Source organism: Microbacterium saccharophilum (assembly GCF_007992455.1).
GTDB lineage: Bacteria > Actinomycetota > Actinomycetes > Actinomycetales > Microbacteriaceae > Microbacterium > Microbacterium saccharophilum.
This window is the reverse complement of sequence record NZ_BKAH01000001.1, coordinates 1-55,556: the sequence shown is the minus strand read 5'-3', so window position 1 is coordinate 55,556 and position 55,556 is coordinate 1. Positions and strand designations below refer to the sequence as shown.

General features: G+C 71.7%; 57 protein-coding genes and 2 tRNA genes (1 of these 59 running past the window's edge). 38 read left to right on the top strand and 21 right to left on the bottom strand.

The genetic code is table 11. The features are described from left to right. A protein-coding gene (locus MSA03_RS00295) for a tyrosine recombinase XerC (protein WP_147049226.1) crosses the window boundary here: on the top strand, positions 1 to 392 show its final stretch. It extends 529 nt beyond the left edge of the window; only the last 392 of its 921 coding nucleotides appear in the window; the start codon falls outside the window, past its left edge; it ends in the stop codon at positions 390 to 392. Positions 393 to 471: 79 nt separating this feature from the next. Here the strand turns inward: MSA03_RS00295 and MSA03_RS00290 are convergent, their stop codons facing one another. Beyond that, positions 472 to 1,017 (bottom strand): murein hydrolase activator EnvC family protein, encoded by a 546-nt coding sequence (locus tag MSA03_RS00290; protein ID WP_147049225.1) that lies wholly within the window; start codon positions 1,015 to 1,017, stop codon positions 472 to 474. A gap of 321 nt (positions 1,018 to 1,338) precedes the next feature. Between MSA03_RS00290 and rpsB the strand changes: the two genes are divergently transcribed. From rpsB to MSA03_RS00245, 9 genes are all read left to right on the top strand, one after another. Further along, the gene (gene rpsB / locus MSA03_RS00285; protein WP_147049224.1) at positions 1,339 to 2,241 is read left to right on the top strand and encodes a 30S ribosomal protein S2; all 903 of its coding nucleotides are present in this window, start codon (positions 1,339 to 1,341) and stop codon (positions 2,239 to 2,241) included. Positions 2,242 to 2,309: 68 nt separating this feature from the next. Further along, positions 2,310 to 3,137, top strand: a complete 828-nt coding sequence (gene tsf / locus MSA03_RS00280; RefSeq protein WP_028495450.1) for a translation elongation factor Ts — start codon at positions 2,310 to 2,312, stop codon at positions 3,135 to 3,137. Between the two features lie 90 nt (positions 3,138 to 3,227). After that, entirely contained in the window at positions 3,228 to 3,947 is a 720-nt protein-coding gene (gene pyrH, locus MSA03_RS00275; RefSeq protein WP_028495451.1) for a UMP kinase, read from the top strand. A 54-nt stretch (positions 3,948 to 4,001) separates the two neighbouring features. Further along, positions 4,002 to 4,556 (top strand): ribosome recycling factor, encoded by a 555-nt coding sequence (frr, locus tag MSA03_RS00270; RefSeq protein ID WP_147049223.1) that lies wholly within the window; start codon positions 4,002 to 4,004, stop codon positions 4,554 to 4,556. Positions 4,557 to 4,562: 6 nt separating this feature from the next. Next, the gene (locus tag MSA03_RS00265) at positions 4,563 to 5,579 is read left to right on the top strand and encodes a phosphatidate cytidylyltransferase (protein WP_147049222.1); all 1,017 of its coding nucleotides are present in this window, start codon (positions 4,563 to 4,565) and stop codon (positions 5,577 to 5,579) included. After that, a complete protein-coding gene (locus tag MSA03_RS00260) occupies positions 5,576 to 6,154 on the top strand; it encodes a DivIVA domain-containing protein (RefSeq protein ID WP_147049221.1) in 579 nt (192 codons plus the stop codon). Before MSA03_RS00265 ends, MSA03_RS00260 begins: the two co-directional genes overlap by 4 nt. 59 nt (positions 6,155 to 6,213) lie before the next feature. After that, on the top strand, positions 6,214 to 6,942 hold the full coding sequence (locus MSA03_RS00255; protein WP_371863048.1) for an aggregation-promoting factor C-terminal-like domain-containing protein: 729 nt from the start codon (positions 6,214 to 6,216) through the stop codon (positions 6,940 to 6,942). A 4-nt stretch (positions 6,943 to 6,946) separates the two neighbouring features. Then, positions 6,947 to 7,228 (top strand): Rv1322 family protein, encoded by a 282-nt coding sequence (locus tag MSA03_RS00250; protein ID WP_028495456.1) that lies wholly within the window; start codon positions 6,947 to 6,949, stop codon positions 7,226 to 7,228. 1 nt (position 7,229) lies between these two features. Next, positions 7,230 to 7,952, top strand: a complete 723-nt coding sequence (locus MSA03_RS00245; protein WP_028495457.1) for an alpha/beta hydrolase — start codon at positions 7,230 to 7,232, stop codon at positions 7,950 to 7,952. Between the two features lie 21 nt (positions 7,953 to 7,973). On the opposite strand, the gene MSA03_RS00240 is transcribed toward MSA03_RS00245, so the two are convergent. Then, the gene (locus MSA03_RS00240) at positions 7,974 to 9,053 is read right to left on the bottom strand and encodes an AI-2E family transporter (protein WP_028495458.1); all 1,080 of its coding nucleotides are present in this window, start codon (positions 9,051 to 9,053) and stop codon (positions 7,974 to 7,976) included. Between the two features lie 162 nt (positions 9,054 to 9,215). On the opposite strand from MSA03_RS00240, the gene MSA03_RS00235 reads away from it, so the two are divergent. Together MSA03_RS00235 and MSA03_RS00230 are read left to right on the top strand one after the other, a co-directional pair. After that, positions 9,216 to 11,015, top strand: a complete 1,800-nt coding sequence (locus tag MSA03_RS00235) for a DUF8094 domain-containing protein (protein WP_147049220.1) — start codon at positions 9,216 to 9,218, stop codon at positions 11,013 to 11,015. Then, complete coding sequence (locus tag MSA03_RS00230; RefSeq protein WP_028495460.1) at positions 11,012 to 11,953, top strand: tetratricopeptide repeat protein; 942 nt, start codon at positions 11,012 to 11,014, stop codon at positions 11,951 to 11,953. Before MSA03_RS00235 ends, MSA03_RS00230 begins: the two co-directional genes overlap by 4 nt. 9 nt (positions 11,954 to 11,962) lie before the next feature. Here the strand turns inward: MSA03_RS00230 and glgB are convergent, their stop codons facing one another. From glgB to glgX, 3 genes are all read right to left on the bottom strand, one after another. Then, on the bottom strand, positions 11,963 to 14,119 hold the full coding sequence (glgB, locus tag MSA03_RS00225; protein ID WP_147049219.1) for a 1,4-alpha-glucan branching protein GlgB: 2,157 nt from the start codon (positions 14,117 to 14,119) through the stop codon (positions 11,963 to 11,965). Then, positions 14,116 to 16,083 (bottom strand): alpha-1,4-glucan--maltose-1-phosphate maltosyltransferase, encoded by a 1,968-nt coding sequence (locus MSA03_RS00220; protein WP_244946277.1) that lies wholly within the window; start codon positions 16,081 to 16,083, stop codon positions 14,116 to 14,118. The genes glgB and MSA03_RS00220 overlap by 4 nt, the downstream gene beginning before the upstream one ends. A gap of 175 nt (positions 16,084 to 16,258) precedes the next feature. Next, on the bottom strand, positions 16,259 to 18,346 hold the full coding sequence (glgX, locus tag MSA03_RS00215; protein ID WP_147049217.1) for a glycogen debranching protein GlgX: 2,088 nt from the start codon (positions 18,344 to 18,346) through the stop codon (positions 16,259 to 16,261). Positions 18,347 to 18,398: 52 nt separating this feature from the next. Between glgX and MSA03_RS00210 the strand changes: the two genes are divergently transcribed. From MSA03_RS00210 to MSA03_RS00195, 4 genes are all read left to right on the top strand, one after another. Then, positions 18,399 to 19,583 carry a cysteine desulfurase family protein gene (locus tag MSA03_RS00210; protein WP_147049216.1) on the top strand — a complete coding sequence of 395 codons (1,185 nt, stop codon included), beginning with the start codon at positions 18,399 to 18,401 and terminating at the stop codon, positions 19,581 to 19,583. A gap of 10 nt (positions 19,584 to 19,593) precedes the next feature. Next, positions 19,594 to 20,691 carry a tRNA 2-thiouridine(34) synthase MnmA gene (gene mnmA, locus MSA03_RS00205; protein ID WP_147049215.1) on the top strand — a complete coding sequence of 366 codons (1,098 nt, stop codon included), beginning with the start codon at positions 19,594 to 19,596 and terminating at the stop codon, positions 20,689 to 20,691. Positions 20,692 to 20,719: 28 nt separating this feature from the next. After that, positions 20,720 to 23,035 carry an NAD-dependent DNA ligase LigA gene (gene ligA, locus MSA03_RS00200; protein WP_147049214.1) on the top strand — a complete coding sequence of 772 codons (2,316 nt, stop codon included), beginning with the start codon at positions 20,720 to 20,722 and terminating at the stop codon, positions 23,033 to 23,035. A gap of 61 nt (positions 23,036 to 23,096) precedes the next feature. Then, the gene (locus tag MSA03_RS00195; RefSeq protein ID WP_147049213.1) at positions 23,097 to 23,354 is read left to right on the top strand and encodes a hypothetical protein; all 258 of its coding nucleotides are present in this window, start codon (positions 23,097 to 23,099) and stop codon (positions 23,352 to 23,354) included. A 6-nt stretch (positions 23,355 to 23,360) separates the two neighbouring features. Here MSA03_RS00195 and MSA03_RS00190 read toward each other — a convergent pair whose 3' ends face one another. Beyond that, a complete protein-coding gene (locus MSA03_RS00190; protein WP_147049212.1) occupies positions 23,361 to 25,061 on the bottom strand; it encodes a long-chain-fatty-acid--CoA ligase in 1,701 nt (566 codons plus the stop codon). A 61-nt stretch (positions 25,062 to 25,122) separates the two neighbouring features. On the opposite strand from MSA03_RS00190, the gene gatC reads away from it, so the two are divergent. The 6 genes from gatC to MSA03_RS00160 are packed head-to-tail and all read left to right on the top strand — an operon-like array spanning position 25,123 to position 30,660. Beyond that, entirely contained in the window at positions 25,123 to 25,422 is a 300-nt protein-coding gene (gene gatC / locus MSA03_RS00185; RefSeq protein ID WP_028495468.1) for an Asp-tRNA(Asn)/Glu-tRNA(Gln) amidotransferase subunit GatC, read from the top strand. Further along, the gene (gene gatA, locus MSA03_RS00180; RefSeq protein ID WP_147049211.1) at positions 25,419 to 26,930 is read left to right on the top strand and encodes an Asp-tRNA(Asn)/Glu-tRNA(Gln) amidotransferase subunit GatA; all 1,512 of its coding nucleotides are present in this window, start codon (positions 25,419 to 25,421) and stop codon (positions 26,928 to 26,930) included. Before gatC ends, gatA begins: the two co-directional genes overlap by 4 nt. Further along, complete coding sequence (gene gatB / locus MSA03_RS00175; RefSeq protein WP_147049210.1) at positions 26,930 to 28,444, top strand: Asp-tRNA(Asn)/Glu-tRNA(Gln) amidotransferase subunit GatB; 1,515 nt, start codon at positions 26,930 to 26,932, stop codon at positions 28,442 to 28,444. The genes gatA and gatB overlap by 1 nt, the downstream gene beginning before the upstream one ends. A 36-nt stretch (positions 28,445 to 28,480) precedes the next feature. Next, complete coding sequence (gene dinB / locus MSA03_RS00170; RefSeq protein ID WP_147049209.1) at positions 28,481 to 29,746, top strand: DNA polymerase IV; 1,266 nt, start codon at positions 28,481 to 28,483, stop codon at positions 29,744 to 29,746. Between the two features lie 52 nt (positions 29,747 to 29,798). Next, a complete protein-coding gene (locus MSA03_RS00165; RefSeq protein WP_028495472.1) occupies positions 29,799 to 30,119 on the top strand; it encodes a hypothetical protein in 321 nt (106 codons plus the stop codon). Then, a complete protein-coding gene (locus MSA03_RS00160) occupies positions 30,103 to 30,660 on the top strand; it encodes a nucleoside/nucleotide kinase family protein (protein ID WP_147049208.1) in 558 nt (185 codons plus the stop codon). Before MSA03_RS00165 ends, MSA03_RS00160 begins: the two co-directional genes overlap by 17 nt. Position 30,661: 1 nt before the next feature. Here MSA03_RS00160 and MSA03_RS00155 read toward each other — a convergent pair whose 3' ends face one another. The 5 genes from MSA03_RS00155 to orn all read right to left on the bottom strand — a co-directional run bounded on the left by MSA03_RS00155 (position 30,662) and on the right by orn (position 32,540). After that, the gene (locus MSA03_RS00155) at positions 30,662 to 31,153 is read right to left on the bottom strand and encodes a DUF2017 family protein (RefSeq protein WP_244946261.1); all 492 of its coding nucleotides are present in this window, start codon (positions 31,151 to 31,153) and stop codon (positions 30,662 to 30,664) included. Then, the gene (gene clpS / locus MSA03_RS00150) at positions 31,150 to 31,434 is read right to left on the bottom strand and encodes an ATP-dependent Clp protease adapter ClpS (protein ID WP_147049206.1); all 285 of its coding nucleotides are present in this window, start codon (positions 31,432 to 31,434) and stop codon (positions 31,150 to 31,152) included. Before clpS ends, MSA03_RS00155 begins: the two co-directional genes overlap by 4 nt. Next, a complete protein-coding gene (locus tag MSA03_RS00145; RefSeq protein WP_147049205.1) occupies positions 31,431 to 31,781 on the bottom strand; it encodes a metallopeptidase family protein in 351 nt (116 codons plus the stop codon). Before MSA03_RS00145 ends, clpS begins: the two co-directional genes overlap by 4 nt. A 25-nt stretch (positions 31,782 to 31,806) precedes the next feature. Then, a tRNA-His gene (locus MSA03_RS00140) sits at positions 31,807 to 31,882 on the bottom strand. A gap of 34 nt (positions 31,883 to 31,916) precedes the next feature. After that, entirely contained in the window at positions 31,917 to 32,540 is a 624-nt protein-coding gene (gene orn, locus MSA03_RS00135; RefSeq protein WP_147049204.1) for an oligoribonuclease, read from the bottom strand. Positions 32,541 to 32,599: 59 nt separating this feature from the next. Here orn and MSA03_RS00130 point away from each other — a divergent pair. Together MSA03_RS00130 and MSA03_RS00125 are read left to right on the top strand one after the other, a co-directional pair. Then, a tRNA-Arg gene (locus tag MSA03_RS00130) sits at positions 32,600 to 32,672 on the top strand. A gap of 62 nt (positions 32,673 to 32,734) precedes the next feature. Next, entirely contained in the window at positions 32,735 to 32,947 is a 213-nt protein-coding gene (locus tag MSA03_RS00125; RefSeq protein ID WP_028495478.1) for a hypothetical protein, read from the top strand. Here MSA03_RS00125 and yczE read toward each other — a convergent pair. Continuing rightward, a complete protein-coding gene (yczE, locus tag MSA03_RS00120; protein WP_147049203.1) occupies positions 32,934 to 33,551 on the bottom strand; it encodes a membrane protein YczE in 618 nt (205 codons plus the stop codon). The two genes, MSA03_RS00125 and yczE, sit on opposite strands and share 14 nt — an antisense overlap. A gap of 62 nt (positions 33,552 to 33,613) precedes the next feature. Between yczE and yczR the strand changes: the two genes are divergently transcribed. Then, entirely contained in the window at positions 33,614 to 35,029 is a 1,416-nt protein-coding gene (gene yczR / locus MSA03_RS00115) for a MocR-like transcription factor YczR (RefSeq protein WP_147049202.1), read from the top strand. Here the strand turns inward: yczR and MSA03_RS00110 are convergent. Continuing rightward, entirely contained in the window at positions 35,026 to 35,262 is a 237-nt protein-coding gene (locus MSA03_RS00110; RefSeq protein ID WP_051526144.1) for a hypothetical protein, read from the bottom strand. The genes yczR and MSA03_RS00110 overlap by 4 nt on opposite strands. Before the next feature lie 130 nt (positions 35,263 to 35,392). On the opposite strand from MSA03_RS00110, the gene msrA reads away from it, so the two are divergent. From msrA to MSA03_RS00085, 5 genes are all read left to right on the top strand, one after another. After that, positions 35,393 to 35,917: a peptide-methionine (S)-S-oxide reductase MsrA gene (gene msrA / locus MSA03_RS00105; RefSeq protein ID WP_028495481.1), complete on the top strand. Its 525-nt coding sequence runs from the start codon at positions 35,393 to 35,395 to the stop codon at positions 35,915 to 35,917. A 168-nt stretch (positions 35,918 to 36,085) separates the two neighbouring features. Further along, positions 36,086 to 36,601, top strand: a complete 516-nt coding sequence (gene ssb / locus MSA03_RS00100) for a single-stranded DNA-binding protein (protein ID WP_051526145.1) — start codon at positions 36,086 to 36,088, stop codon at positions 36,599 to 36,601. Between the two features lie 31 nt (positions 36,602 to 36,632). Next, positions 36,633 to 37,172 carry a DUF6993 domain-containing protein gene (locus tag MSA03_RS14435; protein WP_244946260.1) on the top strand — a complete coding sequence of 180 codons (540 nt, stop codon included), beginning with the start codon at positions 36,633 to 36,635 and terminating at the stop codon, positions 37,170 to 37,172. Between the two features lie 35 nt (positions 37,173 to 37,207). Then, positions 37,208 to 38,887 carry an energy-dependent translational throttle protein EttA gene (gene ettA / locus MSA03_RS00090; protein ID WP_147049201.1) on the top strand — a complete coding sequence of 560 codons (1,680 nt, stop codon included), beginning with the start codon at positions 37,208 to 37,210 and terminating at the stop codon, positions 38,885 to 38,887. Between the two features lie 10 nt (positions 38,888 to 38,897). Then, positions 38,898 to 39,362: an acyl-CoA thioesterase gene (locus MSA03_RS00085; protein WP_036272237.1), complete on the top strand. Its 465-nt coding sequence runs from the start codon at positions 38,898 to 38,900 to the stop codon at positions 39,360 to 39,362. A gap of 16 nt (positions 39,363 to 39,378) precedes the next feature. Here the strand turns inward: MSA03_RS00085 and MSA03_RS00080 are convergent, their stop codons facing one another. Next, the gene (locus MSA03_RS00080) at positions 39,379 to 40,269 is read right to left on the bottom strand and encodes an acyl-CoA thioesterase (RefSeq protein ID WP_244946259.1); all 891 of its coding nucleotides are present in this window, start codon (positions 40,267 to 40,269) and stop codon (positions 39,379 to 39,381) included. A gap of 58 nt (positions 40,270 to 40,327) precedes the next feature. Between MSA03_RS00080 and MSA03_RS00075 the strand changes: the two genes are divergently transcribed. Then, the gene (locus tag MSA03_RS00075) at positions 40,328 to 40,999 is read left to right on the top strand and encodes a DUF8185 domain-containing protein (protein ID WP_028495486.1); all 672 of its coding nucleotides are present in this window, start codon (positions 40,328 to 40,330) and stop codon (positions 40,997 to 40,999) included. 7 nt (positions 41,000 to 41,006) lie between these two features. On the opposite strand, the gene MSA03_RS00070 is transcribed toward MSA03_RS00075, so the two are convergent. The 6 genes from MSA03_RS00070 to MSA03_RS00045 form a co-directional block, all read right to left on the bottom strand. Next, positions 41,007 to 42,683, bottom strand: coding sequence for an FAD-binding dehydrogenase (locus MSA03_RS00070; RefSeq protein ID WP_147049200.1), 1,677 nt, complete (start codon positions 42,681 to 42,683; stop codon positions 41,007 to 41,009). Continuing rightward, positions 42,683 to 43,156 (bottom strand): globin, encoded by a 474-nt coding sequence (locus MSA03_RS00065; protein WP_147049199.1) that lies wholly within the window; start codon positions 43,154 to 43,156, stop codon positions 42,683 to 42,685. The genes MSA03_RS00070 and MSA03_RS00065 overlap by 1 nt, the downstream gene beginning before the upstream one ends. Further along, entirely contained in the window at positions 43,153 to 44,232 is a 1,080-nt protein-coding gene (locus MSA03_RS00060) for a mechanosensitive ion channel family protein (protein WP_147049198.1), read from the bottom strand. Before MSA03_RS00060 ends, MSA03_RS00065 begins: the two co-directional genes overlap by 4 nt. Before the next feature lie 6 nt (positions 44,233 to 44,238). Continuing rightward, on the bottom strand, positions 44,239 to 46,785 hold the full coding sequence (gene pepN, locus MSA03_RS00055) for an aminopeptidase N (RefSeq protein ID WP_028495489.1): 2,547 nt from the start codon (positions 46,783 to 46,785) through the stop codon (positions 44,239 to 44,241). Positions 46,786 to 46,856: 71 nt separating this feature from the next. Then, complete coding sequence (locus tag MSA03_RS00050; protein WP_147049197.1) at positions 46,857 to 48,539, bottom strand: SulP family inorganic anion transporter; 1,683 nt, start codon at positions 48,537 to 48,539, stop codon at positions 46,857 to 46,859. Beyond that, a complete protein-coding gene (locus tag MSA03_RS00045) occupies positions 48,536 to 48,922 on the bottom strand; it encodes an ArsR/SmtB family transcription factor (RefSeq protein WP_147049196.1) in 387 nt (128 codons plus the stop codon). Before MSA03_RS00045 ends, MSA03_RS00050 begins: the two co-directional genes overlap by 4 nt. Positions 48,923 to 48,990: 68 nt before the next feature. Here MSA03_RS00045 and MSA03_RS00040 point away from each other — a divergent pair, with 68 nt between their 5' ends. The 4 genes from MSA03_RS00040 to MSA03_RS00025 are packed head-to-tail and all read left to right on the top strand — an operon-like array spanning position 48,991 to position 52,687. Then, positions 48,991 to 49,527 (top strand): ribose-5-phosphate isomerase, encoded by a 537-nt coding sequence (locus MSA03_RS00040; RefSeq protein WP_147049195.1) that lies wholly within the window; start codon positions 48,991 to 48,993, stop codon positions 49,525 to 49,527. Next, positions 49,527 to 50,522 carry an Fpg/Nei family DNA glycosylase gene (locus MSA03_RS00035; RefSeq protein WP_147049194.1) on the top strand — a complete coding sequence of 332 codons (996 nt, stop codon included), beginning with the start codon at positions 49,527 to 49,529 and terminating at the stop codon, positions 50,520 to 50,522. The genes MSA03_RS00040 and MSA03_RS00035 overlap by 1 nt, the downstream gene beginning before the upstream one ends. Positions 50,523 to 50,540: 18 nt before the next feature. Then, on the top strand, positions 50,541 to 51,191 hold the full coding sequence (locus tag MSA03_RS00030; protein WP_147049193.1) for an FMN-binding negative transcriptional regulator: 651 nt from the start codon (positions 50,541 to 50,543) through the stop codon (positions 51,189 to 51,191). Continuing rightward, positions 51,188 to 52,687: an amidohydrolase gene (locus MSA03_RS00025; RefSeq protein WP_147049192.1), complete on the top strand. Its 1,500-nt coding sequence runs from the start codon at positions 51,188 to 51,190 to the stop codon at positions 52,685 to 52,687. Before MSA03_RS00030 ends, MSA03_RS00025 begins: the two co-directional genes overlap by 4 nt. A 53-nt stretch (positions 52,688 to 52,740) precedes the next feature. Here MSA03_RS00025 and MSA03_RS00020 read toward each other — a convergent pair whose 3' ends face one another. Continuing rightward, positions 52,741 to 53,226: a Dps family protein gene (locus tag MSA03_RS00020; RefSeq protein WP_147049191.1), complete on the bottom strand. Its 486-nt coding sequence runs from the start codon at positions 53,224 to 53,226 to the stop codon at positions 52,741 to 52,743. A 136-nt stretch (positions 53,227 to 53,362) separates the two neighbouring features. Here MSA03_RS00020 and MSA03_RS00015 point away from each other — a divergent pair, with 136 nt between their 5' ends. The 3 genes from MSA03_RS00015 to MSA03_RS00005 form a co-directional block, all read left to right on the top strand. Then, the gene (locus MSA03_RS00015) at positions 53,363 to 53,902 is read left to right on the top strand and encodes a gamma carbonic anhydrase family protein (RefSeq protein ID WP_147049190.1); all 540 of its coding nucleotides are present in this window, start codon (positions 53,363 to 53,365) and stop codon (positions 53,900 to 53,902) included. Then, positions 53,902 to 54,291: an A1S_2505 family phage non-structural protein gene (locus MSA03_RS00010; protein ID WP_147049189.1), complete on the top strand. Its 390-nt coding sequence runs from the start codon at positions 53,902 to 53,904 to the stop codon at positions 54,289 to 54,291. The genes MSA03_RS00015 and MSA03_RS00010 overlap by 1 nt, the downstream gene beginning before the upstream one ends. A 129-nt stretch (positions 54,292 to 54,420) precedes the next feature. Then, positions 54,421 to 55,556, top strand: a 1,136-nt coding sequence (locus MSA03_RS00005; protein ID WP_170245431.1) for a DUF222 domain-containing protein, incomplete at its 3' end; no start/stop codon positions are given.

Below are 55,556 nucleotides of genomic sequence, written 5' to 3'. Positions count from 1 at the left end.
AGGAGCGGATCGTCCCATTCGGGGCGCCCGCAGGACGCGCCCTGGACGCCTACCTCGTGCGCGGGCGGTCGGCGCTGCTCGCGCGACGCACGGGCCCCGGAGCCGGGGCCCGTCCCTCGGCGATCTTCCTCGGCGCCCGCGGCGGACGGATCGGACCGCGCGCCGTGTACGACGTCGTCGCCCGGACGGTCGGCCCCGTGGTCGGCGCCGGTGCAGTCGGTCCGCATGCGCTGCGCCACTCGGCCGCGACGCACCTGATCGACGGCGGCGCCGACCTCCGTGCCGTGCAGGAGCTCCTCGGCCATGCGAGCCTGGGCACGACGCAGATCTATACGCACGTCTCGGCCGAGAAGCTGACGGCCTCCTACCGGCTGGCGCATCCCCGCGCCTAACGTGCGTCCGGTGCGGGCGCGGGCTCCGTCGAGAGCAGAGCGCGCCGCGCAACCGCACCGGGCGGACCGATCGGCCACGTCAGCAGCAGGGGAGCAGGATCGCCCGCGGCAGGTCGCCCAGGAGCAGCATGGGGTTGATGTACTCGCCATGCTCCCGCACCCCGAAGTGCACGGCGCCGGGGGCGGCGTGCCCGCCGTGCCCGATCGACCCGACCGGGTCGCCGGCGGCGACCCGCGTGCCCGGCACCGGCATCCCCGACACGGGTTCCAGGGTCGTGACGAGGCCGCCCCCGTGGTCGATCGTCACGACGCCACGCCCCGCGACGGGCCCCGCGAACGCGACGACGCCCGCGGCGGGGGAGCGGACCATGTCCTCGCCCGCCGACTCCAGATCGATCCCGCGATGGCCGGGGCCATACCGGTGCGCCGGGGCCGCGTAGGGATGGGTGATGCGGAAGGAGTCCAACGGCCAGCGCCAGGCGGCCAGTCGCGCGGCCTCCGCGGCGCCGCGCTCCGGCGGCGCGGAGGTCTCGGCGCCTCCCGCGACGGCGGGCGGGACCGCGCCGGGTCCCACGGCCAGGAGGACGGCGACGGCGGCCGCTGCGGCACGGGCCGAGAAGGTCATGCCGGGAGCCTGCTCCGGCCGCCGCTCCGGGCGGATCCCGCGGCGATGATCGGTGGACGAGCGGACGCCCCGCTCTGCGGGGCAGGAAGCGGCGTGACTGATACACTGAACGACGCACCTCGCTTGTCGGGGTGACTCCGCGTGCCCACAGCGCGTGCGGCGATCCGCAAGGACCGTCGCGGCGTGGCATCCCACACCCCAGGTCTCGCACCGCTCCGGCGGACGAGCGGGTGTGCGCCGGGCACCAGGCCCGCCGACCTTCCGGTCCGGCGAGAACAACCGAAACAGGGCGCGCCCGCGCGCCAGAACAGGAGAACGGCCATGGCCGTCGTCACCATTCGCCAGCTGCTCGACAGCGGCGTCCACTTCGGGCACCAGACCCGCCGGTGGAACCCGAAAGTCAAGCGCTTCATCCTCACCGAGCGCTCCGGCATCCACATCATCGACCTGCAGCAGTCGCTGGCCTACATCGACCAGGCCTACGAGTACGTCAAGGAGACGGTCGCGCACGGCGGCACCATCCTCTTCGTCGGCACGAAGAAGCAGGCCCAGGAAGTCATCGCCGAGCAGGCGACCCGCGTCGGCCAGCCCTACGTCAACCAGCGCTGGCTCGGTGGCCTCCTCACCAACTTCTCCACCGTCAGCAAGCGCCTCGCGCGCATGAAGGAGCTCGAGGAGCTCGACTTCGAGAACCCCTCCGAGAGCGGCTTCACGAAGAAGGAGCTGCTGCTCAAGAAGCGCGAGCTGGACAAGCTGCACAAGTCGCTCGGCGGCATCCGCAACCTCCAGAAGACGCCGTCGGCCATGTGGGTCGTCGACGCCAAGCGCGAGCACCTCGCCATCGACGAGGCCAAGAAGCTCGGCATCCCCGTGATCGGCATCCTCGACACGAACGCCGACCCGGACGAGTTCCAGTACCCGATCCCCGGCAACGACGACGCGATCCGCTCGGTGGGCCTGCTCACCCGCATCATCGCCGACGCCGCCGCCGAGGGCCTCATCCAGCGCCACCAGCCCACCGACGAGTCCGCCGAGGCCGCTGAGCCGCTGGCCGACTGGGAGCGCGAGCTCCTCGAGTCCGCTCCGGCCGAGGCCGCTGCCGAGGCGCCTGCCGCCGAGACCGAGGCTCCGGCCGAGGCCCCCGAGACCGAGGCTCCGGCCGATGCTGCCGAGACCGAGGCTCCGGCCGAGGCCGCTGCCGACGAGGCCCCCGCAGCCGAGTAAGTCGTCGCCCCGGCGGGCGTGACCCGCCCGCCGGGGCTCCCACACCACGAACCAAGGAGCCACCACCCATGGCAAACTTCACCATCGCCGACATCAAGGCGCTGCGCGAGCAGCTCGGCACGGGCATGGTCGACACGAAGAAGGCGCTCGAAGAGGCCGACGGCGACCTCGAGAAGGCCGTCGAGATCCTGCGCCTCAAGGGCGCGAAGGGCAACGCGAAGCGCGCCGACCGCTCCACGAGCGAAGGCCTCGTCGCCGCGACCGAGCAGAACGGCGCGGTCACGATGATCGAGCTCGCCTGCGAGACCGACTTCGTCGCCAAGAACGACCGCTTCATCGCCCTCGCCGACAAGGTGCTCGCCGCAGCTGCCGCTGCCGGCGCCGACTCGGCCGAGGCCGCCCTCGCCGCCGACGCGAACGGTCAGACGGTCGAGCAGCTCATCTCCGACGAGGCCGCCATCATCGGCGAGAAGGTCGAGCTGCGGCGCGTCCGGACGCTCACCGGCGACGCGTTCCAGGTGTACCTGCACAAGACGAGCAAGGACCTGCCCCCGCAGGTCGGCGTCGTGGTCGCCTACACGGGTGCCGACGCCGAGACGGCTCGCTCCATCGCGCAGCACATCTCCTTCGCGAACCCCTCCTACCTGTCCCGCGACGAGGTCCCCGAGGCCGACGTGGAGAAGGAGCGCGAGATCGTCACCGAGATCTCCCGCAACGAGGGCAAGCCCGAGGCGGCCCTGCCGAAGATCGTCGAAGGTCGCGTCAACGCGTTCTTCAAGCAGGTCGCCCTGCTCGACCAGGACTACGCGAAGGACAACAAGCTGTCCGTCGCGAAGGTCGCGCAGGACGCCGGCATCACCGTCACCGGCTTCGCCCGCTTCAAGGTCGGCGCGTAGTCGTGGAAAGGGCCCGCATCTCCGGATGCGGGCCCTTTTCCATGCCCGCCATTCGATAGTCTGCACACGCGACGAGAGGAACCCACCCCTGTGATCGATGAGAACACCGGACGCCGACGCGTCCTCCTGAAACTGTCCGGCGAGGCGTTCGGGGGTGGCCAGCTCGGAGTGAACCCGGATGTGGTCGGTCAGATCGCGCGTGAGATCGCGGCGGCCGTGGACCGCGTGGAGATCTCCATCGTGGTCGGCGGCGGCAACTTCTTCCGCGGCGCCGAGCTCAGCCAGCGCGGCATGGACCGTGGGCGCGCCGACTACATGGGCATGCTCGGCACCGTCATGAACGCGCTCGCCCTGCAGGACTTCCTCGAGCAGGCGGGCGCCGCGACCCGCGTGCAGTCCGCCATCGCGATGACCCAGGTCGCCGAACCCTACATTCCGCGCCGCGCCGAGCGGCACATGGAGAAGGGCCGCGTCGTCATCTTCGGCGCCGGCGCCGGGCTGCCGTACTTCTCCACCGACACCGTGGCCGCCCAGCGCGCCCTCGAGATCGGCGCCGACGAGGTCCTGGTCGCCAAGAACGGCGTCGACGGCGTGTACACCGCCGACCCGAAGACGGATGCCACGGCGAGCCGCATCGACGAGATCACCTACCGCGATGCGCTGCAGCGCGGCCTCAAGGTCGTCGATTCGACGGCGTTCAGCCTCTGCATGGACAACGGGATCGACATGCGCGTGTTCGGGATGGAGCCGGCCGGCAACGTCACCCGCGCCCTCCTCGGGGAGCGGATCGGCACGCTCGTCACCGTCTGAGCCCGAGGCCCGCCGCACTAGACTTGATCCGACGTACCGACGAATGGAGTGACCGTGATCGCCGACATCCTGGCCGACACGACAGCGCGCATGGACCGTGCCGTGGAGGCGGCGAAGGAGGACTTCGCCACCGTCCGCACGGGCCGCGCCAACCCGCAGATGTTCCAGAAGATCCTCGTGGACTACTACGGCTCGCCCACCCCGCTCGCGCAGCTCGCCTCCCTGAACAATCCCGAGGCACGCACGATCATCGTGACCCCGTACGACAAGTCCGCCCTCAAGGCGATCGAGCAGGCGATCCGCGACACCCCGAACCTGGGCGCGAATCCCACGAATGACGGCAACATCGTGCGGGTGACGCTCCCGGAGCTGACGCAGGAGCGCCGCAAGGAGTACGTCAAGCTCGTCCGCACGAAGGGCGAGGACGCGAAGGTGCACCTGCGCGGCATCCGCCGCAAGGGCAAGGACGACCTCGACGCGCTGAAGAGCGATGTCGGCGAGGACGACCTCGTGCGCGCGGAGAAGGAGCTCGATGCCCTCACCCGCGCCCGCGTGGACGCCATCGACGAGGCTCTCAAGCGCAAAGAAGCCGAACTCCTCGAGGTCTGACCACCCATGACCGAGTCATCCGGCGACCCGGCGCCGGACGAGCGGATGCCGACGTCGCGCGCCGCGCGTCGCGCCGTCGATCCTGCGTCGTTCCAGCAGCATGTGCGTGCGGCGCGCTCGGAATTCGAACTGCAGATCGAGAAGGCCCGCACCGATTTCGAGCAGGCCAACGAGCGGATCAACGAGCGGACCGGTCGGAACCTGCTGCTGGCGACGATCATCGGCATCGCGATCGGCGCCGTCGTGATCGGCGCGCTGCTGTTCGTGAAGTGGATCTTCCTCCTCTTCGCGATCCCGGTGTGCCTCCTCGGCCTGTTCGAGTTCTCCCGCGCGCTGCAGACGGCGGGGCGTCGCGTGGACCTCGTGGTGCAGCTGCTCGCGGGCACCGCGATCCTGCTCGCCGCCTACTTCACCGGCCACTGGACGCACTGGGTCATCACCTTCGCCGTCGTCGCCACCCTCGTCGTGTGGCGGCTCATGGCCCAGATGGCGACGGGGGACGGCCGGCGCTACGGCGAGGTCGTCTCGGACGCGCTCGTCGCCGGCCTGCTGCCGCTCTACGTCCCGTTCCTCGGGAGCCTCTGCCTCGTGCTCCTCCGTCAGGAGCAGGGCGAGCTGTGGGTCCTCACGATGATCGCGACGGTCGTCGCCGCGGACACCGGCGCCTACGCGAGCGGACTCGCCTTCGGCCGGCATCCCATGGCGCCCCTCATCAGCCCCAAGAAGACGTGGGAGGGTTTCGCGGGCGCCGCCCTCGCTGCCGTGGCCGCCGCCGTGCTGATGGGGATCTTCCTCCTGCACGTCCCGTTCTGGGTCGGGATCGTCTTCGGCTTCGTCGTGCTCGGCTCGGCCACCGTCGGCGATCTCGGCGAATCGATGATCAAGCGGGACCTCGGCATCAAGGACATGAGCTCGTGGCTGCCCGGGCACGGCGGCGTGCTCGACCGGCTCGACTCCATCCTGCCGTCGACGATCACGGCGCTGGCGATGTACTTCCTCTTCTTCCCCCTGGTGAGCGCATGACCTCCGAAATCCCGACCGGCACGACCACGGAGTCGACGCCCTTCCCGCTCGCGACCGGCCGATTCAAGGGCTACGACATCGCCGCGGTCGACGAATTCCTCGCCGTCGCCCGCGCCGCCTTCGAAGACGACGACGACGCGCGGATCTCCTCGGCCGACGTCCGCCAGGTGGGCTTCCCGCTCGTGAAGCACGGCTACCAGATCGCCGCGGTGGACGCCGCGCTCGGGCGCCTCGAGGATGCGTTCGCCGCGCGGGAGCGGGAGCACGCGCTGTCCCGCGCGGGGGCGCGCGGCTGGGTCGGGCGTTCCCGCCGGCTCGGGCAGGAGATCCTCGACCGGCTCAACCGCCCGCGCGGTCACCGCTTCGAGCGGGTCGGGCTGCTCACGTACGGCTACCGCGTCGACGAGGTCGACGTCGTCGCCGACAAGATCGCCGGCTACCTCGAATCCGGTGAGCACATCACCGCCGACCAGGTGCGCAGCGTCGCCTTCCGCATGCAGCGGCGGGGCTACCGCGAGGACCAGGTGGATGCGGTGCTGGACGCCGTCGTCGAGGTCATGCTCGCCGTCGGCTGAGCCCGTCCCGCGACGCCCGGATGGCACGACCGCGGACCAGCCGGTAGACTCGCGGCACTGTGACTTCCGAAGGCGAGCTGATCCCCGCGTCATCCCGAGAGGTGGCGGTGCCGGTGACCCCCGTCGTCCGCCGGCCTCCGGCATCGGCCCGCTGGTCCCGCCGTCGCCGTGTGCTGTCGGTCTTCGCGGCCCTCGCGGTCGCCGGGTTCGTCGCGGCCTACATCGGCCCGGTCGGCGCGTCGGTCTCGCAGGCGGAGGCCAGCGAGATCGAGCCGGTGTCGCTGTACGCGAGCTCCATCCAGGACGCGCAGGCGTACGTCGCCGACGCGGGGACCGCGACGACGCTCAACCGCGGCGCCCTCACCTACACGGTCTACGTCGCGCCGAAGCCGACGCCCACCCCGACGCCCACCCCGGAGGCCGCGAAGAAGCGGACCGGCACCTCGACGTCGTCGACCTGGTCGCCGCCGTTCGTCTCGCCCGACCCCGGCAGCGCGCAGGCGATCGCCTACGAGATGGTCACCGCCCACGGCTGGGGCGACGACCAGTTCGCGTGCCTGGTGGCGCTGTGGAAGAAGGAATCCGGCTGGCGGGTGAACGCCTACAACGCCTCCAGCGGTGCGTACGGCATCCCGCAGGCCCTCCCCGGCAAGAAGATGGCGTCTGCGGGCGCGGACTGGGAGACCAACCCCGCGACGCAGATCGCCTGGGGCCTCGGGTACATCTCCGGCCGATACGGCGACCCGTGCGGCGCGTGGGGCCACTCGCAGAGCGTCGGCTGGTACTGAGCGCATGCCGAGGTCGAACCGTCGTCGCCCGCAACCCGGTGACGACTCCCTCGAACGCCTGCTGAGCGGCTGGAAGCGCACGGAGACCCGTCGTGGCGCGGCGTGGACCGTGCAGCCGGTCTCCGCCGCACAGGCGCAGAAGACCTACACGTGCCCGGGTTGCGGGCGCGACGTCGTGCCCGGCACCGCACATCTCGTCATCTGGCGCGCCGACGGCGTGCTGGGCGATGCCGCGGACCTCGCGGCGCGTCGACACTGGCACACGGCATGCTGGAGGATCAGCTGACATGGAGATCCGCGGCCCCGTCCTGCTGCCCGCGCGGCGCGAGGACATCGCATTCGAGACCATCGACGGGCTGACGCTCGTGGGGGAGCTCGCGCTCCCGGCGGAGACCGAGCCTGTCGCGACGCTCGTGACGCTGCACCCGCTGCCGACGGCGGGCGGGTTCATGGACTCGCACGTCCTGCGCAAGGCCGCGGGGCGCCTCCCGGCCCTCGCCGACCTCGCGGTGCTGCGCTTCAACACGCGGGGGACGAGCTCTCCGCGCGGGACGAGCGAAGGCGCGTTCGACGGCGGACGCGGCGAGGCGTTCGACGTCGCCGCGGCGATGGACTTCGTCCGCGAGCGCGGTCTGCCCCGCCCGTGGCTCGTCGGCTGGTCGTTCGGCACGGAGCTCGCGCTCAAGTACGGCCGCGATCACGATGTGGAGGGCATCATCCTGCTCTCCCCGCCGCTGCACCGCGCGACCGACGAGGACATCGCGGCGTGGGAGGGCGTCCCGCGGAGCGTCATCGTCGTGGTGCCGGAGTTCGATGACTACCTCCGCCCGGAGGAGGCCCGGCGCCGGTTCGCGCCCATCGGGCACGCGACCGTCATCGCCGTCGACGGCGGCAAGCACCTGTGGGTGGGGGAGACCCAGACCCGCCGCGTGCTGACGGAGATCGTCGCGGCCGTGAACCCGGACGCCCTGCCGCTGCCCACCGAGTGGCACGGCGCGGTCGTCGGCTGAGCGGCGGCCGCCGACCGGCGGTCAGAGCTCGTTCTGCCGCGGGATGATCACCTGGCGGTAGATGATGAGGATGCTGGCCGCCACCGGGATCGCGATGAGCGCGCCCAGGAGCCCGAGCAGCGAACCGCCCGCGAGGGCCGCGATGACGACCACGGCGCCGGGCACCGAGACGGCGCGGTTCATGATGCGCGGGGAGAGCAGGTAGGCCTCCACCTGCATGTAGATCAGGTACCAGATGAGCGCGACGAGCGCCGTCAGCGGCGAGCCGAGCCCGGGGATGAGGCAGGTCAGGACGATGATCGCCGAGCCGGTGAGCGTTCCGACGAGCGGGATGAGCGAGAAGAAGAACGCGATCACGGCGAGCACGGCGGGGAACGGGGCGCCGATGATGCTGAGGAAGATCGCGCTTAGGATCCCGTTGATGATGCCGAGCGATGCCTGCCCCATGACGTAGTAGCCCACCGACGCGGTGATCTGCTCGGACAGGTCCACGAACCGCTCCCGCTTAGAGGCCGGGACCAGCTGGTAGACGGCGGCCTTGAGCGACGGCGTGGAGGACGTGAAGTAGATCGTGAGGATGAGGACGATGATGGCGCCGGTCGACGCGGCGATGATGCCCCCGCCGATGCCGAGCACCGTCGTGCCCACCGACTGGCCGATCTCACCCATGTCGAGGGATTCGTACCAGTTCGAGACGTATTCGAAGACCTGGTCCACGTTCAGCAGCGGGAAGGCGTCGTGCAGCCACTGCTTCGCGGCGTCCACCGGGTCCCACGTGCCGGCCACGGCATCCTCGACGAGCGTCTGGATCTGGGTCACCAGCTGTGTGATCTGCCCCACGATGATCGGCACGACCATGAGGATGAGCCCCGCGAAGACCGCGAGCACCCCCACGAAGGTGACAAGCAGCGCCGCCCACCGGGGGAGGCCACGCCGCTCGAGCCACGACACGAGCGGGTCGAGGCCCAGCGACAGGAACAGGGCCGTGCCCACGTACAGCAGCACGGTCTGCAGGGTCGTGATGCTCGTGATGAGCATGATGCCGACTCCCACACCGAGGGTCGCGATGAGCGCGGTGCGGAACGGATGCTGGATCTTCACGGGCCCTCTTTCCGGGGGGTCTCTGTGCTGTCAGGATACGCACGCGACCACCTTCCGTGAGGACGCCTCGCCCGCTCCCGGGCGACATTCAGCCGGTATTCGCTAGTCTGGAACGTCGATTGTGCCTCCCCGCGCGCCGCGGAGGCAGAGAGGTGTCGTTTCGTGCGTTTCGTGTGGGCTGTGGCCGCTTTCGTGCTGGCCACGCTGATGATCGGTGCCGGCATCGCCCAGCGCACCGTGTTCCAGGGCCCGGAGACCGAGACGCGCGCGATCGAGATCGACGAGACCGCTCCGTACATCGTCGTCGACGGCGGCGTCCTGAACAGCCACCGCGGCGCGCAGACGCTCCGCGCGCGGGGCGACGGTGAGATCTTCGCCGCGTACGGGCGCACGACGGACATGACCCAGTGGCTCGCCACGAGCGACCATGTGCGCGTGACGCTCGACGACGACGGCGACCCGGTCGCCGAGTTCGTCGCGGCTCCCGAGCCGGAGGAGCCGGCCGAGGGCGAGGAGACCGCCGAACCGGCCCCCCTCACCCCGGCGGGCTCCGACCTGTGGCTCGACGAGTTCCAGCAGGAGGACGTGCTCGTCACGTCGCTGCAGCTGCCCGAGGAGATGAGCCTGCTCGTGGCGGCCGACGGCGTGCAGCCCGCGCCGTCCCGCCTCACTCTGACCTGGCCGACCGGCGTCACGACCCCGTGGGCCGGTCCGCTCATCGTCGGCGGGTGCCTCGTCATGGCCGCCGGCATCGTGCTCTACATCCTCGGTCTCCGCCACGCGCGCCGTTCCCGCGGCCCGCGCCGCAAGGGCCTGCCGATGGCGCAGACCGAGCCCATCGACCTCGCGGTCGAGGGGGCCGACAAGGGCGTCATCAGCGCCACGCCGACGCGGCGGAGGATCTCCGCGGGCAAGCGCGCCTTCGCGGCGGTCCCCATCGTCGCGGTCTCCGCGCTGCTGTTTACCGGCTGCACCGCCGACGCGTGGCCTCAGCTCGGCGGGACACCCACCCCCACGCCCACCGAGACCGTCATCGTCCCGGCAGGGCAGGGCCAGCCGGCCGTCACGAAGGCGCAGGCCCAGCGCATCGTCACGCGGGTCGCCGAGCAGGTCGCGACAGCGGACGAGGCGAAGGATGCCGCCGCCGCGGCGGCCAGGCTCGCGGGTCCCGCCCTCGCGGAGCGCGAGACCAACTACACGCTGCGCGCCCAGCTCGCCGACCACCCCGCGCTCGACCCGATCCCGAGCGGACCGCTCTCGCTCGTGCTCCCGCAGGCGTTCGACGGCTGGCCGCGGACGTTCATGGCGGTCGTCGACGACCCCCAGGACAAGCAGTCCACGATCATGACGATGTCGCAGGAGGATGCGTGGGCCGACTACAAGCTCACCTACATCGCGAACCTCGCCGCGGACACCAGCATGAACGTCGCGCCCGACTACGTCGGTGCCACCGCCGTCGAGCCCAACTCGCCCTTCCTCGTCCTCCCGCCGGATCAGATCGCCACGGCGTACGCCGACGTCCTCAACAACGGCGACGACAGTGAGTTCGCCGCGTTCTTCGACGAGGACACCGACACGTTCCGCGCGGAGGTCGCGCGGGACCGAGCCGGGCGGCTCGAGCAGTTCAACCAGACGGGGCAGGAGACCGGGAAGCTGACGTTCGCGGCCACGGCGGGGACGCAGGCCCCCGTCGCCCTCGCAACGCTCGACAGCGGCGCGATCGTGGCCGTCACGATCAACGAGAGCGACACGGTCACCCCCACGAACGCCGACGCCGTCATCAAGGTCGACTCGAACCCGATCGTGAAGACCCTCGCCGGTGTGACGCAGTCCGCCACCGGCTTCACGACGACCTTCGCCGACCAGCTCTTCTTCTTCGTTCCCGCCCAGAGCTCCAGCGAGAGCATCCGGTTCCTGGGCTATTCGTCCAACATCCTCTCTGCCAAGGTGGTGAATCAGTGAGCGACATCGCTCCCGGCGCCGTCCTCCGCGGCGCCGTCGACCTGTCCACTCTCCGAGCGCGGGCAGCCCAGCCCGCCCAGGCCGCCGGTGCGGCCTCCGATGGCGCGCCGTCCGGCGCGGTCCCGTCGCTCGTGTTCGACGCGACCGACGAGACGTTCGGGCAGGTCCTGGAGCTGTCCCGCTCCGTCCCGGTCGTCGTGGACCTCTGGGCCGAGTGGTGCGGGCCGTGCAAGCAGCTGAGCCCCATCCTCGAGAAGGTCGTGGCAGAGCTCGGCGGCCGGCTCGTCCTCGCGAAGGTCGATGTCGACGCGAACCCGCAGCTCGCGCAGGGTTTCCGGGCGCAGTCGATCCCGATGGTGGTCGCGCTCATCGCCGGCCAGCCGGTTCCCCTGTTCACGGGCGCGGTCCCGGAACAGCAGGTGCGCGAGGTGTTCGCGCAGCTGCTCCAGCTCGCCGCTCAGCACGGAGTGACCGGCACCGTCCCCGTCGGGGACGCGCCGGAGACGGATGCCGAGGAGCCGCAGCTCCCGCCGCTGCATCTCGAGGCGTTCGACGCCATCGAAGCCGGCGATTACACGCGCGCCGTCGCCGCCTACGAGCGGGCTCTCGCGGAGAATCCGCGGGACGAGGACGCGCGCGCCGGTCTCGGGCAGGTCCGCCTCCTGGAGCGCATCCAGGGCGTCGACCTGCAGGCCGCCCGCGCCGCCGCCGCGGCCGCGCCGACCGACATCCCCGCCCAGTTCACGGTCGCCGACCTCGACCTGGCCGGCGGCCACGTCGAGGACGCGTTCGATCGTCTGCTCGACCTGTTCGCGTCGCTCCCGGGCGACGAGCGCGCCCCCGTGCGCGAGCGCCTCCTCGAGCTGTTCGGCCTGATCGGCACCGCCGACCCCCGCGTCATCCGCGCGCGGGGCCGGCTCTCCAGCCTGCTCTTCTAGAGCGCTCTTCTACACCGCGTCGTCGCCGGCCGCGGTCCGGTGGCCGAGCCACAGCACGCCCAGGGGCGGCAGGACCATGTGCGCGCGGCCGCTGCCGTCGGCGTGCACCGTCCCCATGTTGCCGACGCCGGAGCCGCCGTAGATCTGCGCGTCCGAGTTCAGCAGCTCCGACCACTCCCCGGCTTCGGGGAGGTCGAGGGCGAAATCGTGGATGGGGGCGCCGGAGAAGTTGCAGACGACCGCCACGGTGTTGCCGTGGTGGTCGCGGCGCGCGAAGGCGATGACGTTCGGGTTCCATGCGGGAGCGCCCAGACGCTGGAACGCGTCCCCGTCGCTGTCCCGCGCCCACAGCGGCGCGTTGTCGCGGTACACGCGGTTCAGCGCGGCGACGAAGTCGTGCAGCTGGCGGTGCGGCGGCTGGTCGAGGATCCACCAGTCCAGGCCCCGGCCCTCGGACCACTCCGACAGCTGGCCGAACTCCTGGCCCATGAACAGCAGCTGCTTGCCCGGATGACCCCACATGTACGCGAGGTAGGCGCGCATGTTCGCGAGCTTCTGCCAGTGGTCGCCCGGCATCCGGGTGAACAGCGTGCCTTTGCCGTGCACGACCTCGTCGTGACTGATCGGGAGGACGAAGTTCTCGGTGAAAGCGTAGACGAACGAGAAGGACAGCTCGCCCTCGTGGTGCGATCGGTACATGGGGTCGCGCTTCATGTACACGAGCGAGTCGTTCATCCAGCCCATGTTCCACTTGAAGCCGAACCCGAGGCCGCCCTGCGACGTCGGGGCGGTGACGCCGGGGAAGCTCGTGGACTCCTCGGCGATCATCGCGATGCCCGGGTAGCGCTTGTAGGCGGTCGCGTTGACCTCCTGCAGGAACGCGAGCGCCTCCAGGTTCTCCCGGCCGCCGTGCACGTTCGGCTCCCACTCGCCGGCTTCGCGGGAGTAGTCGAGGTACAGCATGGATGCCACGGCATCCACCCGCAGACCGTCGACGTGGAACTCCTCGAGCCAGTACAGGGCGTTCGCGACGAGGAAGTTGCGGACCTCGCTGCGGCCGTAGTCGAAGATCAGCGTGCCCCAGTCGCGGTGCTCGCCGCGGCGCGGGTCGGCGTGCTCGTACAGCGCCCGCCCATCGAAGCGGGCGAGGGCGAACTCGTCCTTCGGGAAGTGCCCGGGGACCCAGTCCATGATGACCCCGATGCCGGCCTGATGCAGGCGGTCGATGAGGTAGCGGAGGTCGTCCGGAGTGCCGAAGCGGCTGGTCGGGGCGTAGTAGCCGCTCACCTGGTATCCCCACGACCCGCCGAACGGATGCTCCGCGAGCGGCATGAACTCGACGTGGGTGAAGCCCTGCGCGAGGACGTAGTCGACGAGAGGGTCGGCCGCGTCCCGATAGCCGAGGCCCGGGCGCCACGAGCCCAGGTGCACCTCGTAGGTCGACATCGGCTTGTCCAGCGGGCTCTGCGACGCGCGCGCCGTCATCCACTCGTCATCGGCCCACGTGTAGCCGCTCTCCGTCACGACCGACGCGGTCGCGGGGGGCACCTCGGCCCACTGCGCCATCGGGTCGGCCTTCTGCACCCACGCGCCGCCCTCGGTGAGGATCTCGTACTTGTAGGCGGTGCCGGCGGACAGGCCTGGGACGAAGAGCTCCCAGATCCCACTCGAGCCCATGGAACGCATCGCGTGGCCGGCGCCGTCCCAGGAGTTGAAGTCGCCGGTGACGCGGACCGCACGGGCGTTGGGGGCCCAGACGGCGAAGGACACCCCGTCGACGCCGGCGAAGTGGCGCACGTGGGCGCCGAGCACCTGCCAGAGCTGCTCGTGACGTCCTTCCCGGATGAGGTGGATGTCGAGCTCGCCGAGCGTCGGCAGGTGCCGGTACGGGTCGTCGGCGCGGTGGTCCGGTCCGCCGTCGTACGTGGCGACGAGGTCGTACGCGTGCGGCTGGGCCGCGGTGCGGCCCTCCCACACGCCGCTGCGGACGTGGGCGAGCTCGACTTCGGAGGCGTCGTCGAGGACCGCCGTCACGGTCTTCGCGAAGGGCCGGCGGGCGCGGATGAGCCAGCCGTCGCCCTCCTCGTGCGGCCCCAGGATGTCGTGCGGGGCGAAGTAGGAGCCCGCCGCCACGGTGTCGAGGACGGAGTCGGACGGTCGGTTCATCGGTGCCCCTTGACGTGGAGGATGTGGACGGGCTCGGCGAACGCGTCGAGTCGGACGAAGTTGTCCTGGTTCCAGGTCCACCGTGCCCCCGTGAGCAGATCCTCGACGTCGTAGTCGTGGCCGCGCGGGACACCGAACTCGGACGAGTCGATGTGGACGGTGGTCTGGCGGGTGGAGTGCGGGTCGACGTTCGCGACGACGATGATCGTGTCGGACTCGCCGGTCGGCGACAGCGCCGCGGGGAGGTGCTTGACGTACACGAGGATCGCCTCGTCGTCGCTCCAGTGGATGCTGAGGCCGCGCAGCTGCCGGACGGCCGGGTGCGCGCGACGGATCTCGTTCAGCCGACGCAGGTACGTGGCGAGGGAGTCGCCGGAGGCCTCGGCCGCGGCCCAGTCCCGCAGCTTGTACTCGTACTTCTCGTTGTCGATGTTCTCCTCGGAACCGGGCCGCGCCACGTTCTCGAACAGCTCGTAGCCGGCGTAGACGCCGTAGGACCCGGCACCGGTCGCCGCGATCGCGGCGCGGATCTTGTAGGCCGGGCGGCCGCCGTACTGCAGGTACTCCGTGAGGATGTCGGGGGTGTTGACGAAGAGGTTCGGCCGCATGAAGTCGGCGGTCTCATCCGAGATCCAGCCGAGGAACTCCTCCAGCTCGGCCTTCGTGTTCCGCCAGGTGAAGTACGAGTAGCTCTGCTGGAAGCCGGCCATCGCGAGCCCCTGCAGCGGGGCGGGTCGTGTGAAGGCCTCGGCGAGGAAGACGACGTCGGGCTCCTCTGCGTTCACGGTCCGGATGAGCCACTCCCAGAACTGCAGGGGCTTGGTGTGCGGGTTGTCGACGCGGAAGATCTTCACCCCCTGGGCGATCCAGTGCCGGACGATGCGCAGCACTTCGGCGCGGATGCCGTCCGGGTCGTTGTCGAAGTTGACCGGGTAGATGTCCTGGTACTTCTTCGGGGGGTTCTCCGCGAACGCGATGGAGCCGTCCGGGAGCGTCGTGAACCACTCCGGGTGGCTCGTGACCCACGGGTGGTCGGGGGCGGCCTGCAGGGCGAGGTCGAGGGCGACCTCCAGGCCCTCCGCGCGCGCCGCGCGTACGAACGCGCGGAAGTCCGCGAGGGTGCCGAGGTCGGGATGGACGGTGTCGTGGCCGCCCGCGGCGGAGCCGATGGCCCACGGCGAGCCGGGGTCGCCGGGCCCGGCGGTCAGGGTGTTGTTCGGTCCCTTGCGGTTCTGCTCGCCGATCGGATGGATGGGCGGCAGGTACAGGACGTCGAACCCCATGGCGGCGACGGCGGGGAGGCGCTTGACCGCCGTCCGGAACGTCCCGCTGCGGATCGTGCCGTCCTTGAGCCGCCGCGCGCCCTCCGAGCGCGGGAAGAACTCGTACCAGGCGCCGACGCCGGCGCGCTCCCGCTCCACGAGCAGCTCGAGGTCGGGGCCGACGGTCACGAGGGACTGCAGCGGCCGGTCGGCGAAGAAGCGCGCGATGGTGGGGTCGCGGACGACGAGGAGCGCCGCGTCGTCGTCGACGGACGTGTCCCGCAGGGTGGCGGATGCGGCGGCCAGGGCGCGCCGTTCGGCGGCCGGCCGCGCGCTCTCGGCAGCCGCCCGGTCGAACAGCGCCGCGCCCATCTCCCGCATGAGCGGCGCGTCGACGCCGGCGGCGATCTTCAGGTCGGCGGCGTGCTCCCATGTCGCGAAGTCATCGCCGAACGACTCGAAGCGGAAGCGCCAGACGCCCTGCTCGAGCGGAGCGACGAGGGTCCGCCACCGGTCGAAGCCGTCGTGCAGCGCCGTCAGGCGGTGCAGCGTCTCCTCGCCGGACGGGGCGAAGAGGCGCACGTGGACGCCGATGATGTCGTGACCCTCGCGGTAGGCCGTGACGCCGAACGGCACCGCCTCTCCCGTGACCGCCTTCGGACGGTACAGGCCTCCCGGAACGCTCGGCCGGGCGAGGCTCAGGGGGATGCGCCCCGCCACCGCGTCGGCGGGCGGGGCTGCGGCGCCGGCCGGCCGCAACGGGATCTGACCGTCGCTTCGCACGGAGGCAGGGGCGGAGGAACGCGTCGTCGTGGCCACCCATCGAACCTACCGCCGTTGCGTCTGCGGACGACAGCCGCGGCGGCGAGCCGCGGGTTCACTCGGCGCGGAAGAGCCGCATCGCGGTGCCCGGGATCAGCACGGTCTCGCCCGGTGCGAGCGGGTCGCCATCGTCGGCGGGGCGCTCGTCCATGCTCGACCACAGGGGCACGAATCGGGCCACACCCGGGATCCGGGGGAGCGTCACCGTGATGGGCGATTCGTCGCCGTGGACGATGAGGAGGATCCGGTTGGGGTCCTCCAGCTCGGGGGTGGAGCGGGCGTCGTACTGCAGTGTGCGGTGCGCCGGGTTGGTCCACCGTTCGATGGACATCGTCTCGCCGTGCTCGTCGTACCAGTCGATGACCGAGGCGCTCGGCACGGCCCGCTCCTCGTGCGCGAACCGCGTCGGACGCAGCGCCGGGTTCTCCCGCCGCACCTGCAGCAGCCGCTGGACGTGCGCGAACAGGTCCTCCTGCCACGGCGCGTGGTCCCACGCCAGCCAGGTGAGCGCGGAGTCGTGGCAGTACGCGTTGTTGTTGCCGCGCTGCGTGCGCCCGAACTCGTCGCCCGCGGTGATCATCGGTACGCCCGCGGAGAGCAGGAGGGTGCCGAGCAGGTTCCGCATCGCCTTGCGGCGCGTCGCGAGGATGGCCGGGTCGTCGGTCGGACCCTCCGCGCCGTGGTTGAACGAGCGGTTCGTGTCGGCGCCGTCGCGGTTGTGCTCGCCGTTGCCCATGTTGTGCTTGACGTCGTACGAGACGAGGTCTCGCAGCGTGAACCCGTCGTGCGCCGTCACGAAGTTGATGCCGGCCAGGGGCCCGCGCTCCGCGCTGAAGGTGTTCGCCGAGCCCGCCAGCCGGTGCGCGAAACCGCCGATGCCGACCGGTGCCGTGGATGCGCGGCGGGCGTAGTCCACGTCGCTCAGCCAGAAGTTGCGCACCCGGTCGCGGTATCGATCGTTCCACTCCGACCAGCCGTCGCCGAAGTTGCCGGTCTGCCAGCCGCCCATCCCCACGTCCCAGGGCTCGGCGATCTTCTTGACCCCGTCGAGCAGGGGATCCTCGACGATCGCGCGCAGCAGCGGGTGATCCGGAGTGAACACATGGTCGCCGTCCCGTCCCAGCGTCGGCGCGAGGTCGAACCGGAAGCCGTCCACCTGGACGTCGTTCGCCCAGTACCGCAGCGAATCGAGCACGAGGCGGGACGCCGCATCCGTCGCGGTGTTGAGGGAGTTGCCGCAGCCCGTGACGTCGATGTAGGCGCCGTCGTCGTGCTGGCGGTAGTAGGCGCGGTTGTCGATGCCGCGCAGGCTCGTCCGCGGACCGCCCAGCTCGAGCTCCGCGGTGTGGTTGTAGACCACGTCGAGGATGACCTCGAGGCCGGCTTCGTGCAGGAGCTTGACCATGCCCTTGAACTCGCGCAGCACCGCATCCGGTCCGCCGGCGCGGCTCTGCGCGCTCGCGTAGCCGATGTGCGGTGTGAAGAAGTTCAGCGTGTTGTAGCCCCAGTAGTTCAGCAGCCCGAGGTTGAGCAGCCGTGGCTCGGTGCTGAACGCGTGCACGGGAAGGAGCTCGACGGCCGTCACGCCGAGCGAGAGGAGGTGCTCGATCATGGCGGGGTGCGCGAGGCCGGCATACGTGCCGTGCAGCGCGGGCGGGATGCCGGGATGCCGCTTGCTGAGGCCCTTCACGTGGGCCTCGTAGATGACGGTGCGGTCCATGGGCGTGGCGGGCTTGCGGGACGAGCCCCAGTCGAAGGACGTGTCGACGACGACGCCGCGCCAGTCGTCGAGGCCGCCCCAGGCGAGTCCCTTCGCGTACGGCTCCAGGAGGAGGGTCGCGGGGTTGAACGTGCTGCCCGCGCCGGTGGGGCCGCCGACGCGGATCGCGTAGCGGGCGCCGGGCCGCAGCGCCGGGGTCGTGACCTCCCAGACGCCCCCGCCCACGGGCGCGAGCGGCCGGGTGTCGGTGATCCAGTCCAGGTCGACGGCGTCGAAGAGCACGAGTTCGACGGCGTCGGCGGCGCCCGACCAGACGCGCAGGGTGCCGACGCCGTCGTGCATCGTGACGCCGAGGTCGTCGAGGCGCGCGGAGAGGAACGCGGGGGCGCCGAGGACGGGAGCACTCGGCTGCGGGCTGGCCATGCGCTCTACAGTAGTTAGGCGGCAGGCCGTTCGTGACGCCGAGGGGAGAGCGATGACCGTCTACCTCGACCACGCGGCCACGACGCCGCTCCGGCCCGAAGCCCGCGCCGCATGGCTCGCGGCCACCGAGATCACCGGGAATGCCTCCTCGGTGCACGGCTCCGGCCAGGAGGCCCGCCGCGTCCTGGAGGATGCCCGCGAGCGGATCGCCGCCGCCCTGGACTGCGATCCGATCGAGGTCGTCCTCACCTCCGGCGGCACGGAGGCGGTCAACCTCGCGCTCAAGGGCCTCTGGTGGTCGCGCGGCGCCGGCACGGCTGCCGTCGTGCTCCCGGACGGGGAGCACCATGCGACGTGGGATGCCGTGCGGTGGCTGGAGAGCGCGCAGTCCGCGGTCATCCGCCCGGTCCCCCTCGACGCGTTCGGCGCCATCGGCTCCGCCTCGTTCGCGGCGGCGCTGCCCGGCGCGGCGCTTGCGACGGCGCTCGTCGCCAACAACGAGGTCGGGACCGTCAACGACGCCGCCGCCCTGGCGGCGGCCGCCGCCGAGGCCGGGGTGCCGCTGCATCTGGATGCCGTGGGCGCCGCCGGGCACCTCGACGTGGCGTTCGGGCGCTGGCGCGGGCCGGGCGCCGCACCGCACGGCCTCGTCGCGCTGAGCGTCTCCGGTCACAAGGTCGGCGCGACCGTCGGGACCGGTGCCCTCGTGGTGTCGCGCCACGCCCGGCTGACGGCGCTCGTCCACGGCGGCGGGCAGCAGCGCGGCCTCCGCTCCGGAACCCAGGACGTCGCGGGAGCGGCGGCCTTCGCCGCCGCGCTGGAGGCCTCCGTCACCGAGCGGGCCGCCGAGGCGGAGCGACTCGTCGCCCTCCGCCGCCGGCTCATCGACGGCATCCGCCGGGCCGTGCCGGAAGCGGAGCTGCTCGGCGACCCCGACCGGCGCCTGCCTGGCAACGCGCATGTGCACTTCCCCGGGGCGGCGGGGGAGACGCTGCTGTTCCTCCTCGACCAGCGCGGGATCTCCGTCTCCACCGGGTCGGCCTGCCAGGCCGGGGTCACCGAGCCCTCGCACGTCGTGCTGGCGCTCGGGCGCGACGAGCGCGCGGCACGGTCGGTCCTGCGCCTCACCCTCGGCCGCACCTCGTCCGCCGCCGACGTCGACGCGCTCGTCGCCGCGCTTCCGGACGCATACGCGCGGGCCGTCGCATCCGGCGCCCGGTCAGCCGCCCGCTCGTAGACTGGAGTCCATGCGGATCCTGGCGGCGATGAGCGGTGGCGTCGACTCCGCCGTCGCGGCCGCCCGTGCCGTGGAGGCGGGGCACGACGTCGTCGGCGTGCACCTGGCGCTGTCCCGCGCCGGCGGGACGCTGCGCACCGGCAGCCGCGGCTGCTGCACGATCGAGGACGCGATGGACGCGCGGCGCGCCGCCGACCGGCTCGGCATCCCGTTCTACGTGTGGGACTTCTCCGAGCGCTTCCGCGACGACGTCATCGACGACTTCGTGGCGGAGTACCGTGCCGGACGCACACCGAACCCGTGCATGCGGTGCAACGAGAAGATCAAGTTCGCCGCCCTGCTTGAGCGCGCGCTGGAACTGGGCTTCGACGCCGTCTGCACCGGCCACTATGCGCTCCTCGTCGACGGACCGGAGGGGCGGGAGCTGCACCGCGCCTCCGACGCCGCGAAGGACCAGTCCTACGTGCTTGGTGTCCTGACGGCCGAGCAGCTCGCGCACACGTACTTCCCGCTCGGCACGACGCCGTCGAAGGCGCTCGTCCGCGCCGAGGCTGCCGAGCGCGGGCTCTCGGTCGCGCAGAAGCCGGACAGTCACGACATCTGCTTCATCCCGGACGGCGACACGCGCGGATGGCTCGCCGACAAGGTCGGCGCCGCGGCCGGAGACATCGTCGACCGGTCGGGCGCCGTCGTCGGCGCGCACGAGGGAGCCCACGCCTACACGGTCGGTCAGCGCCGCGGACTGTCCCTGGGCGTCCCGGCACCGGACGGCAAGCCGCGCTTCGTCCTGGAGGTGCGACCGGTCAGCAACACCGTCGTCGTGGGGCCGAGGGAGGCGCTCGCGACCGCGCGGATCGCGGGGGAGCGGTTCACGTGGGCAGGGCGCGCTCCGGCATCCGAATCGTTCGCCTGCCAGGTGCAGATCCGCGCGCACGCCGAACCCGTCGACGCGGACGCGCGCATCGAGGACGGCGTCATCACGGTCGAGCCCGCCGTCCCCTTCGACGGGGTCGCGCCCGGGCAGACGGCGGTGCTGTACGAGGGCACGCGCGTCATCGGCCAGTTCACGATCGACACCACGACCTCGGCCGTCCCCGCGCCCGTGTGATGTCGGCGGCCCGCCATACACTTGCCGGGTGACGGATGCCGCTGACCCCACGCCCGCAACACTCCAGGAAGCGCGGGCCGAAGCCGAACGGCTGACCACGCTGATCATCGAAGCGCGGGAGAACTACTACGGCCGCGACGCCGAGATCGTCGACGACGCCACCTACGACGGGTGGATGCGGCGGCTCGAGGAGCTGGAGCGCTTCCACCCCGAACTGCAGGGCCAGGACTCCCCGACCCTCACGGTCGGGGCCGCGGAGTCCTCGATGTTCGCTCCCGTCGAGCATGCCGAGCGGATGCTGAGTCTCGACAACGTCTTCAGCGAGGACGAGCTCCGCGACTGGTGCCTGAAGGCGCAGTCGGCGGCCGGGCGCACCGTGCGGTGGCTGACCGAGCTCAAGATCGACGGGCTCGCGATCAGCCTGCGGTACGAGGACGGGGTGCTGACGTCGGCGGCGACCCGTGGGGACGGACGGGTGGGCGAGGACGTCACCGTCAACGCGCTGCGCGTCACCGGCATCCCGCAGCGCCTGGCCGGCACCGGTCACCCGTCGATCGTGGAGGTGCGCGGCGAGGTGTTCATCCCCGTCGCCGCCTTCGACGAGCTCAACGCCCTGCAGGCCCGGCTGCGCGATCGCGTGCTCGCCGAGGCCCTCGCGCGGGGGACGGACGAGGAGAAGGCCTCGCGCAGCGCCGCCCGCCGGTTCCCGGCCTTCGCGAACCCCCGCAACGCGGCGAGCGGCGGCCTGCGCCAGCAGCTCGACAAGAAGAGCGGACTGGAGCTCGAGGCCGGACAGGCGCGCGTGGACTCCCTCCGCCTCTTCGTGCACGGCATCGGCGCGTGGCCGGACCCGCCCGTGGCCTCGCAGAGCGAGGTGTACGCCCTCCTGGCCGAGTGGGGGCTGCCGACGAGCCCGTACTTCCGCACCGCCGACGACGTCGACGGGGTCCTCGCTTTCGTGGCGCACTACGGGGTGCACCGGCACGACGTCGAGCACGAGATCGACGGCATCGTCGTGAAGGTCGACGAGCTCGCGCTGCACGACGAGCTCGGTGCGACGAGCCGGGCGCCGCGGTGGGCCATCGCGTACAAGTACCCGCCCGAGCAGGTCAACACGAAGCTCCTCGACATCGTCGTGTCGGTCGGGCGCACGGGCCGGGCGACGCCGTACGCCGTGATGGCCCCGGCGCGCGTCTCGGGCAGCGTCGTCCGGCAGGCGACGCTGCACAACCAGGACGTCGTCAAGGCCAAGGGCGTCCTGATCGGCGACACCGTCGTGCTGCGCAAGGCCGGCGACGTCATCCCCGAGGTGCTCGGCCCCGTCGTGGAGCTCCGCGACGGCACCGAGCGCGCGTTCGTCATGCCGGCGGACTGCCCCGAGTGCGGCTTCCCGCTCGCCCCCGCGAAGGAGGGCGACATCGACCTCCGCTGCCCCAACACCCGTGCCTGCCCCGCGCAGGTGCGGGGCCGCGTCGAGCACGTCGGCTCCCGCGGCGCCCTCGACATCGAGGCGCTCGGCGAGGTCACCGCCGCGGCGCTCACGCAGCCCTCCCACCCGGAGACCCCTCCGTTGAAGAACGAGGCGGCGCTGTTCGAGCTGACCCTCGACGAGCTCGTGCCGATCGAGGTCGTCGTCCGCGACGCGGAGACCGGGCTGCCGAAGGAGGACGAGGACGGCACCGTCAAGACGCGCGCGCCCTTCCGGCGGAACCCGAGCGCCGCCGAGAAGAAGGCGGGCCGCACCGGCCCACAGCCGTCCGCGCAGGCCCTCACCCTCCTCGAGGAGCTCGAGAAGGCGAAGACGAAGGACCTGTGGCGCTTCCTCGTCGCGCTCAGCATCCGGCACGTCGGCCCGGTCGCCGCCCGCGCGCTGGCGCAGTGGTTCGGCTCGCTCGCGGCCATCCGCGCGGCCTCCCGCGACGAGCTCGCGGCCGTCGAGGGCGTCGGCGGCATCATCGCCGACTCCCTCATCGAATGGTTCGACGTCGACTGGCACCGGGAGATCGTCGAGCGCTGGGAAGCCGCCGGCGCTCGCTTGGAGATCCCCGGCCACCCCGGCCCCGGCGCTCTCCGCAGCGCGGGCGGGGTCCTGGACGGCATCACGGTCGTCGCGACCGGCAGCCTCGACGGCTACAGCCGGGAGGGCGCGCAGGAGGCGATCATCGCGGCGGGCGGCAAAGCCGCCTCGGGCGTCTCGAAGAAGACCGACTTCGTCGCCGCCGGCCCCGGTGCGGGCTCGAAGCTCGGCAAGGCGGAGGAGCTCGGCATCCGCGTCATCGACGCCGCGCAGTTCAAGATCCTCGTCGAGCAGGGCCCGGGGGCCCTCGACGCGGAGGACGAGTAACCACTCCGCCCCAGTGTCGTAGGTATGTTCTCGTCTCGGTTTGACCGAGAAAGGATTTCCCATGACCATGACCCCGGACCCTGCCCTGCAGGCGTGGCTCGATCCGGAAGACCGCCGCACGGCGGACATCATCCGCACCAGCGGCACATACATCCAATACGCCTTCGCCGCCAACCGCTTCGATCAGCGCCCCGATGAGTTCTCGGTGCCGCTGCTGCAGTTGACCTACGACGACCGCGACGGACGCTTCCCCGACGAGGACGGCTACGCCGACGCGTCGTGGATCCAGCCGCGGCCGGGGGAGTTCAGCGCGCGCTGACGCCCGTCAGCTCCCCGAGGTGAGGGCCAGCAGCGACTCGCGCACCTGGCGGCGCAGCACCTTGCCGATGAGCGAGACGGGCAGCTCGTCGACGACGAAGATCCGCCGGGGGACCTTGTAGGGCGTGAGGATGCTCCGGGCGAACTCGCGAATGGACTCCACGTCGACGTCGCCCTCGCCGTCGAGCACGACGGCCGCGACCACCTCTTCGCCGGAGGTCGCGTTCGGGAGCCCGACGACGGCGGCATCCGCGACCCGGGGGTGCTGCCGGAGCACCTGCTCCACCTCCGTGGGCGCGACGTTGAACCCGCCGGTGATGACGAGCTCCTTGATCCGGTCGACGATGCGCACGAAGCCGCGTTCGTCGATCGTGACGATGTCGCCGGTGCGGAACCAGCCGTCGACGAACACCGCCTCGGTCTCCTCGGGTTTGCCGTAGTAGCCGGCGAACACCTGGGGGCCTCGAACGACGAGTTCCCCGGGCTGCCCGGGAGGCACGTCGCGCGTCGGCTCGTCCGGATCGACGACGCGGCACTCGGTGCCCGGGAGCGGGAGGCCGACCGTGCCCGGCACGCGGTTGTCCGCGACGGGGTTCGCCATCAGGACGGGCGAGCACTCCGACAGGCCGTAGCCCTCCACGAGGTAGCCCCCGGTGGCCTCCTCGAACGGCACGACGAGCTCGTGCGGCAGAGCCATCGCACCGGAGATCGCGATGCCGGTGCCGGCGAGGGAGACGCCCTTCTCCCGGGCGACGGCCAGCAGCCGCGCCGCGATCGGGGGGACGAGCGGCAGGAAGGTCGCCGGATGCTTCTTCGTCACCTCGAGCACCATGTCCGCATCGAAGCGCGGGAAGAGCACGAGCCGGGCGCCCATCGACATCGCGAAGGTCAGGCACAGCGTCAGCCCGTACGCGTGGAACATGGGCAGCACCGCGTACACGACGCAGCCCTCGCCGCGATGGATCGACGGCACCCACGCCTGCGCCTGCCGCGCGTTGGCGAGGAGGTTCCGGTGCGTGAGCGCGGCGCCCTTGGGGGTGCCGGTCGTACCGCTCGTGTACTGGATGATCGCGAGGTCGTCCGTGCGCGGCTGGGGGAAGGAGGCCGGGAGCGGGGTCGCCTGCAGGAGCTTCTCCCACCCGGTCGCGCCGGTCACGCGCTCGGTCAGCGCCGCCCGCGATTCGCGGGCCTTCGGGATCGGCAGAGTGAGGGCGAGGCGCAGCGACAGGGGCATCGCACGGGTGAGGTCGACGGCGACGATGGTGCGCACCGCGAGGTCGGCCGGGAAGTCCTGCACCGTCCGCACGACCTTGCTCCACACGATCGCCGTCTTCGCACCGTGATCCTCGAACTGCTTCCGCAGCTCCCGGGGCGTGTACAGCGGATTGTGCTCGACCACGACGGCGCCCAGGCGCAGGATCGCGTAGAACGCGACGATGTGCTGCGGGCAGTTCGGCAGGACAAGGGCGACCCGGTCACCGGGCCCGACACCGAGCGCCTTCAGGCCCGCCGCCGCGCGGTCGACGGCATCCTGCAGCTGACGGTAGGAGGTCGTCCGGCCGAGGAACTGCAGCGCGGGCGAGTCCGGGTAATCGCGCGCCGAGGCGGCGACGATGTCCAGCAGGTTCCCCTCCAGCGGGCCGAGGTCGGCCGGCACCCCCTCCGCGTAGCTGGCGATCCAGGGGCGAGGCGGGTCGTACGTCGTCACGGCCCTCACCCTACGACAGGGCGGGACAGGACGGTGCAGGCGGCGCAACTAGACTTGACCGGTGTCTGAAATCACCCCCGATCTCGTGCGCCACCTCGGCGTCCTCGCCCGGATCCAGCTGAGCGACGAGGAGGTGGAGCGGCTCACGGGTCAGCTCGACGTCATCGTCGACAACATCGCGAAGGTCTCGGAGGTCGCGACCCCCGAGGTACCGGCGACCAGCCACCCCATCCGGCTGCACAACGTGTTCCGTCCCGACGTGCCGGGCGACATGCTCTCCGTCGAGCAGGTGCTGCAGAACGCTCCGGATGCCGCCGACGGCCGCTTCCGCGTCACCGCCATCCTGGGAGAAGAACAGTGAGCGACCTCACCCGCCTGACCGCCGCCGACCTTGCCGGCAAGCTGGCCGCGGGGGAGGTGTCCAGCGTCGAGGCGACGCAGGCGCACCTCGACCGGATCGCCGCCGTCGACGGCGACGTGCACGCCTTCCTGCACGTCAGCGACCACGCTCTCGACGTCGCCGCCGACATCGACCGGCGCCGCGCCGGCGGGGAGCAGCTGGGCGGGCTCGCCGGCGTCCCGCTCGCGATCAAGGACGTCCTCGTGACGACCGACATGCCCTCCACGAGCGGCTCCAAGATCCTCGAGGGCTACATGTCGCCGTACGACGCGACCGTCGTGGCACGGGCCCGCGCCGCCGGCCTCGTGCCCCTCGGCAAGACGAACATGGACGAATTCGCGATGGGCTCCTCCACGGAGCACTCCGCATACGGCCCCACCCACAACCCGTGGGACCTCGACCGCATCCCGGGCGGCTCCGGCGGCGGCTCCGCCGCGGCCGTCGCCGCCTTCGAGGCGCCGATCGCGCTCGGCTCCGACACCGGCGGGTCCATCCGCCAGCCCGCGCACGTCACCGGCACCGTCGGCATGAAGCCCACGTACGGCGGCGTCAGCCGGTTCGGCGCGATCGCGCTGGCGTCCAGCCTCGACCAGGTCGGCCCCGTCTCCCGGACGGTGCTCGACTCCGCGCTCCTGCACGATGTCATCGGCGGACACGACCCGCACGACTCGACGTCGCTCACCGACGCGTGGCCCTCCTTCGCCGCCGCCGCCCGCGAAGGCGCCACCGGTGAGGTCCTCAAGGGGCTCAAGGTCGGCGTCATCGCCGAGCTGCCGGACAGCGGCTTCCAGCCCGGCGTCTCCGCCTCCTTCCGTGCGGCGCTGGCCGCCATGGAGGCCGCCGGCGCGGAGATCGTCGAGGTCAGCGCGCCGCACTTCGAGTACGGCGTCGCCGCGTACTACCTCATCCTCCCGGCGGAGGCGTCCAGCAACCTCGCGAAGTTCGACTCGGTGCGCTTCGGCATGCGCGTGAACGTCCCCGGCGGCACCGTGGAGGACGTCATGGCCGCGACCCGCGACGCCGGTTTCGGCGACGAGGTCAAGCGCCGCGTCATCCTCGGCACGTACGCCCTGTCCGCGGGCTACTACGACGCCTACTACGGCAGCGCGCAGAAGGTCCGCACTCTCATCCAGCGCGACTTCGACGAGGCGTTCGCCCGGGTCGACGTCATCGCCACCCCGTCCGCGCCGACCACGGCGTTCAAGCTCGGCGAGAAGGTCGACGACCCCATCCAGATGTACCTGAACGACGTCACGACGATCCCGGTGAACCTCGCCGGCGTCCCCGGCATCTCGATCCCCTCCGGCCTCGCCGAGGAGGACGGGCTGCCGGTCGGCATCCAGTTCATCGCTCCCGCGCGGGAGGACGCCCGCCTGTACCGGGTCGGCGCCGCCGTGGAGACCCTGCTCGTCGACCGCTGGGGCGGACCGCTCCTGGACCGCGCACCCGTTCTCGGAGGAACCCGCTGATGGCCAAGGACAAGCTGCTCGACTTCGACAAGGCCCTCGAGCTGTACGAGCCGGTGCTCGGCTTCGAGGTGCACGTCGAGCTGAACACCGCGACGAAGATGTTCTCCTCGGCCGCCAACCCGGCCAACTCGGCGAACCACGAGGCGGAACCGAACACGCTCGTCGCACCCGTCGACATGGGGCTCCCGGGCTCGCTGCCGGTCGTCAACGAGACCGCCGTGCGCTACTCGATCAGCCTGGGCCTCGCCCTCGGCTGCTCGATCGCGCCGTCCAGCCGGTTCGCGCGGAAGAACTACTTCTACCCCGACCTGGGCAAGAACTACCAGATCTCGCAGTACGACGAGCCCATCGCCTTCGAGGGCTCCGTCGAGATCGAGCTCGGCGACGGCACCCTCGTGACCGTCCCGATCGAGCGCGCCCACATGGAGGAGGACGCCGGCAAGCTCACCCACATGGGCGGTGCGACCGGCCGCATCCAGGGGGCCGAGTACTCGCTCGTGGACTACAACCGCGCCGGCGTGCCGCTCGTGGAGATCGTCACGAAGCCGATCTTCGGGGCCGAGCACCGCGCGCCGGAGATCGCGAAGGCGTACGTCGCCGCGATCCGCGACATCGTGATCTCGCTGGGCATCTCGGAGGCGCGCATGGAGCGCGGGAACCTCCGCTGCGACGCCAACGTCTCCCTCCGCCCACGCGGCCAGGAGAAGCTCGGCACCCGCACCGAGACGAAGAACGTCAACTCGATGCGCTCGGTCGAGCGGGCCGTCCGCTACGAGATCCAGCGTCAGGCGGCGATCCTCGCCGCCGGCGGCACGATCACGCAGGAGACGCGGCACTGGCACGAGGACACGGGGACGACCTCGCCCGGTCGCCCCAAGTCGGATGCCGACGACTACCGGTACTTCCCGGAACCCGACCTGCTTCCCGTGGAGCCCTCCGCCGAGCTGATCGAGGAGCTCCGCGCCGCGCTGCCCGAGCCGCCGGCCATCCGTCGGCGCCGGCTGAAGGCCGACTGGGGCTTCACCGACCTGGAGTTCCAGGACGTCGTCAACGGCGGCCTCCTCGCCGAAGTCGAGCAGACCGTCGCCGCGGGAGCCGCACCGGCCGCCGCCCGCAAGTGGTGGACGGGCGAGATCACCCGCGTCGCCAACGCGCAGGGCGTCGAGGCGAGCGCGCTCGTCGAGCCGCAGGCCGTCGCCGCCGTGCAGAAGCTCGTCGACGCCGGCACCCTCACCGACAAGCTCGCGCGCCAGGTGCTCGAGGGCGTCATCGCGGGTGAAGGCTCGCCCCAGGAGGTCGTCGACGCGCGGGGACTCGCCGTCGTGTCCGACGACGGTGCCCTCATCGCCGCGATCGACGACGCCCTCGCCGCCCAGCCCGACGTCCTCGCGAAGATCCGCGACGGCAAGGTGCAGGCCGCGGGCGCCGTCATCGGTGCGGTCATGAAGGCGATGCGCGGGCAGGCGGATGCGGCGCGCGTGCGCGAGCTCGTGCTGGAGCGCGCCGGGTCCTGAGCTGGCGGTGTCCGGGGGACCCGGGACAATGGTCGTATGGGACGCGGTGACGGGACGGGACGGATCGCCTCGCCCGACGACGCCGACGACACCGGGACCCGCATCCTGCACGTCGACATGGACGCGTTCTACGCGTCCGTCGAGGTGCTCGACGATCCGCGCCTGGCCGGCAAGCCGATCATCGTCGGCGGCGCGGAGGGGCGCGGCGTCGTCTCCAGCGCCTCCTACGAGGCGCGTCGCTTCGGCGTCCGCTCGGCGATGTCGACCGGCATGGCGCTGCGCCTGTGCCCGACCGCGATCGTCGTCGCGCCCCACTTCGACCGGTATGCCGCGCTGTCGCGCGAGGTGATGCGGATCTTCCACGAGGTGACGCCGCTCGTCGAGCCGCTGTCCATCGATGAGGCCTTCCTCGACGTGAGCGGGGCGCGGCGGCTGTGGGGATCCCCCGGGGAGATCGCGCGCATGCTGCGCGCACGCGTGAAGGAGCAGACCGGGCTCACCTGCAGCATCGGCGTCGCCGCGACCAAGCACGTCGCGAAGATCGCCTCGACCCTGTCGAAGCCGGACGGGCTGCTCATCGTCAGCGCGGCCGACACGGGGGCTTTCCTGGCCGCGCGGTCGGTGCGCGCCCTCTGGGGTGTCGGGCCCAAGGCCGCCGAGGCTCTCGAGGCCCGCGGCATCCGCCTGGTCTCGGACATCCTGGACGCGCCGCAGGCCGTCCTGGAGCGCGCACTCGGGAAGGCCATGGGGGAGCGGGTCGCCCAGCTCGCCCGCGGACTCGACCCCCGCGAGGTGGAGACGCACCGCGTCGAGAAGAGCGTCGGCCACGAGGAGACGTTCCTCGAGGACATCTCCGCCGTCCCGGTCCTGCGCACCGAGCTGCGCCGCCTCGCCGACCGTGTCGCGGCACGCCTGCGCGACGGCGACTGGGAGGCGTCCACGATCGCCCTGAAGCTCCGCTTCGCCGACTTCACGACGCTCAGCCGGTCGGCGACCCTCCCGGAGCCGACGAATGTCGGCCAGCGCATCGGCGACGTCGCCATCGAGCTGTTCGACCGCATCGACCTCGTGCAGCCGGTGCGGCTCATCGGCGTCCGCGGCGAGAAGCTGCGCCCCGCCGGATCGCTCGGGCTCGCGCTGTGGGACGACGACGCCGACTGGCGCCGCGTCGACGAGGCCCTCGACGGCGCCCGCTCCCGCTTCGGCGGTGGCGCCGTCACGCGGGCGAGCACCCTGGGGGCACGCCGCGACGTCAACGCGCTTCCCACGAACCCGCGCCTGCCGCAGACCGACCAGGGCTGAGCATCCTCGCAGAGCCCGCGCGCCCGCGCGCTCCGCGCAGTACGGTGGGACCATGCCCAACCTCGCACTGGAACTCGGCAAGCAGACCGCCGCCCTCGGCGTCCACAGCGTCTACGGAGAGCAGATCGACGTCGACGGCGTCCGCCTCATCCCCGTCGCCATGACCTGGTCGGGATTCGGCGCCGGCGAAGACGACCGCGGCAGCGGCGGCGGGGGCGGCGGTGGTGTCGCCGTGCCGCTGGGAGCGTACATCCGCAAGGGCGACGACCTGCGCTTCGAGCCGAACCTCGTCTCGCTCGTCGCCGTCGCGATCCCGTTCGTGTGGGTCACGGGACGGGCGCTCAGCCGCCTCATCCGTGCACTCAAGCGCTGACCCCGTCGCCGGCGCCCTCGCCGCGGCCGCCGATCTGCTGGCCCCCGCGCTCCTCGACGCGCGCGTGACCCTGATCGACGGACGCTCCGGGGCGGGCAAGACGTCCCTCGCGGCGCTGCTCTCCGCCCGGCTGCCCCAGGTTCAGGTGCTTGCTCTGGACGCCCTGTACCCGGGCTGGGACGGCCTCGAACAGGGCGTGGAAGCCGTCCTGCACGGTGTCCTGGAAGCCCTGGCGCGGGGCGAGGAGGGCCACTGGCGGCGTTGGGACTGGGCGAAGGAGCGCCCTGCCGAGGCGCATGCCGTCGACCCCGCGCGCCCGCTCATCGTCGAAGGATCCGGCATCCTCACCCCGCAGACGGCCGCCCTCGCCGACGTCCGCGTCTGGCTGCGTTCGCCCGCGGCGTCGCGGAAGGCCCGCGCCCTCGCCCGGGACGGAGAGGCGTACCGGCCGCACTGGGACCGGTGGGCCGGGCAGGAGGAGCAGCACCTCCGCACCGACGAGCCGGAGCGCTGGGCGACGCACGTCCTCGACGTCCCCTGAGTCAGCCGTCGATCGCCTGCAGCAGCCCCTCGAGCCGGTAGCCGAGCCATTCGTACACGCCGTAGCGCGGGTCGTCGACGTCTCCGTCGGCTTCCGTCCGGATGCCGAGGCGCGTCGCCAGGACGAGCCGCAGCGCCGTGAGGGTGCGCAGCCACGCGGACAGGCGCTCCCCATCCAGCGGGATGCTCACCACCGCCTCGGCGGAGACGGCATCCAGCTCCTCCGGGCGGAGCGGGGCGCCGTCGCGGAGCAGCGTGGCCAGCACCAGGCCGGCGTCGGCGGCACGGCGCTGCAGGAGGTCGCTCTCCGTGAGCGCGCGGAACTCGCGCGCCGCGTCGGTGTCGGCATAGGCGTCGGGGACGAGTCGCGCGATCGCCGGGTCTCCGGCATCGGACTCCTGCTCGGTCACGAGGGCGGAGAACTGCTCCACGAGCGAGGTCAGGTGAGCGACCTCGATCGCGGTCAGCTCGAGGGCGACGCCGGGCGCGGTCACGCGCCGGCCTCCCGCACGGTCGCCCACAGCCCGTAGTCGTGCATCGCCTGCACGTGCAGTTCCATCTGCTCCCTCGGCCCCTCCGCCACGACCGCGTGCCCGTCGTGGTGCACCGCGAGCATCAGCTGGTGGGCGCGCGCCGCCGAGTACCCGAAGTACTCGCGGAAGACGTGCACGACATAGCTCATGAGGTTGACCGGATCGTTCCAGACGACCGTCTGCCAGGGTCCCGACTCGGTCCGCGCGAGGTCGAGGTCGTCCTGGGGGAGGGTGAGGGTCATGCCCAGCCCAACTCGTGCAGGCGGTCGTCGTCGATGCCGTAGAAGTGCGCGATCTCATGGACGAGGGTCGTGTGCACCTCGCCCCGCAGCTCGTCCTCGTCGGCGCACACATCCAGGTGCGGTTCGCGGTAGACGATGATCCGGTCGGGGAGTTCGCCCATGCCGTAGCGGTCGCGCTCGGTGAGGGAGAGACCGTCGTAGAGGCCGAGGAGATCGAGGCTGCCGTCCTCGGGGCGGTCCTCCACGACGAAAACGACGTTGTCGAGGCCGGCGACCATGTCCTCCGGCAGCCGGTCGAGTTCGTCGGAGACGATCGCGTCGAACGCGTCGGCATCCATCTCGATCATGACAACGCCTCACCGCGGGGGTGCTTGGGGTGAGTAACGGGACTTGAACCCGCGACCCCCTGGACCACAACCAGGTGCTCTACCAACTGAGCTATACCCACCAAGTGCCCGTGCATGGGCAACCCCACCAGTGTATTACAGCCCGGAGGCGAACGACGACACGGCGGATGCCGCCGCGTCCCGCGCCGCGTCACTGGTGGGTCCGGGCTCGGGGACGAAGACGGCCTGCCGGTAGTACGCGAGCTCGCGGATCGACTCGCGGATGTCGGCGAGGGCGCGGTGCCCGCCGTCCTTGCTCGGCGCGTTGAAGTAGGCCCGCGGGTACCAGCGGCGGGAGAGCTCCTTGATCGTGGACACGTCGATGTTCCGGTAGTGCAGCCAGCGATCGATCCGGGGCATGTACTTCGCGAGGAACATCCGGTCGGTGCCGATCGTGTTGCCCGCGATGGGCGCCTTGCCCTCCGCGACGAAGCGCTGGATGTACTCGAGCGCCTCGAACTCCGCCTCGGCGAGGCTCACGCCGTTCGGGATCTCCTCGAGCAGTCCGGACGTCGCGTGCATGTTCGTGACGAACTCGTTCATGTTCGCGAGGGCGGAGTCGTCCGGCTTGATCACGATCTGGAAGCCGGGGTCGAGCACGCGGAGTTCGAAGTCCGTCACGACGACCGCGATCTCGACGATCTCGTCGACCGCCGGGTCGAGCCCCGTCATCTCACAGTCGATCCAGACGAGACGATCGTTCTCCGCGGCACTCACCATGCCGCCATCCTAACGAGCGCTTCCGACGTGGCCCGGCCCGCGCGATAACCTGACAGTGCGCCCTCGTAGCTCAGTGGATAGAGCAGCGGCCTTCTAATCCGCCGGTCACAGGTTCGAATCCTGTCGGGGGCACGTCCCTCTGGCGGCCCGCGGCCGTTCCGCGTAGCGTCGTGACCGTCGGAAGGAGTTCGGAGATGAGCACCACGTCACAGACCGCCCTCTGGGTCGCATACGGCGCGGAGAGCAACGTCGTGGGGACGATCCGCAAGGTCGACGGCGCATACACCGTCACGATCGCCGGCGCGGACGCCTCCGTCGGCACCTACCCGTCCATGGAGATCGCGAAGAGCGCGCTGCACGGGCACCTCCCGCCCGGGTCGGACTGGCCGAGGTTCACCCAGCACTGACGGCCGGCGTGGCGGGCGCGGGTGTCGCGCGCCGACGGTGATCGAACGGCGGCAGCGCGATGTGCACGAGCGGTCCGATGAGGACGGCGAAGAGCACGGTCCCCAGGCCGACCGTGCCGCCCAGCAGCCAGCCCGCCAGCAGGACCGTCGCCTCCACCGCGAGGCGGGCCGCCCAGATGGGCCAGCCGAACCGCGCGTTGATCCCCGTCATGAGCCCGTCGCGCGGCCCGGGGCCGAAGTTCGCGCCGATGTAGAGCCCCGAGGCCAGCGCGACCAGCACGACCCCGCCGAGGAAGACGACCCCCTGGGCGAGCCAGCCCGTGATCGGTGGGACGATGCCGAGCGTCGCCTGCATGCTCGTCCCGACGATGAGGATGTTCGCGATCGTCCCGATGCCGGGCTTCTGCCGCAGCGGTATCCACAGCAGGAGGATGAGGAACCCGAGGAGGTTCGTCACCCAGCCGATCCCGATCCCCGTCTGGCGGGACACGCCCTGCGCGAAGACCGTCCACGGGTCGAGTCCGATCCCCGCCTGGACCATGACGGCGCAGCCGGCGCCGTAGAGGACGAGGCCGATGAGGAGTTGGACGACGCGGCGGGGCATGAGGACATCCAATCGCACGATTGGCCCTCAGCGAGCGGTCCAATCCCGATATGGTGGCTCGCATGGACTCCCGGATCACGGCGCGCAGCCTCGCGCAGGCTCTCGGCGGGTGGCGCACGCGCGATCCCGCCTATGAGGCGCTGGCCGATGGCATCCGCCTGCTCTGCCTCGACAACCGTCTCGCGCCGCGGACGGCGCTGCCGGCCGAGCGGGAACTCGCCGGGGTCCTGCAGCTGAGCCGCACGACGGTCGCCGCGGCGTACGGGAGCCTGCGTGCGACGGGTCACATCGAGAGCCTCCGGGGCTCCGGGAGCGCGACCCTGCCGCTCCATCGCCGCGAGCCGGGTCGCGTCGCCGGCGCGCCGGACGACATCGACCTGCAGCAGGCCAGCCCGGCCGCGTGGCCCGGTCTCGCCGGGCTCATGAGCGAGGTCGCGCTGGACGCCACGTCCATCGTGTCGCGCGCCGGGTACGACATCCTCGGCCGGGAGGACCTGCGCGAGGCCATCGCGGCCCGCTACTCGCTGCGCGGCGTCCCGACGACCGCGGACCAGATCATGGTGACGACGGGGGCGCAGAGCGCGATCCACCTCGTCGCCGCCGCGTTCCTCCGCCGCGGCGAGCGTGCCCTCATCGAGACGCCGACCTACCCGCACGCCGCGGAGGCCCTCCGGGATGCGGGTGCGCGACTCGTCGGCGTCCCGGTCACCACCGACGACGGCTGGGATCTCGAGCGGGCGGAGCAGGCGTTCGCCCGTACGAATCCGGCCCTGGCGTACCTCATGCCCGTGTTCCAGAACCCCACCGGGCGGAGCATGACCGAGCGCGAGCAGGACGTCATCGGTGCCGCGGCGCACCGCGCCGGCACGCTCCTCGTGCTCGACGAGACGACCGGCGACCTGGCGATCGACCCGCGCCCGGCGGGCCTGGCCCTGCCGCACGCCGACGTCATCCGCATCGGGTCGCTGGGGAAGACCGTGTGGGGCGGGCTGCGGGTCGGGTGGATCCGGGCCGACACGGAGACCATCCGTCGGCTGGTGGCCGCCCGCCCGCACCGCGATCTCGGCACGCCCGAGTTCGAGCAGGCCGTCGCCACCCGGGTCCTCGGCCACATGCCGGATGTCATCGCGCAGCGCTCCGCCCTGCTGCGCGAGGGACGGGATGCGCTGGCCGCCGCTCTGCGCACCCACCTGCCGGAGTGGCGGCTGCCGCACGTGGCCGGGGGCGTCTCGCTGTGGGTCGGCCTCGACGCGCCGCTCAGCTCGGGGCTCGTCCTCGCAGCGCGGGCCGAGGGGCTCCACCTGTCGGCAGGCGCCCGCTTCGCCGTCGACGGCGGCCACGACCGGCACCTCCGCGTGCCGTTCACGGCGCCGGTGGAACAGCTCCGGCGCGCCGTCGACATCCTGGCCCGCACGTGGCCGGCCGTGCGGTCCAATGCCCCGCTCCGGGGTGCGGACCTGCTGGACGCCGTGGTCTAGCGGGACAGCCGCAGACACTCCACGGCCTCCGCCGCCGACCAGAACGTGCCGACCTCGCGGAACCCCGCGCTGGCGGCATGGAAGCGGAGCGCGGCGAATCGCGCGCCGTCCTCCCGGGTGGCGAGATGCCCGAGCGCGCGCCCCGCGGCGTCCAGGACGCGCCAGAGCCCCGCACCCACCGGCAGCAGCCGCACCGCCTCGGACACGGGCGGTCCTTCCATCAGAATCGACATCGTCTCTCCTTCCCGGAATCGAACATATGTCCACGCTCCGACATCCCGTCCGCGTCGGGAACAGCGGCGCGGGGATGTACGTTCGGTCCAGTGACGCGCCGCCGATCGTGGCGCGAGATTCGGAGACGACATGGAGACGTACGTACTCGCCGGCGGGTGCTTCTGGTGCCTGGATGCCGCATATCGCGCCCTGCGCGGAGTGACCGAGGTCGAATCCGGCTACATCGGCGGCACGACGCCGAACCCCAGCTACGAGCAGGTCTGCACCGGCACGACCGGGCACGCGGAGGCGGTGAAGGTCACCTTCGATCCCGAGGTCATCCCCGGCGACGTCATCCTCGACGCGTTCTTCACGATGCACGACCCGCGTCAGCTGAACCGGCAGGGCAACGACGTCGGTACGCAGTACCGTTCGGCCATGTTCCCCGCCGACGACGCGCAGCGCGAGGCGTTCGCCGCCGCCGCGGAGCGCGCGGCGGAGTGGTGGGACGGCGGTCTCGTGACGACCACGGAGGAGCTGGGCGCGTTCTACCCGGCCGAGGACTACCACCAGGACTTCTTCGCCAAGAACCCGGGCCAGGGATACTGCCTGGCCGTCGCGGTGCCGAAGGTCAACAAGGTGCGCGCGCGCTTCGGCGAGTACGCCCGCCTCTGACGCCTCCTCCCCACCGCCTCTCTCCGCGCCGCCCTCCACCGATCGCCCGGCTCGCCCGTCCCTGTGGGCGGGTGCCGGTCAGGGTGGAGGTGCTTCGGCATCCGACGGGCACTCGGATGCCGAAGCATGGCCTGCGGAGAGTCCGCGGCCCGTGAGAGAGGAAACGCGATGAGCGATCGCATCACCGTCGTCGGCAACATCGCCACCGTCCCCGAGCGCCGGCAGACCGGCACCGGGATCCCGGTGGCACACTTCCGGCTCGCGACGAGCCAGCGTCACCGCGACGCGCAGGGGGCCTGGGTCGACGGCACGACCAACTTCTACTCCGTGTCGGCCTACCGGCAGCTGGCCGAGCACGCCCTGGCGTCCCTGCAGCGCGGCCAGCGCGTCATCGTCACCGGCGCCCTGAAGATCCGCACGTGGGAAGTCGGCGAGAAGAAGGGCACCGAGGCCGAGATCGACGCCGACGCCCTGGGCCCGGACCTGCAATGGGGAACCAGCCGGTTCACCGCGCTGAAGCGGGAGACCGCCGCGCCAACGACCGACGCGAGCTGGTCTGCGCCGGGGCTTCCGGCGGGTGGCCCGAATGGGCCGGAGGACGGCGGCGCAGATCCGGATGCGGTCGACGACGAGGTGGAGCCGGACTGGGCGCGGAGCCCCCTCGCGGAGCCTGCCCCGTTCTGAGCGAGGCGCGGAGCGCGCCTAGACTCGCTCCGTGCCCGTGTCGCCTGCCTCCTCTGCGTCGTCGACGGGGCACCCCACCCGCCGCGTCGCGCACCGGCGTCGTGGATCGACGGTCGCGGCCCTGATCGCGGGGGTCCTCGCCGCGACGATGGCGGGCTGCGCGCCGACAGCCGTCGACCCCGTGTCGACGCCGTCGCCGACCTGGGCGGCGCCGACGCCCACTCCCACGCCCGCGGGGCCCACGCTCGTGGTGGACGGGTCGGCGGAGGACAACCTCCCGCTCTTCACCGAGGTCATGCAGACGGTCGCCGCGACGGCGCAGTCGGTCGAGGGGCGGGCGTACATCGACGCGCTGGCGGGGGCGGGCTTCGACAAGTCGGCCATGGAAGTGACCTACGACCGGACCACCGTCGACAATGCCGCCGACAGCATCCAGTTCTCCGTCGCGTGGGAGGGGGAGTGCCTCATCGGACAGGTCGGGCCCTCCACCCCGGCCCCCACCGCCGTCGTCCTGCCCGCGCTGCCCGCCGGCGGCTGCCTCATCGGCGAGACCCGCCCGATCGACTGGTGAGGCGCACTCCGCTCCCCGCGTAGACTTGGGCCGTTATGGCTGAATACATCTACTCGATGGTCCGTGCCCGCAAAGCGGTGGGCGAGAAGCTCATCCTCGACGACGTCACGATGGCATTCCTGCCCGGCGCCAAGATCGGCATGGTCGGTCCGAACGGCGCCGGCAAGTCGACGATCCTGAAGATCATGGCCGGCATGGATCAGCCCTCCAACGGCGAGGCGAAGCTGTCTCCCGGCTACAGCGTCGGCATCCTCATGCAGGAGCCGGAGCTCGACGAGACCAAGACCGTGCTGGAGAACATCCAGGAGGGCGTCGCGATCAAGGCGAAGCTCGACCGGTTCAACGAGATCTCCGCGCTCATGGCCGACCCCGACGCGGATTTCGACGCGCTGCTGGCGGAGATGGGCGTGCTCCAGGAGGAGATCGACGCCGCCGACGGCTGGGACCTCGACTCGCAGCTCGAGCAGGCGATGGACGCCCTCCGCACCCCGCCCGGGGACGCCGAGATCGCACCGCTCTCCGGTGGTGAGCGGCGCCGCGTCGCCCTCGCGAAGCTCCTGCTCCAGAAGCCCGACCTGCTCCTCCTCGACGAGCCCACCAACCACCTCGACGCGGAGAGCGTCCTGTGGCTCGAGCAGCACCTGCAGGCGTACAAGGGCGCGGTCATCGCGATCACCCACGACCGGTACTTCCTCGACCACGTGGCCGAGTGGATCGCCGAGGTGGACCGCGGTCGCCTCATCGGCTACGAGGGCAACTACTCGACCTACCTCGAGAAGAAGGCGGAGCGTCTCGACGTCCAGGGCAAGAAGGACGCCAAGCTCGCGAAGCGCCTGAAGGACGAGCTGGAGTGGGTCCGCAGCAGCGCGAAGGGCCGCCAGACGAAGTCGAAGGCGCGTCTGGCGCGCTACGAGGAGATGGCGACGGAGGCCGAGCGCACCCGGAAGCTGGACTTCGAGGAGATCCAGATCCCCGCCGGCCCCCGCCTGGGCAGCATCGTCATCGACGCCAAGAAGCTCAAGAAGGGCTTCGGTGACCGCACGCTCATCGACGGCCTCAGCTTCAACCTCCCGCCGAACGGCATCGTCGGCGTCATCGGGCCGAACGGCGTCGGCAAGACGACCCTGTTCAAGACGATCGTGGGCCTCGAGCCGCTGGACGGCGGAGACCTCAAGGTCGGCGAGACCGTCAAGATCAGCTACGTCGACCAGTCGCGCAGCAACATCGACCCGAACAAGACGCTGTGGGAGGTCGTCTCGGACAGCCTGGACATCATCACGGTCGGGAAGATCGAGATCCCCTCACGTGCGTACGTGTCGAAGTTCGGCTTCAAGGGGCCCGACCAGCAGAAGAAGGCCGGTGTCCTCTCCGGCGGTGAGCGCAATCGGCTGAACCTCGCCCTGACGCTCAAGGAAGGCGGCAACCTGCTGCTCCTCGACGAGCCGACGAACGACCTGGACGTCGAGACCCTGTCGAGCCTGGAGAACGCGCTCCTGGAGTTCCCCGGCTGCGCCGTGGTCATCACCCACGACCGGTGGTTCCTCGACCGCATCGCGACCCACATCCTCGCCTACGAGGGCACCGACGAGGACCCGGCGCAGTGGTACTGGTTCGAGGGCAACTTCGAATCGTACGAGGCCAACAAGATCGAGCGCCTCGGCGCCGACGCCGCCAAGCCGCACCGTTCGACGCACCGCAAGCTCACCCGTGACTGACAGCCCGCGGATGCACGTCCCCATCCACCTGCGATGGGGCGATCTGGACGCCTTCAACCACGTCAACAACACGGCGATGCTGAAGCTGCTCGAAGAAGCCCGGGTGCGGGTGTTCTGGCTGCCGCAGGCGGGGGAGACCGGTCCGGACACGGCCGTGCTGGAGTCCAGTCTCGCCGCCGGCACCGTGACGCTCATCGCCCGGCAGGAGATCGAGTACCTCGCGCCCGTTCCGTACGGGCGGGAGCCCCTGAACGTGCAGATGTGGTTCGGCAAGATCGGCGGCTCGAGCGTCGAGGTCTGCTACGAGGTCTACAGCCCGCTCGGCGCCGAGCCGCAGAAGCTGTACGCGCGGGCGACGTCGGTCGTCGTGATGGTGGATGTCGCGACGGGGCGCCCCACGCGCCTCTCCGACGAGATGCGCCGCGTCTGGGAGCCGTACCTCGGCGAGCCCATCGCGTACGGCCACCGCCGCTGAAACCACCGCCGCTGAATCAGCCCGCGGTGAGCTCTCCGGCGGGGACCCGCGCCATGATCTCCTGGGCCACGGAGGCGATCAGCTCACCCTCGCGGGTGTACATGCGGCCCGTCGACAGCCCACGGCCGCCGCGGGCGCTCGGCGACTCCTGCACGTAGAGGAGCCAGTCGTCGACGCGGCCGGGCCGGTGCCACCACATCGCGTGGTCCAGACTCGCGACCTTCAGCCCGGGCTGAGACCATGCGATGCCGTGGGCGCGCAGCACCGACTCCTGGATCGTCAGGTCGCTCATGTACGCGAGGGCCGCGCGATGCAGCCGCGGGTCGTCGGGGATCGTCCGGCGCGTCCGCATCCATACCGCCTGCCGCGCCTCGTGCGCGCCGTCCACGGCGACGTAGATCGGCGAGGAGACGTGCCGCAATTCGATGGGACTGTCCGCGAAGAAGCGCTTCGTCATCGGGTGCAGGCCCGGGAGGCGGTCCTCGATGCTGTCGACGTGCTCCGGGTCGGGGACGCCCTCCGGCATCGGCGCGCGATGCTCGAGACCGGGCGCCTCGTGCTCGAAGGACGCGATCATCGAGAAGATGGGGACGCCCTGCTGGAAGGCCTGGGTGCGTCGCGTCGAGAACGACCGGCCGTCGTGGATGCGGTCCACGGAGAACGTCAGGCCCGCCGTCGAGTCGCCGGGGCGCAGGAAGTACCCGTGCATGGAATGCGCGATCCGCTCGTCGGGCAGGGTGCGCTCGGCCGCCATGATCGACTGGGCGAGGACCTGCCCGCCGAACACCCGGCCCGTCGGCATGTTCTGCGAGACGCCCGTGAAGATGTCCTCCGTCGTGCGGGCATCGCCCGAGGAGAGATCAAGGACGGACAGCAGGCCGGTGACCGGGTCCAGATCGTCCGCCACGTGGTCTCCCTCTCACACTCCGCGCCGGGGCGCATCCGTCGCTGATAGCTTAGGGCGGATGTCCCCGAGCCTCCGCTTCCCCGACCCGCAGGCCGCCGCCGACGTCCTCACCTTCGCCCGGCGCGCCACGCGGCTCGGCGACGGCGCCGTGCGGCTTCGGGCCGACGCGGGAGTCCTCGCCCTGTCGTCGGCGCCGCTGGCCCCGCGGACGCTGCTGGAGGCCGTGCCGACGGTGCTGGGGATGCGGTTCCTGCCGGTCGACCCCGAACTCGTGTGCGACCTGACCGTGGACGCCGGCGCGCTGGCCGAGGGCACCCAGCCGCACACGGTCCGGCTTCCGGACACTTCCGTGACGGCGCCGTGGGCGGGCATCTCCCCGCCGCGCGGCGGCTGGACGGACGCCGGCGCGCTCCCGGCATCCCTTCTCGCCTCCCGCGCCCAGTGGGGCATCGCGGCGGTCGCCGAGCAGGTGCCGACCGATGCCGGCGACGACGCCGTGCACCGCGTCCGGTCGCTCGTCTGGGGTGCAGCGGACGAGGACCTCGGCGGCATCCCGCTCGGCGCGGCGTTCGCCGCCTTCGCGCTCGGCTTCATCGCCGGCGACGAACTCGCCGCCGTGCGCCGCTCCGGTGCGTGGACGCGGGTGAGCCTCACCCGCGGGCATGTGCTCGTCCGCACGGCCGGCCCGCCGGGACTCACCGCCGTGCGGCGTACCGGCGCGAGCCGGTAGAGCGGCCTCAGACGGCGGCCGCGGCCGCCCTGCCCGCGGTGCGGCCCGAGAAGAGGCACCCGCCCAGGAACGTCCCCTCCAGCGCGCGATAGCCGTGCAGGCCTCCGCCGCCGAAGCCCGCGGCCTCACCCGCCGCGTAGAGGCCCGGCACCGGCGCGCCGCCGCCGCCGAGCGCGCGCGCCGACAGATCGGTCTCGATGCCGCCGAGCGACTTCCGGGTCAGGACGTGCAGCTTCACGGCGATGAGCGGTCCGTTCTTCGGATCGAGGATGCGGTGCGGGACGGCCGTCCGCACGAGCCGGTCGCCGCGGTAGGCGCGCGCGGAGCGGAGCATCGCGATCTGCGCGTCCTTCGTGAAGTCGTTGTCGATCTCGCGGTCGCGGGCTTCGACCTCGGTCCGCACCCGGTCGGCGTCGAGGCTCTCCCCGCCCGGCAGCGCCTGCATCCCCGCGATCAGGTCGTCGAGGGTGTCGCGGACCACGAAGTCGGCGCCGTGGTCGAGGAAGGCCTGCACGGGACCGGCGGCGCCCTTCCCGAGCCGGGACTTCACGAGGAGCGGGAGATCCTTGCCGGTGAGGTCGGGGTTCTGCTCGCTGCCGGAGAGCGTGAACTCCTTCTCCACGATCGCGCGGGACAGGACGAACCAGGAGTGGTCGTAACCCGTGGCCCGCAGGTGCGCGAGCGTGCCGAGGGTGTCGAACCCGGGGAACAGCGGAACGGGCAGCCGGTTTCCGAGAGCGTCGAGCCACACCGAGGACGGGCCCGGGAGGATGCGGATGCCGTGCTGCGGCCAGACCGGGTCGAAGTTCCGGATGCCCTCGACGTAGTGCCACATGCGGTCGCCATTGATGAGCCGGGCGCCGGCGGCGCTGCTGACCGGCTGCAGCGACCCGTCCACATAGGCGGGGACGCCGGAGAGCATCGAGGCCGGCGGGGCGCCGAGGCTCGCGGGCCACTGCGCGCGGACGAGGTCGTGGTTGCCGCCGATCCCGCCGCCCGCGACGATGACGGCGGGGGCCCGGATCTCGAACGAGCCCACCGTCTCCCGCGCCGTCGGGGCACCGCGGACGGCACCGGAGGGCGCGAGGACGGCGCCGGAGGCTCCCACGACGGCGCCGCCCGAGACGGTCAGAGCGGTGACCCTGTGGCGGGGGAGAACCGTCACGAGGCCCCGCGCCTCGCCGTCCTCGACGTCCTTCTGGAAGGGCGCGACGATGCCGGGACCGGTGCCCCACACGATGTGGAAGCGGGGCACGGAGTTGCCGGGCCCGGTCGACAGGTACCCGCCGCGCTCGGCCCAGCCGACGACGGGGAAGAATCCGACGCCCTTGGCGCGAAGCCAGGCGCGCTTCTCCTCGTGTGCGAACTGCAGATAGGCCTCCGCCCACCGGCGTGGCCAGAGGTCTTCGTCGCGGTCGAAGCCCGCCGTGGCGAACCAGTCTTGGCGCGCCAGATCGGGGGAGTCTTTGATGCCCATGCGGCGCTGTTCGGGGGAGTCGACGAGGAACAGCCCGCCGAAGGACCAGTGCGCCTGACCGCCGAGGTTGGTGCGGGGCTCCTGGTCGACGATGACGACCCGCTTGCCCGCCGCGGCCGCTTCGGAGGCCGCGACGAGGCCCGCCAGGCCCCAGCCGATCACGAGGATGTCCGCGGAATGCGTCTGGGTCTGCCGGGCTCCGGTCATCACGACTCCTTCGTCGTCTCGGGATGTGCCAGGAGGCTCGTCGCCTCCGGTGGTCGCGTCGGGCCGATGCCGGTCGGCTCGAAGGTGTTCACCATCGCGAACGCGGCCCGCTGCAGATAATCCCACAGCGTCGCCTCGTGCAGTGGCGGGAGGTCGAGCTCATCCACGGCGGCGCGCATGTGCCGCAGCCAGCGGTCGCGCGCGTCGGGATTGACATGGAACGACGCATGCCGCATGCGCAGCCGCGGGTGCCCGCGCCGTTCGCTGTAGGTGCTCGGCCCGCCCCAGTACTGCTCGAGGAAGAGCGTGAGGCGCTCGGCCGCCGGCCGGAGGTCGTCCTCGGGGTACATGGGCTTGAGGACCTCGTCGCCGGCGACACCGCGATAGAACGCGTCCACGAGCCGCACGAACGTGTCGTGGCCGCCGATCTCCTCGTAGAAGCTCAGCGGCGCGGGGGTTCCGGCATCCGTCATTTCGCGTCCTTCGCGTCGTCGCCGGCCGGAGACTCGGCGGCCTGCGCCTTCGTGGTCTTCTTGGCCTTCCAGACGCCCTTGGCCGGGGTGACGGGGGTGGGCCGGGTGCGCGGCGGGTTCGCGCCCCGCACCCGCTGGGCGCCCTCCAGACCCGTCAGCATGACGGAGTTCATCTGCGGGAGCGACAGGCCCAGGTCGTCCATCGCCCTCTTCAGCCGCATCCGCAGTTCGCGTGCGACGTCGTCCTTCGCGTTGGAGCGGGTCTTGACGACGAGACGGATGACGAGCGACTCACCCGTGATCGCCTCGAGGCCCCATACCTCCGGCTCCTCGAGGATGCGCGTGCGCCACTTGGGGTCCTTCACGAGCGACGTCGCCGCCGTGAGCATGGACTTCTCCACCTGCTCGATGTCGGCGTCGGTGGGAACGGCGAGATCGACGATGACGCGCGACCACCCCTGCGACATGTTGCCGATGCGGGTGATCTCCCCGTTGCGGACGTACCAGAGCGTGCCGTTGACGTCGCGGACGTGGGTGATCCGGACGCTCACGTACTCGACGATGCCCGTCGCGAGCCCGAGGTCCACGACATCGCCGATGCCGACCTGATCCTCGGCGACGATGAAGATGCCGTTCAGCACGTCCTTGACGATGTTCTGCGCGCCGAAGCCGAGCCCCGCGCCGACCGCCGCGGAGAGCAGGGCGAACGACCCCAGCGCCGTGGGCGCGAGGAAGTTGATCACCAGCAGCGTCACGACGATCACGATCGTGACGTTGACGATGTTCTGCAGGATCGAGCCGAGGGTGCGGGTCCGCTGCACGAGGCGCATGGCCGCGAGCGGCGAGCGGTCGAGCGCCTGCGTGTCGTCGACGTTCGCCTTGTTCTTCGCGCCGGAGACGATCCGGTTCACGACGCGGCGGATCACGAACTTCAGGACCCACCCGGCGAGGACCCCGCCCACGATGAACGCCGCCACGATGAGCAGGCTGACGCCCGCATCGCGGAGCCACGTCAGCAGCTGCTGCCAGAAGTCGGGATCCGTGATCGCGGCGGGGTCGGTGGAGAGTGTCGTCATCGTGGCCTACTGGGCGTCGCGCTCCTGGACGGACAGCGCCCGCTCGACGCCGGCGAGGTTCTCCTGCACGAGACGGCGGAGGGCCGGGGCGGCATCGCCGTGCGCGTCGAGCCACGCCCGCGTCGCCGTGCGCAGCGCGCGGTCCGCGAGCGGCGCCGGGTACAGGCCCGTGATGAGGTAGTTCGCGATCTGGTAGGTGCGGTCCTCCCAGATCGGCAGCAGCATGTCGAAGTAGTCGTCCACGAACGCGCGGAGCGCCTCGACGCCGGCCGGGTGCGTGAACCCGAGCGCCGCGGAGCGGACGACGGTGTTCGGCAGGTCGGCGGTGTCGATGAGCGACGACCAGGCGGCGCGCTTGGCATCGACGGTCGGCAGGGCGGCCTTCGCCTGTGCGGCGAACTCGCCGCCCTTGGCCGTGTTGTCGGCCGCGAGGGCGGCGTCGATGTCGGCGGTCGTGACGAGCCCGCCCGCGGCGAGGGAGACCAGCAGGGCCCAGGACAGGTCCGCGTCGATCTCGAGACCCTCGAGCGCGGTCTGCCCGTCGCGGAGCGCGCGGACCTGCTCCCACTGCGCCGGGGTGGCCGCGGCCGAGGCGAACGCCGTGACGAACTGCAGCTGGCTGTCGCTGCCCGCTTCCGCCGCCTGCGCGAGGGCCCAGAGGCCCTCGGCGACCCTCTCCCGTGTCGCGTCGCGCTTCTCCGGCGCGACGTACGCGTTCGCGGCGAGCTGCAGCTGAGCGAGGGTCGTCCGCACGGTGGTGGACTCCGTCTCGGCGCCGATGTTGCGGAGCACGAGGTCGACGTAGTCGGAGGCGGAGGCCTCCGCGTCGCGGGTCTGGTCCCAGGCCGCGCCCCAGACGAGCGAGCGGGCGAGCGGGTCGCTGATCTTGCCGAGGTGCTCGATGGCCGTCCGCAGCGACCGGTCGTCCAGGCGGATCTTCGCGTACGCGAGGTCGTCGTCGTTGAGCAGGACGAGGTCGGGGCGGGCGATGCCGACGAGCTCGGCGACCTCGGTCAGGTCGCCGTCGACGTCGATCTCCACGCGGTGCGTGCGCACGAGCGCGCCGTCGGTCAGCGAGTAGAAGCCGACACCGAGGCGGTGCGGGCGGATCGTCGCGTAGTCCGCCGGAGCCGTCTGGACGATCGCGAAGCGGGTGATGATCCCGGCGTCGTCGGTCTTGATCTCCGGGGACAGCGTGTTCACGCCGGCCGTCTCGAGCCACTTCCGCGACCACGTGGAGAGGTCACGGCCGCTCGTGGCCTCCAGCTCGGTCAGCAGGTCGGACAGCTCGGTGTTGCCCCACGCGTGCTTCTGGAAGTACTGCGAGACACCGGCGAAGAACGCCTCGATCCCGACCCACGCGGCGAGCTGCTTGAGGACCGAGCCGCCCTTCGCGTAGGTGATGCCGTCGAAGTTGACCTGCACGTCCTCGAGGTCGTTGATCGTCGCGACCACGGGGTGCGTCGAGGGCAGCTGGTCCTGGCGGTACGCCCAGGTCTTCTCCATGGCGTTGAACGTCGTCCACGCCTCGGTCCACTCGGTGGCCTCGGCCGTCGCGATCGTGGACGCCCACTCGGCGAACGACTCGTTCAGCCACAGGTCGTTCCACCACTTCATCGTGACGAGGTCCCCGAACCACATGTGCGCGAGCTCGTGCAGGATCGTGACGACCCGGCGCTCCTTCACGGCATCCGTCACCTTCGAGCGGAAGACGTAGGTCTCCGTGAACGTCACGGCGCCGGCGTTCTCCATCGCTCCCGCGTTGAACTCCGGGACGAAGAGCTGGTCGTACTTCGCGAACGGGTACGGGACCTGGAACTTCTCCTCGTAGTACGCGAAGCCCTGGCGGGTCTTCTCGAAGATGTAGTCCGCGTCCAGGTGCTGCCAGAGGCTCTTGCGGCCGTAGACGCCGAGCGGGATGACGCGGCCGGAGGCGCTCGTCAGCTCGGAGAACGTCGCCTCGTACGGGCCCGCGACGAGCGCCGTGATGTAGGACGAGATCCGCGGAGTGGGCTCGAACGTCCACGTCGCGGCGCCGTCCTGGGCCGGCACCGGCTCGGGGGTGGGGGAGTTGGAGACGACCTTCCACGCGGCGGGCGCCGTGATCGTGAACTGGAACGTCGCCTTAAGGTCGGGCTGCTCGAACACGGCGAACACCCGCCGGGAGTCGGGAACCTCGAACTGCGAGTAGAGGTAGACCTCGCCGTCGACGGGGTCGACGAAGCGGTGCAGGCCCTCACCCGTGTTCGTGTAGAGGCAGTCGGCCTCGACGACGAGCTCGTTGTCGGCGGACAGGCCGTCCAGGGCGATGCGCGAGTCGGAGAACACGGCGGCGGGGTCGAGCGCGCGACCGTTCAGCGTGATCGCGTGGACGGTGCGGGCGATCAGGTCGATGAACGTGGCCGCCCCCTCGGCGGCGGTGAAGCGGATCACCGAGCGGGATCGGAACACCTCCGGTCCGGTCGTGAGGTCGAGGCTCACCTCGTACGAGGTGGTGTCGACGATCGCGCGGCGCTCCTGCGCCTCGATGCGGGTGAGGTTCTCTCCAGGCACGTGCATGGCTCCCAAGGTCAGGGTGGATGCCGCGGTCGGGCGCTGCTGGCGCCCGCGGCAACCTCCCCAGACTACGCGCCCGCGGTCTCGCGCCGCACGTGACTGCGGGCGTGCGCCACCGCGGGCGCCAGTTCGGTGAAGAGATGATTGTGGTGGCGCAGCGACCCGAGGACACCCACCGTCCGGAACAGGTCGGCGTGACGGGGCTGGACGCCCTTGAGCAGCACCGTGACCCCGCGACGCTCCAGGGCCTGCACGATGTCGCCGAGGATGCGGGCTCCCGTCGCGTCGACGAGTTCGAGCTGCGACATCCGGAGGATCACGACCGACACGCCTCGCACGGCGTTGACCTCGTCGAAGACGCGGTCGGCGGCGGCGAAGAACAGCGGACCGTCGAAGCGGATCACGGCGATGCGCTCGTCCCCGGGCTCCGGGTCGCCGGGGAGTGCCTCGCGCTGCACCCCTGACGCGCGGGAGAGGCTCCGGATCGCGAAGACCCCCGCGAAGACGACGCCGATGACGACCGCGACGATGAGATCGAACGACACGGTGATGACGGCCGTGAGCAGGAAGGCGACGGCATCCGCACGGGTCGAGCGGAGGATCGCGCGCACCGTGTCGCGCTGCACCATGCGCACCGCCGTCACCATGAGGACGCCCGCGAGCGCCGCGAGCGGGATGGTCCCGACGGGGCCGGCGGCGACGAGGACGACGAGGAGCAGGACGACGGCGTGGAAGATGCCGCTGATGCGCGACCGGCCGCCGGAGCGGACGTTGACGGCTGTGCGGGCGATGGCGCCGGTGGCCGGCAGCCCGCCGAACAGCGACGCGCCGAGGGACGCCAGACCCTGGCCGACCAGTTCCCGATCGGGGTTGTAGGCGCCCGTGTCGGCCATGGCCGCCGCGACCCGCGCCGAGAGGAGCGACTCGATGGCGGCGAGGGCGGCGACCGTCAGGGCGGGTGCCACGAGGCTCGGGAGCACTGCGGGATCGAGTGCGGGGAGCGTCGGCAGGGGCAGAGTCCCCGGCAGGGCTCCGATCCGCGCCAGCGGGCTCGGCAGCAGGAGCGCCAGCACCGTCACGATCGCGATGCCGATCAGCGAGCCCGGCACGGCGGGGTGGATTCGGGGGGCGAGGATCATGCAGGCGGCCACGATCGCCTCGGCGCCGATAGCCCAGGCCAGGTAGGCGAGGTCCGCGGCGGTGAGGGCCTGGACGGCGGCGATCACCGCGTTGCTGCTGTGGTCGGTCGCGGAGGACGCGTGACCGGTGGTCAGGAGCGGGATCTGCTGCAGGAAGATGATGACCGCGATCCCGAGCGTGAAGCCCTCGATGACGGGCCAGGGGATGAAGGAGACCGCCCGGCCGAGCCCCAGGAGACCCGCGACGAGCACCAGCACCCCGGCGATCAGGGCCACCGTCGCCACCGAGCCGACCCCGTGCTGCGCGACGATCGGCAGGAGCACGACGGCCATCGCGCCGGTGGGTCCGGAGATCTGGACGTGCGAGCCGCCGAACACGGCGGCGATGACGCCGGCGACGATCGCGGTGATGAGCCCCGCCTCCGCGCTGACCCCCGAGCTGACGCCGAACCCGAGAGCGAGCGGGAGGGCGACGATGCCCACCGTGACGCCGGCGAGCAGGTCGCGCCGCCACGTGCGGCGGACGGAGGCGTAGTCGGCCCGCGACGGCAGCAGGCCGGCGAGGAAGACCGCGGCGCGGCGCGCACGGGTCCGGGCGGGGCGCTCGTTCATGAGCGGTCGGCCCCGGGAGTCTCCGGCGCCGCGAGCGCGGGGAGCGTCGCGACATCGCGGAGGAGGTCGCCGTCGGCGGCCAGCACCTCGACGAGGAGGTCGCGGGCCACCGCGAGCAGCCGCCCCACGGCCGGGTCGCCGAGCCGGTAGAAGACGTGGCTGCCGCGCCGCTCGGACTCCACGAGCCGGTGCCGGCGCAGCACGGCGAGGTGCTGCGAGAGGTGCGAGGCCTCGAGCCCGGTCTGGGCCTGCAGATCGGCGACGCTGCGCTCGGGTGCCGTGGAGAGCAGTTCGAGGATGCGGATCCGGAACGGATGCGCGAGGCCCTTGAAGAGGTTGGCCTTCACTTCGTAGAGGGGTCGCTGGGCGCGGGTGAATGGCATGATGGAATCATCATATCGCTGTCGTGCGACGGGATCCGCCCGCTACGAGCGTCCCTAGGATGGATGCCATGCGCATCCACATCGCGACCGACCACGCCGGCCTCGAATTCTCGACCCAGCTCCAGCACCACCTCGCCGCGAACGGCCACGACGTCGTGGATCACGGTCCGCTGGAGTACGACGCGCTGGATGACTACCCGGCGTTCTGCATCCGCGCGGCCGAGGCCGTCGCCCGCGATCAGGCGGCCGGGATCGAGGCGCTCGGCGTCGTGTTCGGCGGCTCCGGCAACGGCGAGCAGATGGCCGCGAACAAGGTGCGCGGCATCCGCGCCGCCCTCGTCTGGAACCTCGCGACCGCGGAGCTCGCACGCGAGCACAACGACGCCAACGTGATCTCCATCGGCGCGCGCCAGCACACCTTCGACGAGGCCGCGTCGTTCATCGACCGCTTCATCGCGACGCCGTTCACCGGCGAGGAGCGGCACGCGCGCCGCATCGCGCAGCTGGCCGCATACGAGACCGACGGGTCTCTGGAGCCGGACCCGCGCGCGCAGGCGCCGCACGGCGGCGAGTCCGCCGACGCCATCGACCCGGAAGCGGGCTGATGCCCGAGGGCCATTCCGTCCACCGCATCGCGCGCCAGTTCGACCGCAACTTCGTGGGCCGCACCGTCTCGGCCAGCAGCCCGCAGGGTCGTTTCGCCGAGGGGGCCGCGCTCCTCTCCGGGCGGGAGGCGACGGCGGCGCGCGCCGTGGGTAAGCAGATGTTCCTCGCGTTCGAGGACGACCTGTGGCTGCGTGTGCATCTGGGTCTGTACGGCGCGTGGGACTTCGCGGGGGAGATTCTCGTCGATCCCACCATCGCGTCGGCGAACGGCCGGATGGGGCAGACGAATCAGCGCGGCACCGACCTCGCCCCGATCCTGGACGACGCGGGCGAGAACTCGCTGAGCTCGATCGGCGCCCCGCGTCGCACGCGCGTGCACGTCCGGATGAGCGAGCAGACGCAGGGCCTCGGGGAAGACGGTGACGAGTGGCCGCCGCCGGTCGTGGGCCAGGTGCGGTTGCGACTGCTCACCGAGACGACGTGCGCCGACCTGCGCGGCCCGACGGCGTGCGTGCTCCAGACTCCCGACGAGGTCGCGGCCACGATCGCGAAGCTCGGCCCGGATCCCCTCGTCGACGACCCTGCCGAAGGCGAGGAGCGCTTCACCGCCGTCGTCCGCCGCAAGCCCACCTCCATCGCTCTCCTCCTGATGGACCAGAGCGTCGTCGGCGGGATCGGCAATGTGTACCGCGCAGAGCTGCTGTTCCGCGCGCGCCTGAACCCGCACACCCCGGGTCGCGAGGTGCCGGAGGAGATCGTGCGGCAGATCTGGCGCGACTGGGTGCGGCTCCTCGCGATCGGCGTCGAGACCGGCCAGATGATGACGATGGACGACCTGGACCCGGCCGCGTACCGGCTCGCGATGGCCAATCGCGACGACCGGCACTGGGTGTACCGCCGCGCGGGGCTGCCCTGTCGGGTCTGCGGGACGGCCATCGTGCTCGAGGAGCTGGCCGCCCGGAAGCTGTACTGGTGTCCGCGGTGCCAGGCGTGACGAGGGGATGAGGGAGCCATGCGACAGAACCCGAGCTTCGCGATGACCGACGTCGGCGAGCTGCGGCGCGTGATCGAGCAGAACCCGTGGATGACGCTGGTCAGCGACACCCCGGACGGACTCGTCGCCTCGCACTACGCCGTGCTGCTGGATGAGGACCGCGACGACCTCACGATCGTGGGCCACGTCGGCAAGCCCGACGACGCCGTGCACGGTCTCGGCGAGCGCGAGCTGCTCGTCGTCGTGCAGGGCCCGCACGGGTACATCTCACCGGGCTGGTACCCGGCCGGTCCGAACGTGCCGACCTGGAACTTCGTCTCGGTGCATCTCTCCGGCATTCCGGAGATCCTCGGCCCCGAGGAGAACCTGCGCGTTCTCGAGCGGCTCGTGGCGCATTTCGAGGCGACGCTGCCGGGCCCCCGGCTCCTGTGGGAGCCCCCGAACGACCCCGGGTACGTGCGCCGTCTCGAGCAGGGCACCGTCGGCTACCGGCTGACCCCGACGAAGGTCGTCGCCAAGCGCAAGCTCAGCCAGAACCGCCCCGGCGAGACCGTCGACACGATCATCGCGGAGCTCGAGGCCGGCTCCAGCCCCTACGCCGATCCGCGGCTTCCCGCCGAGATGCGCCGCGCCCGCGACGCCATGCGGCGAGCAGGGGACGCCCGATGAGCCTGGAACGCGGCGCGCGCGTCGACATCATCACGGACGCCCGGCTCACCGGCGCCGACCGGCTCGACCCGTTCGGCAGCGACCCCGTGGACGTGCACCTGCGCGGAGGGCGCATCGTCGACATCGCCCCCGCCGGCGCCCTGCCCCGCACCGGCAGGATGCTGGACGCCGCCGGCGGCTACGTCCTGCCCGGGCTCTGGGATCACCACGTGCACACCGTGCAGTGGGCGCTCGCGGCGCAGCGGCACGACCTCGGGGCGGCGCGCTCGGCGCGTGAGGCGGCCGCGCTGATGGCATCCGCGCCGGTCCTGCAGGACGGCCGGCGCATCGGGGCGGGGTTCCGTGACGCGCTGTGGCCGGACGTCATGGAGTTGGAGTTCCTCGATGCCGCAACCGGCGGCATCCCGACGTATCTCATCAACGCGGATGTGCACAGCGTGTGGCTGAACACGGCCGCGTTGCAGCGCGAGGGGTTCCCGGTCGACGGCTCGGGCGTCCTGCGCGAGGAGCCCGCGTTCGAGATCTCGCGGCGCCTCAACGCCGCCGACCCGGTGGTGGGGGACCGCCTCGTGGCCGCGGCGCTGCAGGCTGCTGCGGGGCGCGGCGTCGTCGGGATCGTCGACTTCGACATGGCCTGGAACGCCGAGGCGTGGGCGCGGCGGCTGGATGCCGGCTTCGACACGACGCGCGTGTCGTTCGGGGTGTACCCGGCGCTCCTGCACCGGGCGATCGCGGAGGGGCTGGCGACCGGCGATGCGCTGGACCCGGCGGGCCTCGTGCGGATGGGTCCGCTCAAGGTCATCACCGACGGTTCGCTCGGTACGCGCACGGCGGCCTGCTCGCACTCCTATCCCGGCGACCCGCACAACCACGGTCTGCTGACCGTGCCGCCGGAGGAGCTGCGGGAGCTGCTCACGACCGCGACCGCGGCGGGGATGGCCGCCGCCGTGCACGCGATCGGCGACCTCGCCAACACGTACGCCCTCGACGCGTTCGCCGCGACCGGCGCGCACGGCACGATCGAGCATGCGCAGCTCGTCGCGCACGCCGACATCGCCCGCTTCGCCCGTCTCGGGGTCGGTGCCAGCGTGCAGCCCGAGCACGCCGTGGACGACCGCGACATGACCGACGCCATCTGGACGGGGCAGACCGCGGTGCCGTACCCGCTGCGTGCCCTCGCCGACGCCGGAGCCAACCTCCTGTTCGGCTCCGACGCCCCGGTCTCCCCACTCGATCCGTGGGCGGCGATGGCGGCCGCCGTGTGGCGCACCCGGGACGGTCGCCCCGCGTGGCGACCCGAGCAGGCGCTCGACGCCGCGACCGCGCTGGCCGCCTCCACCGCAGGGGGTTCGGAGGCGGGGAGCGCGCTGGCCCCCGGCAGCGTGGCCGATCTCGTCGTCGCCGACCGCGACCCGCTCACCGCGGACGAGGGGGCGCTGCGCGGCACGCGGGTCTCCGCGACCCTGCTCCAGGGGCGGCTCACGCACGTCGCCTGACATGACGACGCCCCGGGCACGGGCCCGGGGCGTCGGAAGGCTGCGTGTCGGCGTCAGCCGGCGAGGTGGGCGGAGAGGAACCAGCGGTCCTTCTCGAGTCCGGCCTTGATGCCGATGACGATGTCCTGGCTGGTCAGGTCGATCTCGTCGAGCCCGTCGATGGCGGCCTGGACGTCGGCGATGACGGCATCCATGTCGCCCACGACGGCGGCGATGATCTGCTGCCACTGCGTGAAGCCGGCCGGCACGGCCGTCGGCTTCGTCTTGGCGGCCACCGTCGACACCCGCGCGTCGATCGGGAGGCCCAGGGCGACGATGCGCTCGGCCGCCTCATCGGCGAAGCCCTGGGCGTTGGCGACGACGGTGTCGAGGAGCTCGTGGATCGCGATGAAGTTGCTGCCGCGGACGTTCCAGTGGGCCTGCTTGCCGTTGACGGCGAGGCCCTGGAGTCCCAGCACGACCGGGGTGAGGAACTGCGCGGTTCCGGCGGCGACCTCGGGGTCGGTCGCGCTCATGGGGATGGTGTGCGTCTCGTTCATATGCTTCGTCTCCTTCAGCGGGGTGTCCGGTCCCGCTGTGCGTGCAACGCTACTCAGCAGCGGGCATTCCGCAAGCAAGCCGAGGCTGGGCTAACCGGTGTCGGCACCCGGGCCGGTGCGCGATATCGTCGGGACCATGACGATCGCCGACGATGCCTCCGTCCTGTCCGTGTCGGGGCGCAGCCCCCGCATCCACGCGTCCGCCTTCGTGGCATCCGGTGCCCGCATCATCGGAGACGTGACCCTCGAAGAGGGCGCGAGCGTCTGGTACAACGCCGTCGTGCGCGGCGACAGTGCCGCCATCACGCTCGGCGCGGGCAGCAACCTGCAGGACAACGTGTCGGTGCACGTGGATGCCGGTCACCCGGTCGTCATCGGCCGGGACGTCTCGGTGGGGCACAACGCCGTCGTGCACGGCTGCACGATCGGCGACGGCTCGCTCGTCGGCATGGGGAGCGTCATCCTCTCCGGCGCGGAGATCGGGAGCGGCTGCCTCATCGCCGGGGGAGCGGTCGTCCTGGAGGGCACGGTCGTGCCGGACGGGTCCCTCGTCGCCGGCGTCCCCGCGAAGGTGCGGCGGGAGCTCAGCGAGGAGGAGAAGGCCGGCCTGCTGCGCAACGCGCAGGTCTACCGGACCCACTCCGCGAACCACGCCGAGGCCACGGCGGCGCGCTGATGCGGATCGAGCGGCTGGCGGCGGACGACGTCTTCGTCTTCGGCTCGAACGCGCACGGCGCCCACGGCGGCGGCGCGGCCCGCTTCGCGCATGAGCGCTTCGGCGCCGTGTGGGGGCAGGCCGAGGGGCTGCAGGGACAGTCGTACGGCATCGACACGATGTCGGGGCTCGACGTCTTCCGGGCGCAGGCGGCGCGATTCGTCGCGTTCGCGGCGGAGCATCCGGAGCTGCGGTTCCTCGTCACCGAGGTGGGATGCGGGATCGCCGGCTATACGCCGGCCGAGGTCGCCGGGTTCTTCGCCGGGGCGCCGGAGAACGTGGTGCTGCCGGAGAGCTTCCTGCGGGTGCTCGGTGAGGCGGGGCCGGAGGCTGGGGAAGCCGGGGTTTAGCGACTCCGGCGCGGTGGCGCCGGTCGCCGGTTCCTGCACTGTGCTCGTGTTCTGGCGGTCATCCACAGATCGAACATTTCTTCGATGAATGTCGGAGGCTGCGGGTACCTTCGGGGTATGACTTCTCCGATGGATGCTCTGCTTGAGGCGGTGACGGCGGCGCGCGCGGTGTGGCCGGTCGGCCGGGTCGAGGGCACCGAGGGGGCGCGGTTGATCGCGGTGAACGATGCGCTGGGGACGGCGCGGCCGTTGTTGGAGGCGGCGTCGACGCAGGTCGCGGCGGAGATCGCTCGGCAGTCCCGGCCGGAGCTCGGGGCCGACAGTCTCGCGAAGGCGAACGGATTCCGCACCGCGACGGCGCTGCTCGCCTCGACGCTGGGAACGACGAACGGGGAGGCGTCGCGGCTGGTGCAGGTGGGGGATGCGACGGCGCCGCGGGTGTTGCTGAGCGGGGGCGAGGCCCCGGCGAAGCATCCGCACGTGGGTGCGGCGTTGGCGGCGGGGGCGATCGGGGCGTTGGCGGCGTCGGCGATCGTGTCGATGCTGGATCGGGTCGCCCTCCGCGGGAACCCGGGCGATCTGGAGGCGGCGGAGCGGACCCTGGCCGGGCAGGCGCCGGGGTTGACGTTGGATCAGTTGGCGAAGCTGATCGCGCGTGCGGAGGCGCACCTGGATCCGGATGGGGTGCCGCCGCGGGAGGAGGAGCTGCGGGGGCAGCGGTTCCTGCGGGTGCAGGAGGATCGGTCCGGGATGCTGCACCTGACCGGCGGGTTCGACCCGGAGCACGGCGCGGCGATCATGGTCGCGATCGACGCGATCGTGGGCGCGGAGCTCGGCGCGCAGCGCGACGCGGACGCGTCGAGCGACGTGGATGCGCCGCGGCGCAGCGTGGCGATGATGCGCGCCGATGCGCTGGTGAAGATCTGCGAGCACCTGCTCGGCTGCGCGCACCGGGACACCCCGCTGCGGGGTGCGACCGTGGTCGTCCGGATGACGCTGGAGGACCTGCGCGCCGGGACCGGGCACGCCACCATCGACGGGCTCGCCGCCCCGGTGTCGATCGCGACGGCCCGGCGGATGGCGGAATCATCCCGGCGGTCCTGGGCGGGGACAGCGAGATCCTGGACTGGGGCCGGCAGCGGCGCCTGTTCACGAGGGCGCAGAGACTCGCGCTCACCGAACGCGACGGCGGCTGCGCGATGTGCGGCGTCCCACCCGGGCACGCAAAGGTCCACCACATCCGGTGGTGGGCGAGAGACCGCGGC

Coding starts and splice junctions, on each gene's coding strand:
- MSA03_RS00290 (WP_147049225.1), bottom strand. CDS start 1,017: ATGACCTTCTCGGCCCGTGCCGCAGCGGCCGCCGTCGCCGTCCTCCTG.
- rpsB (WP_147049224.1), top strand. CDS start 1,339: ATGGCCGTCGTCACCATTCGCCAGCTGCTCGACAGCGGCGTCCACTTC.
- tsf (WP_028495450.1), top strand. CDS start 2,310: ATGGCAAACTTCACCATCGCCGACATCAAGGCGCTGCGCGAGCAGCTC.
- MSA03_RS00265 (WP_147049222.1), top strand. CDS start 4,563: ATGACCGAGTCATCCGGCGACCCGGCGCCGGACGAGCGGATGCCGACG.
- MSA03_RS00260 (WP_147049221.1), top strand. CDS start 5,576: ATGACCTCCGAAATCCCGACCGGCACGACCACGGAGTCGACGCCCTTC.
- MSA03_RS00250 (WP_028495456.1), top strand. CDS start 6,947: ATGCCGAGGTCGAACCGTCGTCGCCCGCAACCCGGTGACGACTCCCTC.
- MSA03_RS00245 (WP_028495457.1), top strand. CDS start 7,230: ATGGAGATCCGCGGCCCCGTCCTGCTGCCCGCGCGGCGCGAGGACATC.
- glgB (WP_147049219.1), bottom strand. CDS start 14,119: ATGAACCGACCGTCCGACTCCGTCCTCGACACCGTGGCGGCGGGCTCC.
- glgX (WP_147049217.1), bottom strand. CDS start 18,346: ATGGCCAGCCCGCAGCCGAGTGCTCCCGTCCTCGGCGCCCCCGCGTTC.
- MSA03_RS00210 (WP_147049216.1), top strand. CDS start 18,399: ATGACCGTCTACCTCGACCACGCGGCCACGACGCCGCTCCGGCCCGAA.
- mnmA (WP_147049215.1), top strand. CDS start 19,594: ATGCGGATCCTGGCGGCGATGAGCGGTGGCGTCGACTCCGCCGTCGCG.
- MSA03_RS00195 (WP_147049213.1), top strand. CDS start 23,097: ATGACCATGACCCCGGACCCTGCCCTGCAGGCGTGGCTCGATCCGGAA.
- gatB (WP_147049210.1), top strand. CDS start 26,930: ATGGCCAAGGACAAGCTGCTCGACTTCGACAAGGCCCTCGAGCTGTAC.
- dinB (WP_147049209.1), top strand. CDS start 28,481: ATGGGACGCGGTGACGGGACGGGACGGATCGCCTCGCCCGACGACGCC.
- MSA03_RS00165 (WP_028495472.1), top strand. CDS start 29,799: ATGCCCAACCTCGCACTGGAACTCGGCAAGCAGACCGCCGCCCTCGGC.
- clpS (WP_147049206.1), bottom strand. CDS start 31,434: ATGACCCTCACCCTCCCCCAGGACGACCTCGACCTCGCGCGGACCGAG.
- MSA03_RS00145 (WP_147049205.1), bottom strand. CDS start 31,781: ATGATCGAGATGGATGCCGACGCGTTCGACGCGATCGTCTCCGACGAA.
- orn (WP_147049204.1), bottom strand. CDS start 32,540: ATGGTGAGTGCCGCGGAGAACGATCGTCTCGTCTGGATCGACTGTGAG.
- MSA03_RS00125 (WP_028495478.1), top strand. CDS start 32,735: ATGAGCACCACGTCACAGACCGCCCTCTGGGTCGCATACGGCGCGGAG.
- yczE (WP_147049203.1), bottom strand. CDS start 33,551: ATGCCCCGCCGCGTCGTCCAACTCCTCATCGGCCTCGTCCTCTACGGC.
- yczR (WP_147049202.1), top strand. CDS start 33,614: ATGGACTCCCGGATCACGGCGCGCAGCCTCGCGCAGGCTCTCGGCGGG.
- MSA03_RS00110 (WP_051526144.1), bottom strand. CDS start 35,262: ATGTCGATTCTGATGGAAGGACCGCCCGTGTCCGAGGCGGTGCGGCTG.
- msrA (WP_028495481.1), top strand. CDS start 35,393: ATGGAGACGTACGTACTCGCCGGCGGGTGCTTCTGGTGCCTGGATGCC.
- ssb (WP_051526145.1), top strand. CDS start 36,086: ATGAGCGATCGCATCACCGTCGTCGGCAACATCGCCACCGTCCCCGAG.
- ettA (WP_147049201.1), top strand. CDS start 37,208: ATGGCTGAATACATCTACTCGATGGTCCGTGCCCGCAAAGCGGTGGGC.
- MSA03_RS00085 (WP_036272237.1), top strand. CDS start 38,898: ATGCACGTCCCCATCCACCTGCGATGGGGCGATCTGGACGCCTTCAAC.
- MSA03_RS00075 (WP_028495486.1), top strand. CDS start 40,328: ATGTCCCCGAGCCTCCGCTTCCCCGACCCGCAGGCCGCCGCCGACGTC.
- MSA03_RS00070 (WP_147049200.1), bottom strand. CDS start 42,683: ATGACCGGAGCCCGGCAGACCCAGACGCATTCCGCGGACATCCTCGTG.
- MSA03_RS00065 (WP_147049199.1), bottom strand. CDS start 43,156: ATGACGGATGCCGGAACCCCCGCGCCGCTGAGCTTCTACGAGGAGATC.
- MSA03_RS00060 (WP_147049198.1), bottom strand. CDS start 44,232: ATGACGACACTCTCCACCGACCCCGCCGCGATCACGGATCCCGACTTC.
- MSA03_RS00050 (WP_147049197.1), bottom strand. CDS start 48,539: ATGAACGAGCGCCCCGCCCGGACCCGTGCGCGCCGCGCCGCGGTCTTC.
- MSA03_RS00045 (WP_147049196.1), bottom strand. CDS start 48,922: ATGCCATTCACCCGCGCCCAGCGACCCCTCTACGAAGTGAAGGCCAAC.
- MSA03_RS00040 (WP_147049195.1), top strand. CDS start 48,991: ATGCGCATCCACATCGCGACCGACCACGCCGGCCTCGAATTCTCGACC.
- MSA03_RS00035 (WP_147049194.1), top strand. CDS start 49,527: ATGCCCGAGGGCCATTCCGTCCACCGCATCGCGCGCCAGTTCGACCGC.
- MSA03_RS00030 (WP_147049193.1), top strand. CDS start 50,541: ATGCGACAGAACCCGAGCTTCGCGATGACCGACGTCGGCGAGCTGCGG.
- MSA03_RS00025 (WP_147049192.1), top strand. CDS start 51,188: ATGAGCCTGGAACGCGGCGCGCGCGTCGACATCATCACGGACGCCCGG.
- MSA03_RS00020 (WP_147049191.1), bottom strand. CDS start 53,226: ATGAACGAGACGCACACCATCCCCATGAGCGCGACCGACCCCGAGGTC.
- MSA03_RS00015 (WP_147049190.1), top strand. CDS start 53,363: ATGACGATCGCCGACGATGCCTCCGTCCTGTCCGTGTCGGGGCGCAGC.
- MSA03_RS00010 (WP_147049189.1), top strand. CDS start 53,902: ATGCGGATCGAGCGGCTGGCGGCGGACGACGTCTTCGTCTTCGGCTCG.